Origin of the sequence: Streptomyces sp. NBC_01304 (assembly GCF_035975855.1) — a bacterium.
GTDB lineage: Bacteria > Actinomycetota > Actinomycetes > Streptomycetales > Streptomycetaceae > Streptomyces.
In genome coordinates this window covers 10,585,496-10,643,166 of record NZ_CP109055.1, presented here as the reverse complement: position 1 = coordinate 10,643,166, position 57,671 = coordinate 10,585,496, and the positions used below count along the sequence as shown (strand labels likewise).

41 protein-coding genes and 2 pseudogenes (2 of these 43 running past the window's edge) are annotated in these 57,671 nt (G+C 67.8%); 17 read left to right on the top strand and 26 right to left on the bottom strand.

The annotated features are described in order from the left end of the window. Positions 1–440, top strand: the 3' portion of a protein-coding gene (locus tag OG430_RS47415; RefSeq protein WP_442816678.1) for an AAA family ATPase. The gene continues 109 nt to the left of window position 1, outside the view; 440 of the gene's 549 nt are visible here — the last part of the coding sequence; its start codon lies beyond the left edge, outside the window; its stop codon occupies positions 438–440. A gap of 112 nt (positions 441–552) precedes the next feature. On the opposite strand, the gene OG430_RS47410 is transcribed toward OG430_RS47415, so the two are convergent. Together OG430_RS47410 and OG430_RS49645 are read right to left on the bottom strand one after the other, a co-directional pair. Continuing rightward, on the bottom strand, positions 553–885 hold the full coding sequence (locus OG430_RS47410; protein ID WP_327350271.1) for a hypothetical protein: 333 nt from the start codon (positions 883–885) through the stop codon (positions 553–555). A gap of 336 nt (positions 886–1,221) precedes the next feature. Next, a complete protein-coding gene (locus tag OG430_RS49645; RefSeq protein ID WP_442816419.1) occupies positions 1,222–1,617 on the bottom strand; it encodes a DUF6207 family protein in 396 nt (131 codons plus the stop codon). A 731-nt stretch (positions 1,618–2,348) separates the two neighbouring features. On the opposite strand from OG430_RS49645, the gene OG430_RS47405 reads away from it, so the two are divergent. From OG430_RS47405 to OG430_RS47395, 3 genes are all read left to right on the top strand, one after another. Further along, positions 2,349–6,101, top strand: a complete 3,753-nt coding sequence (locus tag OG430_RS47405) for a LamG-like jellyroll fold domain-containing protein (protein ID WP_327350272.1) — start codon at positions 2,349–2,351, stop codon at positions 6,099–6,101. A gap of 105 nt (positions 6,102–6,206) precedes the next feature. Next, positions 6,207–12,689 (top strand): RHS repeat-associated core domain-containing protein, encoded by a 6,483-nt coding sequence (locus tag OG430_RS47400; protein WP_327350273.1) that lies wholly within the window; start codon positions 6,207–6,209, stop codon positions 12,687–12,689. Between the two features lie 2 nt (positions 12,690–12,691). Beyond that, the gene (locus OG430_RS47395) at positions 12,692–13,165 is read left to right on the top strand and encodes a hypothetical protein (RefSeq protein WP_327350274.1); all 474 of its coding nucleotides are present in this window, start codon (positions 12,692–12,694) and stop codon (positions 13,163–13,165) included. A gap of 491 nt (positions 13,166–13,656) precedes the next feature. Here OG430_RS47395 and OG430_RS47390 read toward each other — a convergent pair whose 3' ends face one another. Together OG430_RS47390 and OG430_RS47385 are read right to left on the bottom strand one after the other, a co-directional pair. After that, positions 13,657–15,213: a UvrD-helicase domain-containing protein gene (locus OG430_RS47390; RefSeq protein WP_327350275.1), complete on the bottom strand. Its 1,557-nt coding sequence runs from the start codon at positions 15,211–15,213 to the stop codon at positions 13,657–13,659. A 231-nt stretch (positions 15,214–15,444) separates the two neighbouring features. Next, entirely contained in the window at positions 15,445–15,708 is a 264-nt protein-coding gene (locus OG430_RS47385) for a helix-turn-helix transcriptional regulator (RefSeq protein ID WP_327350276.1), read from the bottom strand. Between the two features lie 199 nt (positions 15,709–15,907). Between OG430_RS47385 and OG430_RS47380 the strand changes: the two genes are divergently transcribed. After that, complete coding sequence (locus tag OG430_RS47380; protein WP_327350277.1) at positions 15,908–16,315, top strand: hypothetical protein; 408 nt, start codon at positions 15,908–15,910, stop codon at positions 16,313–16,315. A gap of 54 nt (positions 16,316–16,369) precedes the next feature. Here the strand turns inward: OG430_RS47380 and OG430_RS47375 are convergent, their stop codons facing one another. The 9 genes from OG430_RS47375 to OG430_RS47335 all read right to left on the bottom strand — a co-directional run bounded on the left by OG430_RS47375 (position 16,370) and on the right by OG430_RS47335 (position 30,914). After that, positions 16,370–17,650 (bottom strand): DUF2399 domain-containing protein, encoded by a 1,281-nt coding sequence (locus tag OG430_RS47375; protein WP_327350278.1) that lies wholly within the window; start codon positions 17,648–17,650, stop codon positions 16,370–16,372. Beyond that, positions 17,647–21,897: an SbcC/MukB-like Walker B domain-containing protein gene (locus OG430_RS47370; protein ID WP_327350279.1), complete on the bottom strand. Its 4,251-nt coding sequence runs from the start codon at positions 21,895–21,897 to the stop codon at positions 17,647–17,649. The genes OG430_RS47375 and OG430_RS47370 overlap by 4 nt, the downstream gene beginning before the upstream one ends. Then, positions 21,894–23,288 carry a DUF2398 family protein gene (locus OG430_RS47365; protein WP_327350280.1) on the bottom strand — a complete coding sequence of 465 codons (1,395 nt, stop codon included), beginning with the start codon at positions 23,286–23,288 and terminating at the stop codon, positions 21,894–21,896. The genes OG430_RS47370 and OG430_RS47365 overlap by 4 nt, the downstream gene beginning before the upstream one ends. Further along, positions 23,285–24,916 (bottom strand): DUF2397 domain-containing protein, encoded by a 1,632-nt coding sequence (locus tag OG430_RS47360; protein ID WP_327350281.1) that lies wholly within the window; start codon positions 24,914–24,916, stop codon positions 23,285–23,287. Before OG430_RS47360 ends, OG430_RS47365 begins: the two co-directional genes overlap by 4 nt. 494 nt (positions 24,917–25,410) lie before the next feature. Beyond that, entirely contained in the window at positions 25,411–26,124 is a 714-nt protein-coding gene (locus OG430_RS47355) for a helix-turn-helix domain containing protein (protein WP_327350282.1), read from the bottom strand. Further along, positions 26,124–28,256 carry a coiled-coil domain-containing protein gene (locus tag OG430_RS47350; RefSeq protein ID WP_327350283.1) on the bottom strand — a complete coding sequence of 711 codons (2,133 nt, stop codon included), beginning with the start codon at positions 28,254–28,256 and terminating at the stop codon, positions 26,124–26,126. The genes OG430_RS47355 and OG430_RS47350 overlap by 1 nt, the downstream gene beginning before the upstream one ends. A gap of 27 nt (positions 28,257–28,283) precedes the next feature. Further along, positions 28,284–28,880 carry a helix-turn-helix domain-containing protein gene (locus OG430_RS47345; protein WP_327350284.1) on the bottom strand — a complete coding sequence of 199 codons (597 nt, stop codon included), beginning with the start codon at positions 28,878–28,880 and terminating at the stop codon, positions 28,284–28,286. 170 nt (positions 28,881–29,050) lie between these two features. Further along, the gene (locus OG430_RS47340; protein ID WP_327350285.1) at positions 29,051–29,281 is read right to left on the bottom strand and encodes a hypothetical protein; all 231 of its coding nucleotides are present in this window, start codon (positions 29,279–29,281) and stop codon (positions 29,051–29,053) included. A gap of 148 nt (positions 29,282–29,429) precedes the next feature. Continuing rightward, a complete protein-coding gene (locus OG430_RS47335) occupies positions 29,430–30,914 on the bottom strand; it encodes a transcriptional regulator (RefSeq protein ID WP_327350286.1) in 1,485 nt (494 codons plus the stop codon). Positions 30,915–31,414: 500 nt separating this feature from the next. Between OG430_RS47335 and OG430_RS47330 the strand changes: the two genes are divergently transcribed. The 5 genes from OG430_RS47330 (at position 31,415) to OG430_RS47310 (ending at position 37,982) form a co-directional block, all read left to right on the top strand. Further along, on the top strand, positions 31,415–32,227 hold the full coding sequence (locus OG430_RS47330) for a TnsA-like heteromeric transposase endonuclease subunit (protein ID WP_327350287.1): 813 nt from the start codon (positions 31,415–31,417) through the stop codon (positions 32,225–32,227). Next, the gene (locus OG430_RS47325) at positions 32,224–34,347 is read left to right on the top strand and encodes a transposase (protein WP_327350288.1); all 2,124 of its coding nucleotides are present in this window, start codon (positions 32,224–32,226) and stop codon (positions 34,345–34,347) included. The genes OG430_RS47330 and OG430_RS47325 overlap by 4 nt, the downstream gene beginning before the upstream one ends. Next, entirely contained in the window at positions 34,335–35,372 is a 1,038-nt protein-coding gene (locus OG430_RS47320) for an ATP-binding protein (protein ID WP_327350289.1), read from the top strand. Before OG430_RS47325 ends, OG430_RS47320 begins: the two co-directional genes overlap by 13 nt. Positions 35,373–35,535: 163 nt before the next feature. Next, positions 35,536–36,651, top strand: a complete 1,116-nt coding sequence (locus tag OG430_RS47315) for a TniQ family protein (RefSeq protein WP_327350290.1) — start codon at positions 35,536–35,538, stop codon at positions 36,649–36,651. A 197-nt stretch (positions 36,652–36,848) separates the two neighbouring features. Next, a complete protein-coding gene (locus OG430_RS47310) occupies positions 36,849–37,982 on the top strand; it encodes an endonuclease domain-containing protein (protein WP_327350291.1) in 1,134 nt (377 codons plus the stop codon). A gap of 60 nt (positions 37,983–38,042) precedes the next feature. Here OG430_RS47310 and OG430_RS47305 read toward each other — a convergent pair whose 3' ends face one another. The 5 genes from OG430_RS47305 to OG430_RS47285 form a co-directional block, all read right to left on the bottom strand. Continuing rightward, complete coding sequence (locus tag OG430_RS47305; protein WP_327350292.1) at positions 38,043–39,995, bottom strand: DUF3732 domain-containing protein; 1,953 nt, start codon at positions 39,993–39,995, stop codon at positions 38,043–38,045. A gap of 32 nt (positions 39,996–40,027) precedes the next feature. Next, a complete protein-coding gene (locus OG430_RS47300) occupies positions 40,028–40,504 on the bottom strand; it encodes a three component ABC system middle component (protein WP_327350293.1) in 477 nt (158 codons plus the stop codon). Positions 40,505–40,506: 2 nt separating this feature from the next. Next, positions 40,507–41,709 carry an ABC-three component system protein gene (locus tag OG430_RS47295; RefSeq protein WP_327350294.1) on the bottom strand — a complete coding sequence of 401 codons (1,203 nt, stop codon included), beginning with the start codon at positions 41,707–41,709 and terminating at the stop codon, positions 40,507–40,509. Between the two features lie 333 nt (positions 41,710–42,042). Continuing rightward, positions 42,043–43,371 (bottom strand): pentapeptide repeat-containing protein, encoded by a 1,329-nt coding sequence (locus OG430_RS47290; RefSeq protein WP_327350295.1) that lies wholly within the window; start codon positions 43,369–43,371, stop codon positions 42,043–42,045. A gap of 408 nt (positions 43,372–43,779) precedes the next feature. Continuing rightward, positions 43,780–44,139, bottom strand: a complete 360-nt coding sequence (locus OG430_RS47285) for a hypothetical protein (protein WP_327358925.1) — start codon at positions 44,137–44,139, stop codon at positions 43,780–43,782. 16 nt (positions 44,140–44,155) lie between these two features. Here OG430_RS47285 and OG430_RS47280 point away from each other — a divergent pair. Then, a pseudogene (locus tag OG430_RS47280) lies at positions 44,156–44,398 on the top strand (hypothetical protein); the annotation flags it as partial. Between the two features lie 247 nt (positions 44,399–44,645). Here OG430_RS47280 and OG430_RS47275 read toward each other — a convergent pair. From OG430_RS47275 to OG430_RS47265, 3 genes and pseudogenes are all read right to left on the bottom strand, one after another. After that, on the bottom strand, positions 44,646–45,161 hold the full coding sequence (locus tag OG430_RS47275; RefSeq protein WP_327358924.1) for a GNAT family N-acetyltransferase: 516 nt from the start codon (positions 45,159–45,161) through the stop codon (positions 44,646–44,648). A 452-nt stretch (positions 45,162–45,613) separates the two neighbouring features. Beyond that, positions 45,614–45,970 (bottom strand): annotated as a pseudogene (locus OG430_RS47270) (transposase); the annotation flags it as partial. Between the two features lie 205 nt (positions 45,971–46,175). Beyond that, the gene (locus tag OG430_RS47265) at positions 46,176–46,844 is read right to left on the bottom strand and encodes a hypothetical protein (protein ID WP_327358923.1); all 669 of its coding nucleotides are present in this window, start codon (positions 46,842–46,844) and stop codon (positions 46,176–46,178) included. Between the two features lie 303 nt (positions 46,845–47,147). On the opposite strand from OG430_RS47265, the gene OG430_RS47260 reads away from it, so the two are divergent. From OG430_RS47260 to OG430_RS47245, 4 genes are all read left to right on the top strand, one after another. Next, positions 47,148–47,846, top strand: a complete 699-nt coding sequence (locus OG430_RS47260) for a peptidylprolyl isomerase (RefSeq protein ID WP_327358922.1) — start codon at positions 47,148–47,150, stop codon at positions 47,844–47,846. A 324-nt stretch (positions 47,847–48,170) separates the two neighbouring features. Then, on the top strand, positions 48,171–48,671 hold the full coding sequence (locus OG430_RS47255; RefSeq protein WP_327358921.1) for a hypothetical protein: 501 nt from the start codon (positions 48,171–48,173) through the stop codon (positions 48,669–48,671). Positions 48,672–49,533: 862 nt separating this feature from the next. Continuing rightward, positions 49,534–49,854, top strand: a complete 321-nt coding sequence (locus tag OG430_RS47250; protein WP_327358920.1) for a hypothetical protein — start codon at positions 49,534–49,536, stop codon at positions 49,852–49,854. A 391-nt stretch (positions 49,855–50,245) separates the two neighbouring features. After that, on the top strand, positions 50,246–50,851 hold the full coding sequence (locus OG430_RS47245; protein ID WP_327358919.1) for a dihydrofolate reductase family protein: 606 nt from the start codon (positions 50,246–50,248) through the stop codon (positions 50,849–50,851). A 365-nt stretch (positions 50,852–51,216) separates the two neighbouring features. On the opposite strand, the gene OG430_RS47240 is transcribed toward OG430_RS47245, so the two are convergent. Both OG430_RS47240 and OG430_RS47235 read right to left on the bottom strand, forming a co-directional pair. Next, positions 51,217–52,335 (bottom strand): fatty acid desaturase family protein, encoded by a 1,119-nt coding sequence (locus tag OG430_RS47240; protein WP_327358918.1) that lies wholly within the window; start codon positions 52,333–52,335, stop codon positions 51,217–51,219. Positions 52,336–52,342: 7 nt separating this feature from the next. Beyond that, positions 52,343–53,398, bottom strand: a complete 1,056-nt coding sequence (locus tag OG430_RS47235) for a ferredoxin reductase (RefSeq protein ID WP_327358917.1) — start codon at positions 53,396–53,398, stop codon at positions 52,343–52,345. 87 nt (positions 53,399–53,485) lie between these two features. On the opposite strand from OG430_RS47235, the gene OG430_RS47230 reads away from it, so the two are divergent. After that, entirely contained in the window at positions 53,486–54,625 is a 1,140-nt protein-coding gene (locus OG430_RS47230; protein WP_327358916.1) for a PucR family transcriptional regulator, read from the top strand. A gap of 183 nt (positions 54,626–54,808) precedes the next feature. On the opposite strand, the gene OG430_RS47225 is transcribed toward OG430_RS47230, so the two are convergent. The 3 genes from OG430_RS47225 to OG430_RS47215 all read right to left on the bottom strand — a co-directional run bounded on the left by OG430_RS47225 (position 54,809) and on the right by OG430_RS47215 (position 57,233). Next, positions 54,809–55,324 carry a hypothetical protein gene (locus OG430_RS47225; RefSeq protein WP_327358915.1) on the bottom strand — a complete coding sequence of 172 codons (516 nt, stop codon included), beginning with the start codon at positions 55,322–55,324 and terminating at the stop codon, positions 54,809–54,811. Between the two features lie 209 nt (positions 55,325–55,533). Beyond that, positions 55,534–56,160 (bottom strand): LysE family translocator, encoded by a 627-nt coding sequence (locus OG430_RS47220; RefSeq protein WP_327358914.1) that lies wholly within the window; start codon positions 56,158–56,160, stop codon positions 55,534–55,536. A 182-nt stretch (positions 56,161–56,342) separates the two neighbouring features. Further along, the gene (locus tag OG430_RS47215; RefSeq protein WP_327358913.1) at positions 56,343–57,233 is read right to left on the bottom strand and encodes a DUF6461 domain-containing protein; all 891 of its coding nucleotides are present in this window, start codon (positions 57,231–57,233) and stop codon (positions 56,343–56,345) included. Between the two features lie 216 nt (positions 57,234–57,449). Between OG430_RS47215 and OG430_RS47210 the strand changes: the two genes are divergently transcribed. Next, positions 57,450–57,671, top strand: partial view of a hypothetical protein gene (locus tag OG430_RS47210; protein ID WP_327358912.1) — the 5' portion only. Its footprint extends 198 nt past the window's final position; only the first 222 of its 420 coding nucleotides appear in the window; it begins with the start codon at positions 57,450–57,452; its stop codon lies off the right edge, out of view.

Genomic DNA, 57,671 nt, shown 5'->3' with positions numbered 1-57,671 from the left:
GACGCGGCATCGCCCTGGTCGGCCAGGACAACCTGCGCCGCGTCGTACTGCGCGAGCGGGACGTCGTCGGCGGCGCCAACATCGGCCTGATCGACCTCACCGTCCGTCATGCGATGGAGCACGGCTTCCACACGGTGCTCGAAGGGCTCCTGTACGTCGCGCACTACGGCGAGATGCTCGCCGGACTGCTCGCCGACTACCGGGGCCGCGCCCACTGTTACTACCTCGATGTGCCGTACGAGGAGACCCTCGCGCGGCACGCGACCAAGCCGATCGCGGACGAAGTCAGCCCGGAGGTCCTGGCCGAGTGGTACCGGCCCCTGGACCTGTTGCCCGGCGGCGTGGAGACCGTGATCCCGGCCGCCAGCACCCTGCAGGAGACCGCAGACCGGGTGATGCGGGAGTCCGGCCTGGCCGCGCTCGCGAACACCACCGCATAGCGCCGCCCGTCCACGACACAGAAGCCCGGGAGCACAGAGGGTCGACCCTGTGCGAGGCAGGGCCAGGCGGCGCGGCTGCCGTCGCTGCGCCGCCCTCGGCTCGGGCTATGAGTCACGCCCGGGAGGCAGGCGGCTGAGTGCCGCCTCCCGGAGACGGTCCCGCTGCCTCCGGCCCATATGTCTGCAGAGCTTCCAGGGCGGCCCGTCGGATCTCAGGGGGCGTACCGGGGGCGGCTGCCAGGTCCGTGAGCCGATGCCGGTCGACACGCCGCTGTTCGGCGTCGGCTCTCGCGGTCTGCTCCTGGCGGTTGGCCCTGCGCTCTTGGGCAATGCCCCGGTAGACCTTGAGGGCCACACCGACCACCGCGAGAAGCAGCACGACCCAGGCCGCGGCGGGCGGAAGTTTCAGAAGGTCCGGCGTCAGTCCGGCCGCTGCGGTCACCATCGGCGACTCGCAGGGAATCGCAACGACCGGGGCGTCCCTGCTAGTTCAGCGGGAGAAGGGCCTCTGACCTGGGGATACGGCGGGAATGGCGGGCTGTTTTTGGCAAGGCTGGGGTAGAGCCGATGGAAGTCATCGGGTGGGGCTGAAGAGCCCCATCAATTTCCTTCTCTTTTTCATTCCCCAGTTTCCCTCTGCCAGTTGCGGTAGCCGTCCGCAGGTGGTTCTGCACGTACAGAACGGCAACAGGATACCGGTAGCAGGCCAACTGCACCACAGACAACGAAAGTTGTACCTCACGTGGCAGGACTTCTCGTCAGTCCATCCAACCCCGGGCCTTCACTCCCCTGCTCGTCTCGCCGTGCCTGCTGCTCCAGGTCTGCAGGACCGCCTCGGCGACCCTCGATGGCGGTCCGCCAGCCGGTCGCTGCCGAGCTCTTTGCCGCGAACAAGGGCTTGGGTGCAGGCACTCACTCGCGGGGCCGCACGCGGTCGACTCGCCTGGTCTATACAGGTGTCGGTGCTCAGCTCCGGAACCTGTGGCGCAGCGGGCTCGGTGTGGGCGTACATCCAGGTGTGTACTCGCTCCTCGCCGGGAATCGGGCGCGACGGGAGTGGCCCGGAGATGTTGTGGCAGGCAGTGAGCGCGTGCGCGATGGCGAGCACGGTCTCCTCATCGGCGCCCTCGACGGTGATCCGGGTCAGGCCGGGCTGCTCAAGATGAAGGTGGGACATGCCGTCGAGGACGGCGCTGCGCCGGCCCACGGTTCGCCGAGTACCGGGGTGTCACCCTTTCGAGACCCGCTCACCGTCCTGGCCGTACCTGGTGGATGTGGAGTTCGCGGCCATTACGGTGGCCGCCGCACGGGGGCAGCATCCTTGATCACACTTTCTATTGCCGCCCTTTGAGGGTGTGTTGGTCATGATTCCCAGGCGAATTCTGGGCGCCTGCATGCCCCCTGCGGCGCAGCAGCGAGTCTTCGACTGCAGACAGTCACCGTCAGCGGATGAAGGGTAAGCGCTTGGCGTGTTCTATGCGCTCCCGCGCTCCTCGACCAGCGGGCAGCACCGCCGGCAACTGTGCTGAAGCTACTGCATGTTTGCTGGATGACAGCTCGCATGGGGGTGCGCAGGCGCCCCCGGAGGCCTCCTGGCTGTCTGGCTCATTTGTCTTGCGCGTTGAACACCGTATGTAGCCAGGCTGCCGGTTGATGAGGGGTGCACAGGCCGGGCATCTCCGGGCGTTTTCGCAGCTCAGAGGCATGCCATCTTGCGATGGTGTGATGTGGCCCACATTGACTTGGGGAACTGATGGGACGTTAACTCCACTTCGCTCGTGAACTTTTGGTGACGCTGGGGTGGGGACTGTGGTGTTGGGGCGAAGTTTTCGTCATGCCCGTGTGCGAAGAGACCGTGCGAGACGCACGGTTGGATGGGTGGCTGCCGTCGGGGCGTTGCTTTCGGTAATGCCTGTCGCGTCATTCGCTACGGCTCCGGCGGCTGAGGCAGCGGTGCAGGCCGGGGGCCTCACGGAGCAGAGCGCCTCGCAGCGGGCGGCGGCAAGCGGGGAGCCGGTGGAGGTGACCGCGGCGCGTACCGAGTACACGACCACGCTGGCCAATCCGGACGGTACGTTCACGCTGACGCAGGCGACGCAGCCTCAGCGGGCCCGGGCCAAGGACGGCTCGTGGCGGGATGTCGACATCACGCTGGAGAAGCGTGCGGACGGACGGATTGCCCCGAAGGCCGCGGTCGTGGACCTGTCGTTCTCCGCCGGCGGTAGCGGGGCGGGCATGCTGAGCCTGTCCAGGGGCGACCGGCAGTTGAAGCTGGGCTGGCCGGGCGCCTTGCCGGAGCCGACCCTGGACGGTGCGGCGGCGACGTACGCCAATGTGCCGGTCAAGGGGGTCGATCTGCAGCTGACCGCGACGGCCGAGGGCTACCGCGAGGTGCTGGTGGTCAAGTCGGCTGAGGCAGCGGCCAGTTCGGAGCTGGAGAAGATCCGGCTCACCGCTGCGGGCGAGGGCCTGAGTGTGGTGCCGGGTGAGGGCGGCGGCCTGCGCGCGGTGGATGCGGACGGCAATGCCGTCTTCCGCGGGCCGGCCGGGCAGATGTGGGACTCCGCCGTCCCCACCCCGGCGCCGCAGAGCAGGACCACCAGCAACGTCAAGGCCTTGCCCGAGCAGACAGATGATCCGGCTCAGCCCGACGAGGGCAACGTCACCGCCGAGTTGCCCGTAGCCGTCGGGGACGGTGCGGTGTCGGTGCAGCCGGACCTGGATCTCCTGCGGGGCAAGGACACGGTCTATCCGGTGTTCATCGACCCGTCGGTGGGGCTGGGGCTTTCGGAGTGGACGAAGCTGTCCTCGGACGGGGACAAGTTCTACAAGTTCACCGAGCCCAAGGGCGTGGGGTATTGCGGATACGCCGACGGCTACGCCTGCCCGCGCGACGGCAACGGCGCCTACAAGGACCGCATGTACTTCGAGTTCGGTCCGGGGGCCCTGTCGGGCAAGTACGTGCTGGATGCCACGTTCCGCGCGTATGAGACGTGGTCGTGGAACTGCGATCCGCACTGGGTGGACCTGGAGCGCACCGACAACTTCGGTGAAGGCACTCGCTGGCCGGGCCCGAAGATGTTGGACCAGATGGGCGACCGCTACGTGTCGGCAGGCCGCGCCGACCTGTGCAGCCCCTCGCAGCCCAATTCGTGGATCGAATTCAACGACAACCCCGATGAGGCCGACGAGAACCTGGTCTCCACGGTCAGGGCCTTCGCGGCGGGCAAGTTCGACCGGCTGACCCTCATGCTGAAGGCGAAGGACGAGGGCGACCCGCGGGCCTGGAAGCGCTTCGACAACAACGCGGAGCTGAAGGTCAACTACGTGCACAAGCCGGGTGTGCCGACCTCGGTGGGTGCCATCAACGGCACCGGCAACGAGGCCGGACCCTGCCAGAAATCGCCGACAAGTCCGCAGACGGTCACGGTGCTCACGCCGACCGTCCAGGCCCGGGTGCAGACCTTGGTGGAGCAGCACCAGGGCGAGGAGGAGGGCTCGCTGCAGGCCGAGTTCTACATGGAGCGCTCCAGCGACGACACGTCCAAGGGCACCTGGTCACAGGTGTGGAGCGACTACAAGCCGGAGGCAGGCTGGGACCCGGACGGCACGCTGGAAACGGCGATCACCACCAAGCGGGCCGAGGGGGGGTTGTACCGCTTCCGGGCACGCACCCAGTCACACTGGGTCTATGGCGGTAAGTCGGGCGACCTGTTCTCGCCCTACTCCTCCTGGTGCTACCTGCGCGTCGATACCAAGTCGACGCTGGAGCCCACGATCACCACGGGCGGCCCCTACACCACCTGCGTCACCAACGACTGCGCGCCGAACGGCACTCCGGGCACACCGGGCATCTTCACCTTCAAGCCCAACGCTGCGGACAAGGACGTCAAGGCCTACCAATGGCGCTTGCTGACCAGTGACGCAAAGGCCACCAAAACGGTCAAGCCCACGGTCACCAACGGACCGTGGACCGAAAGCGCCGTCATCCCAGCGCTGTCCGGCACCCAGACCCTCGAGGTCAAGTCGAGCGACCTGGTACTCGACAAGGAGGGCCGCGTCCGCTGGGGACCGGCCGCCCTCTTCACGTTCAAGGTCGGCCTCGATCAGGGGCCGACCGGGCGGTGGCGTTTCGATGACGGCAAGCCCGGCAATGCGGTGACAGTGGCGAAGGACACCGGCGAAGTCGGCACCCGCCACGACGTGACGATCCACGACGAGGCCGCCACCGGCTGGTCCACGCTCGGGCGGCGCGGCGCAGGGGACTACTCCCTGCGCCTGAACGACAACCTCACCGACGCTGCGAAGCAGGTCGGCCATGCCACGACCAGTGCGCCCGCGGTCAACACCGGGGACTCGTTCACGGTATCGGCCTGGGCCTATCTGACGGACGACACCAAGAATCACGTGGTGCTGGCCCAGCCCGGCAAGGACGCGAACGCGTTCACCCTGTACTACTCGGCCGCCTACAAGAAGTGGGTGTTCAACCGGACTGACAGGGATCTGAAGAGCCCGGTGTACATCCGGTCGATGGCGGACGCGGAGAACCCGCCGCTGCGGGTGTGGACGCACCTGGCCGCGGTGTACAAGACCGAGGGCGAGGACGGTCAGCCGGACACCGACCCGGCCAACGACACCATCCAGCTGTTCGTCAACGGCCGCCCGCAGGGCGAACCGGTCCTGCTGGCCAAAGCCGCAGCCACCTACGAGCCGTGGACTGCTACGGCTGGCCTGCAGTTCGGCCGGTCGGTCAAGGACGGCACCGGCTCGGAGTACTTCCTGGGGCGCCTGGACGAGGTCGCGGTGTGGCAGGAGGCGCACAAGACAGAGCAGATCCGCCTCGAGTCGCGGCTGGAGAAAGACGGTGTGCCCGCCAACGAGCTGGTCGCCCACTGGGACGCAGCAAACGCGACCGGGACCTCGATGCCCGAGAGCAAGGAAGACCCCGACGACCCGAACAGCAAAAGCTTCCCCTACCAGCGCGGCGGCATGACCCTTTCCGCCTCGGGAGCAGCCCTGAACGGGGATGACAACACCACAGCTCTCGTCCTCAACGGCACCTCCGGCACTGCCACCACCACCGGACCGGTGGTCGACGAGACCGGCTCGTTCACCGTGTCCGCGCAGGTGCGGTTGAAAAAGACGCTGCTGGCGGCCAAGCCGGTGGGCTACCGCGGGCTGGTGGCCAGCCAGGCCACCCCCGCAGGCAAGGAATCCTCCTGGGCGCTGTGGGTGGAAAAGGTCGACACCGATGTCTACCAGTGGAAGTTCGGGCGTACGGCGGTCGATGCCAGCGGCAAGGTCGTCGACACCGCGCTCGCCCCAGCCGAGGACAAGGTGGGCCCCAAGGAATTCGATACCTGGGTCAACGTGACGGGTGTCTTCGACGCGACCAAGGATTTCACCGCCGAAGACGGCAGCCAGGAGTTCGGTGTAGCCCAGCTGTACGTCGGCCCGGCGCCTCAGCAGGGCAGCGAGGACGGCAAGGATCCCTTCTTGGTGGGCGTCCAGCAGGGCGCGGGCATCCTCGCAGCCGGCAGCGGCTCAGTCGGCGGTAAGACAGGCAACTACCTGGCCGGAGACCTGGCCAAGGTCCGCCTATGGACCGGTGCTATGACCGGCAACCAGGTCACAAGCCAGATCGCCGCACCGTCCCAGTAGCCGGCCTCCACGATCCCTCCGCCGGCAGGCGGCTCTCCAAAGCAACCTTCGACAGCGTGCGGCCACCCGACAGCCGGGTGGCCGCACGCGAGGAGAACACCCCTTATGAATCCCCTCGCCTTCGGCATGCCCTCATCGGGCCGGGCCGAGCGTCACAGACATCCCTGGGCCCGGCGCATCGCCGTGGTCACCGGCTTCATCCTGGTGCCCAGCCTGCTCACCCCCCTGGTCACCCCCGCCTCAGCGGCGGCAGATCCACTGGGCAGACCGGACCTGAAGGACCCCAAGCCCGCCAAGGTCTCCCCCTGGACGGTCAAGACCAACCAGAAGAACGCCGACATCGTCGCCAAGTCCGCTGCCGCGGACCGCAAGGCCGCCGAGCGCGCCCGCAAGGACCAGAGCACCACAGTGACCTGGCCTATCGGCGGCGCGGCCACGCTGAGCATGCCGGGCAAGGGCACGGCCAAGGCCGAGCCCGGAAAGCTGCCGGTGACGCTGGCGGCGCCGAAGCCGGACAAGTCCAAGAAGCAGATCAAGACCGCTGATGCGGTCAAGGTCAACGTGCTGGACCAGAAGGCCGCCACCAAGCTCGGCGTCAAGGGCGTCGCGCTGACCGTGACCGGGCCCGCGGGCGGCGGCAAGGCCCAAGTGGGCCTGGACTACTCGGCGTTCGCCTCCGCCTACGGCGGCGACTGGGCCGGCCGTCTGCAGGTCCTCGAGCTGCCCGACTGCGCGCTGAAGGACCCGGATAAGGCCAAGTGCCGCACCCGCACACCGCTTGAGTTCACCAACCACCGCAGCAGCCAGCAGCTGCAGACGCCTCTCACCTTCGATGCGGACACCAACTCGGCGTCGGCGAAGAACAGCGCACCAGCGGCAGGCGAAACCAAGGTCCTGGCGCTGGCGGCCGGTGACAAGTCCGCGGCCGGCAGCTACAAGGCGACCCCGCTGGCCTCCTCCTCCACCTGGGAGGCCGGCGGCTCCTCGGGCACCTTCACCTGGTCCTACCCGCTGCGCACCCCGCCCGCGGCGGCCGGCCCCCAGCCGGATCTGTCGATCTCCTACAACTCCGGCAGCGTGGACGGCCGTACCGGCAACACGAACAACCAAGGCACTTCGCTGGGTGAGGGCTTCGACATCACGTCGTCGTACATCGAGCGCAAGTACGGCTCGTGCGACGACGACGACCAGGCCGACAAGTTCGACCTGTGCTGGAAGTACGACAACGCCTCCCTCGTCCTCAACGGCAAGGCCACCGAACTGGTCAAGGACGACACCAGCGGCGAGTGGCACCTCAAGAACGACGACGAATCCACCGTCAAGCACCACACTGGCGCGGACAACGGCGATGACGGTGCCACCGATATCGACGGCAAGGGCGAGTACTGGACCGTCACCACCGGCGACGGCACCAGCTATACCTTCGGCCTGCACAAGCTCCCCGGCGCGGGCACGGACGAGCGCACCAAGTCCACCTGGACCGTGCCGGTCTTCGGTGACGACGAGGGCGAGCCCGGCTACAAGGACGGCACCACCTTCTCCGGTCGGGACAAGAAGCAGGCCTGGCGCTGGAACCTCGACCTGGTCGAGGACACCCACAACAACGCCATGACCTACTGGTACGAGGACGAGACCAACAACTACGACACCCTCGGCAACGAATCCACCGGCACCAGCTACACCCGCGGCGGCTACCTCAAGGAAATCCGCTACGGCCAGAAGAGCGGCTCCCTGTTCTCCGCCAGCCCCGCTGCATCCAACAAGGTCACCTTCACCTACGCGGAGCGCTGCATCGCCGCCGGAACCGGCTGCGACGCGCTCACGGAGGACAAGCGGGACAACTGGCCCGACGTGCCCTTCGATGTGGTCTGCAAGGACGGCGACAAGTGCACCGGCAACACCGCACCGTCGTTCTTCACCCGCAAGCGAATGACCGGCATCACCACCCACGCCTGGAACGCAGCCTCGACCGCGACCGACAAATTCGAGCCGGTCGACAACTGGACCTTCAAGCAGCTCTACCTCGACCCGGGCGACACCGGCGACTCCCACGACCAGTCGCTGTGGCTGGACGAGATCAAGCACACCGGCAAGCGCGGCACCGACCTCGCCCTGGACCCGGTGAAGTTCACCCACGAGTTCAAGCCCAACCGGGTCGACGGCACCACCGACGACATCCTCTCCCTCGAGAAGCCTCGCCTGAAGACGGTTACTTCCGAGACCGGGGCGCAGACCATCGTCACTTACATGGACGCGGACTGCATCTACGGGCAGACCATGCCCAAGGTCGATGACAACACCAGGCGCTGCTACCCCGTCTTCTGGTCCCCCAACGGCGAGAAGACCCCGATCCTGGACTGGTTCCAGAAGTACCCAGTCGCCTCCGTCTCCGCCACCGACCCGCGCGGCGGCTCCCAGGCCGTCCAGCACACCTACCAGTACAGCGGGGGCGGGGCCTGGCACTACAACGAAGACCCCTTCACCCCGGCCAAGGAACGCACCTGGTCCAGCTGGCGCGGCTACGAGAAGGTCACCCACCTGACCGGTGGCAGCGGCACCCAGCAGAAGACGGTGACGCTCTACCTGCGGGGCATGAACGGCGACCGCGTCCTGAGTGCCGACGGCAAGCTTCCGGACAAGGACAAGCGCAAGAGTGTCACGATGACCGGCATCACCGCCCCGGCCATCGACGACCACGACCGGTACGCCGGCTTCACCCGCGAAACGGTCACCTACAACGGTGCCGACGAGGTGTCCGGCACCGTCAACAGCGTCACCTCCAAGAAGACCGCCACTCAGCACAAGTCCTACGCCGACATTGAGGCCTACAGGGTCCGCGTCGGCGCCGAGCACGACCGCACCCGCATCACCTCCGGCAGCACAGCCACCAATCGCACCCGCAGCACCACCTATACCTACGACGACTACGGCCTGGCCGACACCGTCGAGGACAGCGGCGACAAGGCCATCACCGGCGACGAGAAGTGCACCCGCACCTGGTACGCCCGCAACACCGACAAGGGCCTCACCGACCTCGTCTCCCGTACCCGCACCGTCGCCAAGACCTGCGCCACCGCAGACAGCACCCTGGACCTGCCCGACGACTCCACCCGGTCCGGCGACATCATCTCCGACACCGCCACCGTCTACGACGACACCACCGCCACCACCTGGTCCGCCGACCAGAAGCCCACCAAGGGCGACGCGGTATGGACCGGCCGCGCCAAGTCCTATGCGAGCGGCACCCCCTCCTGGCAGAAGACCGCCACCACCAGCTACGACAGCCTCGGCCGTCCGCTGCTGGTCAAGGACACCGACGGCAAGAAGGTCACCGACACCACGTACACCCCGGCTGCGTCGGGTCCGCTGACCTCCAGCACGGTCGCCAACATCAAGGGCCACACCGCCACCACGGACGTGGACTTCGCCACCGGCAACCCGGTCAAGGCCAAGGACGCCAACGACAAGATCACCGAGACCGAGTACGACAGCCTCGGCCGCGTCACCGGCATCTGGCTGCCTAACCGGTCCAAGGTCCTGAAGAAGAGCGCCAACTACGTCTTCGGCTACAAGGTCCAGAGCGCCGACATGTCGTGGGTGTCCACCGGCACCCTCAAGGGCGACGGCTCCGGCTACAACACCAGCTACATGTACTACGACTCGCTGCTGCGCCCGCGTCAGACCCAGACCCCGACTCCGATCGGCGGCCGCATCGTCGGTCTGACCCTGTACGACGACCGCGGACTCGCCATCAGCTCCCAGGGCGACATCTGGGACAAGGAATCCGCGCCCGCCGGTGACGACGCGGTGCAGACCGAAGGTTCCCAAGCCCCGGTACAGACCGACACCACCTACGACGGCGCCGGCCGCGCCACCAAGACGGTCACCCAGCACCACGGCGTCACCCGCTGGACCACCAACACCACCTACACCGGCGACAAGGTCGCAGCCAGCACCCAGGCCGGCGGACAGGCCACCGCGGTAATCACCAACGCCCTTGGCCAGACAGTCGAGCGCCGCGAATACGCGGGTCCCAAGCCCGAGGGCACTGACTACACCACCACCACGTACACCTACACCCCCGCCGGCCAGAACAAGACCGTCACCGGCCCGGACGACGCCAAGTGGTCCTACGGCTACGACCTGTTCGGCCGCCAGACCACGTCGACTGACCCCGACAAGGGCACCACCAACACCTGGTACGACAACCTCGACCGCATCGACTACAGCGTCGACGCGGAGAACAAGAAGCTGCTCTACGGCTACGACGAGCTCAGCCGCAAGACCGGCCTGTGGCAGACCGACAAAACAGCCGCCAACAAGCTCGCCGCCTGGGAATTCGACACCCTCGCCAAGGGTCAGCAGGACAGTGCCACGCGCTACGTCGGCGGCTCCGCCGGCAAGGCCTACACCCAGAAGGTCGACTCCTACGACAGCCTCTACCAGGTCACCGGCAGCCAGCTGGCCTTGCCCGACGACGACGAGCTGGTGAAGGCCGGCGTCCCCAAGACCCTGTCATTCAGCACCAGCTACCGGCTCGACGGCACCCCCAGTCAGCAGACCGAGCCGGCCGTCGCAGGGCTCGCCTCCGAGGCCGTCGAATACACCTACAACGCCACCGGCCAGCAGCTCACCTCACAGGGCACCACCGGCTACCTGCAAGGCGCCGTGTTGTCCCCCCAGGGTGATCTGACGCAGCTCAGCCTCGGCATGCAGGGCGGCAACGCTGCGAAGAAGGCCTACCTCAACTACGAGTACGAGAAGGGCACCCGCCGTCTGGCCCGCTCATTCGTGACGGACGACGTGCATGGCTACATGCCGCAGGAGCTGGCCTTCAGCCAGGACGAGGCCGGCAACGTCACCTCCATCTTCGACGGCAGCACCCAGGGCGGCACCATCAAGCCCGACTACCAGTGCTTCACCTACGACGGCCACCGCCGCCTGAGCGAAGCCTGGACGCCCAAGACCGCCGACTGCGCCGCCACCGGCCGCACCACCGCCAACATCGACGGCGCCGCCCCGTACTGGACCTCGTACACCTACAAGAAGTCCGGCCAGCGGGACACCGAAACCCAGCACGCGGCCACCAGTGACACCAAGACCAGCTACGGCTACGGCACCGACAAGGGGCAGCCGCACACGCTGACCCGGACCGAAACCGGCGCAAAGACCAACACCTACACCTACTACAACACCGGCGACACCAAAACCCGCCCCGGCCCCACCGGCCAGCAAAGCCTGGACTGGAACAGCGAAGGCAAGCTCGCCAAGCTCACCGAAGGCGCCGCCGAAACCGGCTACCTCTACGACGCCTCGGGTGAACTCCTCATCCGCCGCGCCAAGGGCGACGGCGACAGCATCCTCTACCTGGGCGGTACTGAGGTCCGCCTCACCGCCAAGGGCACTACCAAGACCCTCAGCGGCAGCCGCTACTACACCGCCAACGGCCAGACCATCGCTGTTCGCACCGCAACCAGCGGAGTCAGCGGAACGAAGCTCAGCTTCCTCGCCACCGACCATCACGGCACCTCCAGCCTCGCCCTCGACGCCGGCACCTACGCCATCACCAAGCGCTACACCAGCCCCTTCGGCACCCCACGCGGAACGAAGGCCACCAACTGGCCCGACGACAAAGCCTTCCTCGGCAAACCCGCCGACACCGGAACCGGTCTCACCCACATCGGCGCCCGCGAATACGACCCCGCCACCGGCCAGTTCATCAGCGTCGACCCACTACTCAGCCTGGATCAGCACCAATCCCTTAACGGCTACGCCTACGCCAACAACACCCCGATCACCTCGAGCGACCCCACCGGCCTGCGCGGGACGTGCGAGACGGAATGGGACCCCAGCCCCTGCTCGAAGGACGACCCAAACGGCGACGGCAACCCCGACCACGGCAGACCCAAGCCACACCAGCCCTACAACAGCTTCAGTGGCGGCACAGCCCAGGCGGACAGCGCTAGCAGGATCTACCAAAACGGCCCCTCCCTCGGCTACGGGCCCAACGTCGACGAATACATCCAAGCCAACCAAGACCACAATGCGCCGTCGTCTCCTGACATCTACGACTACAAGTTCTGGGCGAATGCAGCGCGCGATACTGCCCGTTACTTCAAGGAGAATCTCGGACAGTCGGACGAGTGCGCCAAACAGGCGCCCCTAAGGTGCGATGTACGTTCTGAGGGTACGGTAGATGTTGGCGGCTCACTCCTTGCGAAATCTGCAGCAAAGACCGTCTTTGGTAGGATCCTTGAGAAGATTCGCCCAACCCAGAAGGCTTATCCTGGGACAAAGCTCCCAAAATCATTCACGATTGAGACGACTCACGGCCGTAGTGTCTGGGTCCACCCGAATGCAACAAAGCACATCGAGGAAGAGCTGAGACGGGCAGGACGGTTCAAGGATATGTTGACCGAGGACTATCTGGTAGGGCTGTACAGATCGATTGACGCGGCAACGGTGAACGGTATCCAGTACGGCCACAAGGCCATCAGTCACGGCTGGGAACTGATCATTGTGCGACCCAAGGGCGGACAAGCAGGCGCTGATCCTGTTCTCAAACATGCACGAATCGTGATGGAGTGACCATGGTGTTCCGACTTGTCGGGGTTGAAGACTCCAAGGCGCCACAGTTGACGATCGATCCGTACGTACCGTTGACTGTGCAGTGGCCCCGATATTCTTCGGAGTTGGAAAGACCCAATTCTGAAGTGCTCGCCAACGAGACAGTAACTGTCGAAATTAAGACATCCGCCCTTGACGGCTGTCTCCTTGAGTTCATCCTATTGGACTGGCACGCGAAGAAGGATCCGTCTGGCGAGCTTGCGGGCATGGCTTTCGAGAAAGGCGTCCCATTCCTTTCGAACGATCCGCAGGTGGATGGGATTCTCAATGTCGAGCCATACGTGAACGGCGTCACGATTCGCCTGCTGGGCGAAGCTTCGGCTCGGCGCATTGGCTCACATGCGGCCATGCTGGACGTATCGGCTTCCGGGGAACTCGTCGCCCTACATGTCAAGTTTGACGACGATGAATCCAGATCATTCTATGATCAGGATTAAGTAGGGCAACGGGAAACCGGGCCACTTCCACCCCCAGGTCTGGGCCGTCCTTCAGGGGCTTGCAGCGCGACTGCAAGCCCCTGGAAGCGCGCCGCCGAACCCTTTGCTACGAACCGGGAACGCCGGGGCAGGTCCCCCACCCACCACACACAGTCAACTCGCCCGGCCTGCACAGGCATCAGGTGTCGGATCTGAGCTCCGGCACCTGTTGCGCAGCGGGCTCGACGTGGGGCGTACATCCAGGTACACACTCCCTCCTTACTGGGAATCAGGCGCGGCAAGACCGGCCTGGAGATGCACGGTCTCCTCATCGGCACCCTCGATTTCGATCCAGGGCAGGTTGGGCATGCTGTCGAGGACAGCGCTGCACGGGCCCGCGGGAGGCCGGGCATCAGGCTGTCCCTCCTTCTCGAGGCGCTGGCCTACTGTTCGCACCTACACTCGCCCAGCAAGCCCCCCGTCCTCTCCCCTACGCAAGCAAGGACGCCGCTTCAACCAGCTGCCGCCACAGGCCCCTGAGGGGATGCCATATGGTCCGTGCTGGCGTGCGGAGCACACCGACCATCCGCCACGTACACGGGATTTCCGTCAGGGCGCTGATGGATCCAGGAGAGGCCACCGAGGTCGAGGTGGTGGCGGGCCCGGGTGACGGCGACGTAGGCGAGGCGCGCTTCGTCCGGGTCGATGGGGCCGGGGATGGGGTGTCCGGCGCTGTCGACTTCGTCGGTGTCGGGGGGTGGGGTGAAGTCGGGGGCGATGCGCACGTGGGGCCATTCGCGGCCTTTGGCTTTGTGCGCGGTGGAGACGGTGACCTGGGCCTGGGTCTCGGGAACGAGTCGGTCGACGGCGTTAAGGATGGCGTCGGGTCCGTGGTCGTCGACGAGGTTGGCAAACGGCTGGAGGTCGGCGCCGGCGGGGTCGAGTTCGGCGTAGTCGCGCAGTTCGTTCCAGGTGGTGAACAGGACCAGTTCGGGGTGGTGGGTGCGTCGTCCCTGGATGAGGTCGCGGGCTGCCTGGGCCAGCGCGCGCAGGGCGTCTCCGCCGCCGGCGAGTGCGGTGGGGGTGTTGGCGTCGAGGAGGGTGAGGATTTCGGTGATGGCGCCGATGTTGGTGCGGCACAGTACGGCGTCGGGGCGGCCGGTGTGGGGGCCGATGGTGGTGGGGATATCGGCGCTGGCGGTCAGTCGGATGGGGGCGTCGGCGAGGGTGAGCCAGCGGTTGGCTTCGTCTGCGAGGCGGGGGCCGAAGCGGAAGGAGCGGGTCAGGGTGAGGTGGTGGCCTTGGAAGCCGGTCATGACGTCGCGGGCGCCTCGCCAGCCGTAGATGGCCTGGGCGGAGTCGCCGACCATGACGATCTGGGTGCGCTCGCGTTGGGCGAGGACGATCTGCTCGAGGACGGGGTTGGTGTCCTGGGCCTCGTCCAGGAGCAGGTAGTCGGTGTTGAGGGCGGGGTCGGTCAGGGCCCACATCTTCAGGTAGTGGTCGTGTTCGAAACGCACCATGCCTGCCTGGGGGTTCTGCAGGTCGTCCCAGGCTTTTGCGGCGTATGGCAGCAGGAGGTCGGCGAGTTCGGCATGTGCCTCGCCGGTGTCGAGGCCGCGTAGTTGTGGCACGTGGTGGTGGGCGAGTTCGGTGTCGGCGGACTGGCAGTAGCGGGCCACTGTGCGCAGGACCGTGTTGGACAGGGTGGCGGGCAGCAGGTCGCGGCCGTTGATACGGGCGGGAGTGTTCAGGCCGAGGTCCTGGCCGACCTTCCAGCCGGGCCGGCGGGGGCTGTTGAGGCGCTCGCGGTAGCGGTGGCCGAGTGCACCGTAGGCCAGGGAGTGAGCGGTCTTGCACTGCACCGATGCGGGGAAGCGGGTGGCCGCGTCCTGGGCGATGGCCCGGTTGAAAGCCAGGTAACGGCCGCGGCGGCCGCCGGTTTGTTCGGCGAGGAAGGCAAGGGTGGAGGTCTTACCGGTACCGGCGCCGGCCTGAATGACGAGGTGGTCGCCGTCGCTGAACGCCTTGAGGGCGGCAGCCTGTTCCTCGGTGGGGGTGAAGGACATGAAAGGGGGTCTCCGGGAAGCCGTGACAGCCCACACCAGGGTGCGGACATGCGGGAGAGCCCTGCACCGGGCGGTGCAGGTACCGGAGTGAAAGGTGCCAGCCGAGTCGCACGCCGCCGGGGCGTGTCGTGACGGGTCCCCTCTGGAGAATGACAAGAAGCGAACGTGCAGTCTCGAATCGTGCCCCTGGTCGAGTCTGGTGTCCCGATCAGGTGAGGGGCGGCGGGAAGTTCAGCGTTCGCCAGACGGAGGTTCGTGACCGGTGCACAAGGGGTCGAGGAGGGTTCCCATCGGGATACCGAAGGCGTGGGCGAGGGCGTGCCAAGTGGCCAGTGTTCCGACGGTGCGGCCCTGCTCGATCTCGATGAGGGTGCGCCGGGACAGGCCGCTGTGCGCGGCGAGTTGGTCGTAGCTCCAGCCGCGCTGCGCGCGCAGGCGGGCGAGGGACTCGCGCAGTGCCGTCGGGTCCGGGTCCGGCGGCGGGAAGATCGTCACCTGCCCATCCGACGGTGCAGACCCCTGCCCTGACAGTGCAGACCTCTGCCCTATTTGTGGCGGTCCGGGTGAAAGTCTGCGGTGAACAGGTCTGCACTACGGTGTCCGCTCGCCGGACATCCCCACTGCGGCTCCGACTCCGCCGCCCGCACCTGCTCGAAGGGACCCCATGACCGCTCTGCCCTCACGCTCCTGGAGCGTGACGATCAGTACCCGCGCCCGGATCCCGACCGTCACCTGCAGCGCCTGCCGCTCCCTCACCGCGCAGCCGGGCATCGCGTTGATGAATCAAGCACGGCGTCACCTCGCCAGCCATCTCGCCGCGGCGCCCCTGCCCTTGCACCTGCGGATCTGCCAGTGCCGCGAGCACGCCTGTGCCTGGCACCGCCATCCCACACCCTGCTCCGGCCCGCTGCGGCTAATGCTGATCTGCAGCAACAATGGACGCACCTGGCATCTGGCAGACGTCTGCCGCGGCTGCGCAGGCGCCATCCCCCACGCCGCGGCCGTTCCCGAACCCCCGCCCCGCACACCCACCCAGCCCTCCAACACGCCGCTCTCGCCCGAGGCGGCGGACGAGGCCTGCGAATGGGTAGAGGCACTGTGAGGCGGCACCGTTGATACCGGCCGGCAGCGCTGCCGCGCCCCTGCTCCCCCGTCATCATGGCAGGCCCGTGTCTGGCACGCCCGCCGCGATGTCGGCGAGGAGCGCTGGCAGAAGATCCTCCTCGTACGTGTAGGCGGAGCGCGCCTTCATCGCCGGCACCAGATGTACGTCCCAGGGGGCATCCGACGCCTCAAGCCGCAGATCGAGGGTGCCCTGCGGGGCGGTGGCGAGGTAGTCAGCCGCGCTCATCCGCCATGGGACGGCTTGAGGCGCTGCAGCCAGGAGGGCTCGCATGTGCGCCAGGCCTGCTTGGTCGAAGTCCGCGCGGACCGCGACACGCCAGCCGGCGTGGTGCAGGGCGCCTATTGCCGCGCATTCCGCCGATGAGGGAGTGCCTGCGGTACAGATCACCCGCGGCGGTGTTGGGGTGCGGTCGTCCTCAGAAGGTTGCGTGCTCGCCGCGGCCAGCACGGAGGGGTTCTCCGTGACGAAGACCCATGCATCTGGCTTTGGGGGCGGCGCCCACGCGATGTTCGTGAGTTCCCTCGGCGGCAGGGTGAGCGTTGCACCGGGCGGGACGTGCCAACCGCGGGGTGTGACGCCTGTGACGATGAGTCCGCCGATCAGGTCGTCGAAGTCCACGCCGAGCCGCTCCCAGCCCAGACGCGGGACCGTGCCGGAGTGTTGGGTGAGGGCGAGAACCAGGGCGGGCAGCGGGCCTCCGTCGAGTGCATGGGGGTCGCCGGGGACCAGGGTGCGGCGGTCGATGCGGTGGCCGGGCTCGGGGAGCCGTCCGGCGACCTGAAATGCCTGGGCGAGTAGGGCGGCAGGGTCTGGTTGGTTGAGGATGCGGGCGATCCATCCGCTGCTGCGGAGCCGGGTGAAGGCCGAGGTCGGGCTCACGAGTTCGCGGACGTGCGCAGGCAAGCAGGCTGCTGTGGTCTCCAGTTGGGTGCGGAGCCGGTCGGTGGAGGCAGCGTGTTCGGTGCGGGCTCGGGCTCTTGCCGCGAGGCGTCGGCCGCAGGCATGGGCGGCGACGGCGCCGGGGGTGAGTGCCGGCCCGCGGGCGGTCAGGGCTGTTGTGAGGTGGCCCAGGTCGATCCGCCGGCGCTGGCCCGATGCCAGTGGTTGTCCGCTGATCAGGCCTGCCGCGGCGGCGCGCTGGGTCGGTGAGGCGGGAATGCTGACGGTGACTGCGGGGCCGTCGGTGAGGGCTTCGTCGCCGCGCCGGTCGGCGGCCGCCGCGATTGCCTGCCACAGCCAGGCAAGTTCGGGGGCAAGCAGTGGTGCGAGGTCGGCGCCGGAGCAGGCATCGGCGCACAGGGAGCAGGTCATGCCGGGCTCCCGGGCAGGGTGTTGATGTCGGTGTCGCCGGGAAGTGGGTGCAGGCCGCGGATCAGCATGGGGAAGGCGACGACGGTTTCGTCGCTGCCTGCTTCGAGGTCGTGGGCGTCGATGCCGTCCCAGGCGCCGGGGGCGCCGTCCCAGAGGTAAGAGGTGCACAGGATGTCCAGGTCGAGTGCGGCAAGGTAGCGGGCGAGTCCTTCGCGGCCGCGTTCGTCGACCTCGGCGGGAACTTCGTCGAGGGGGACCAGGCGCAGGCCGGTATCGGTGAAGCGGTCGTAGTTGGCTGCGATGGCGGCGAGCATGGGTGCCAGGACGACCAGGCGTCGTTCGCCGCCGGACAGGCCGGTGCGTGAGCCCCATCGCCGGGAGACGGGGGTGCCCTCGGGGCCGGGGCGTTCGACGAGGTAGTGGACGTCGACCCAGTCGCGGATGTCGACTGCTGCGGTGAGGCGTTCGGTCATGGTGGTGCCGTCGGCGGCGGCCAGCAGCGCCTGCAGCGCTTGCCCGACTTGTTGTTTCTGCGTTTCGGTGCGGACGGCATCGCTGACTTTGCAGGACAGCTCGTACACGGTGCGGGTGGCGGCGTCGAGGTCGTCGCGCAGCCCGATGTGGACTTGGACGCCGACCCCTGAGGATGCCTGGGCTGCGCGCATCTTCTCGTTGACCGATTTCTTCCAGTCCATCAGGGCCACCCATGCGGTGCCGATGGCGGCAGGCAGGCGGCCGATGACGAAGTCCCGCAGTGCCGCTGCTTCGGCGGCGTCGAGGGCGCCCCGGGCCTGGGCGGCCAGGGTCTGCGCGCGGGTTGCGGCGCTGAGCGGGTCATAGCGGGTTTCTGCGTGGGTGAAGACGAATGTGTCGAGTTCGTCGAGTCCGGTGGGCGGGTCGTCGCGGGCGACGGTCCAGGTCTGGGCGAGTTCGGCGCGGACCTCGTCGTAGTGCTCGCCGAGGGTTCGCTTCGAGGCGGTGGGGCGGCGGGCGAGCAGAGCTTCCGCCGTGGCGAGGAGCTGTGGGCCAGAGCCGTCCGCGCGGTGGGCATCGGGGGCGGTGAGGTCGGCGTCGATGCCCAGGGCCTGGGCCAGGGGCGGCCAGGCGAGCAGTGCGGCCAGGTGCGCCTGGGTGGATGTCTGGTCGGGACGTGCTTCGGTGAGTCGTTCGTGCGCGGTCTTCAGTTCGCTTTCGCGGGTGCTGAGTTGCTTTTCTGCGCCGGTGGCTGTTTCTCGGGCGATGACGAGCTGCGCAGAGAGGTCCTCGGCAAGTGCGGTGGCGGCTTCGAAGCGGCGGGCGGCGTCGTCGGCATCGCCGTGCACCTGGGCCTCGGCCAGCTCGGCCTGGGTTTCGAGCACGGTGGTGTGTGCGCTCTGCGCGGTGTGCTGGAGATCGGCGAGTTGAGTGGCCAGTGCGGTTTCATCGGGAAGCATGCGCAGGACGCGGTCGAGTTTGGGCAGGAAGCGGTGGATGAGCCGCTGGGTGCATGTGGCCAGCTGTTCAGCGTGAGCGTGACCGTTGTTGATCAGTGTGGTCAGTTCGTCGTGGCCGGTGGGCATGCCCAGGTTTTGGGCGCGCTGTGCCCAGGCGTCATGCAGGCTGGTGTGCGTGGCTGCGGCTTCGTCCGCTTGGCGGCGCAGGGTTCGTGCAGTGTCCTGGAGCTCATGCGCTGCATGAGCAGTGGTGGACCGATTGGCCTCGGCGTTGGTCAGGTCGTGTCGTGGGGGGAAGGATTTCGTTTGGCTGCGGACGGTGTCGCGTTGCTGACGGCACTGTGCAGCGACGCTACGCCTGCCCTCGGCGTCGTCTTCGAGGGTCTGTGCGGTGGCGTCGAGTTCGTCGGCCTTGGCGCGGGCCCGGGCCAGGCGTGTGCGGGCGCCGATATGTGACGCGGCGGGGATCTCGGCGCCGGCCAGGGCAGCAGCGGGTGCCGCTCCGAGCGGGCCGGCAGCGAACGTGCCGTCGCGTCCGATCACAAGAGCGGTGCGGTCCCTCAGAGCGGTGGCGCTGTCGGCCAGCTCGATGCGGGCCAGGACGGCGCGGGCGAGATCGGCATGCGGGTGGTCGCGGACGACGTCCAGTACGGCAGTCAGGTTGTGTTCCACCACTGGACCTGTGGGGCTGATGTGCCAGGCGTCGGTGGTGATGCCGCCGGTGTGCAAGTGGGCGCCGAGCACGCCGGCATGGGCGAGGGCGAGCTCGATCATCGCCCGCTGTGTATCTGCATGCTCGAGGGCGGGGCGCCATTCCAGCAGCGTTCCGAGCGCGGTGTCGTCATCGCCTGCTCCCGCCCAGTGCGGGCGCGGCAGCGGCAGCAGCTGCCCGGCGCGCAGCCGGCGGGCGTCGGCGCGGTGCTGTGCGGCAGTGGCATCGAGATCCGCTGCGTCGGCGAGGTGGGCCTGGGCGGCATTCTCGTGGACAGCAGCGATGGCTTCGCCGGTGCGCAGGACTTGCTCGGCCCATGCGTTGAGTTGATCGCGTACCACGGCGGGTTCCGCGCCGGTGAGAGCGTCTACGTCGCCTGTCTCCCACACCGGGTGCTCGCCAGCAGGAAGCGCCAGGGCCACATCGTTGTGCAGGCCGCGCAGTTCAGGATGCTCGCGTGCCCAGCGGGCGACGTCGGCGAGTGTCTGGTCGGCGGCTGTGCGGGCAGCTGCTGTGGCGCGGTCGGCTGCCTGGCGGGCCTCGTCACAGCTGGTTTCGGCGTCGGCGGCTTTGCCGTCTGTTGTCGTGGCTGCCTCGGCGGCCTCCGCGACCGGCCCGTGGTCGCGCTTGATCAGTGCTGCTCGGTCGGCTGTGGCGCGATGGGCCTGTGCCGCGGCCTTCCAGAGGGTGGCGAGCTGTTCAAGGCCCGGGCGGTTATGGGTGAGGGTCAGGCCGGGGCCCGGGTCGATGGTGCGGTCGGCGACGGAACGGGTGGCGCGGGCGCGGGGATGGTGGGCCAGCAGGGCGTCGAGCGCGGGCGGCGTACTGCCGGCAGCCTCGGCAGCGGCAGCGAGTTCGGCGAGGTCGTCGATGACCTCGCCCAGAGCCCCATGGGCGTCCTTGGTGCGAGTACGGGCCTGGGCGGTGACGGTCTCCAGGGTGGCGAACCCGCTGCGTGCTGCCAGCTGTTCGGCCTTGAGTCGTTTACGCAGATCCGTGATGGGCCCATGGGCCTTGTACGCTGCGGAGTTCTCGATGGCGCGGGCGGCTGCCCGTGCCTCACGGTGGTCGGTGTCAAGCCGCTGGACCTCCGCTCGCGCCTCCTCTGCTGCATCCTTCGCCCGGGTGTACAGACCTGTGCTTCGCTGAACCTGCCGACCGCGCTCTGCCGCTTCGTCGGCGGCCTTCTGCGCCGCGGTGTGCGCGGTCCGGGTGACGTCGACGGCATGAGCGGTCCACACGCGGGCGAAGTCGGCCAGGACCGTGGCGGCTTGCGCGTCCCGCTCGAACGCCGCGCGGGTGGTGTCGGATTCGGCGAGCGCCTCTGCGGTCGCCGTCAGCACGTCACCGGCCACACCCGGGAGCGACTGGCGCAGTGCGTCGGCGGCCGCGGCCGGGGAGACATCGCCCAGCAGGGTCGGATTGCGGACTTCCCGCAGGCGCGCGGCGAGTTCGCGCAGTTCGCCGGCCGTGGTGGACCAGATCCGGACGGCCAGCTGCTCGACGTAGTCCTCCGGCTCCTGGAAGACTCGCCCGCCCGCGGCTTCGACGCGGGTGGTGAACTCCTCGTGTTCCAGCGCGGCCCCGCCCGGGGCACGCAGAGCCAGCTCGTGCAGGGGGCGGCCGGGCACCGTGAACGGGACGACCTTCACTGCGGGGGTGGAACTCGGCGAGTACTGCAGCCTGACTCCGAAACTCACCACTGCGTCAGTTGGGTCCTCGGTGTCGGCTGTGGTCGCTGCTTCTTTGGCGGGGGCGGCGAAACTCAGCCAGAGGTAGCCGTAGCGGCGGCCCTTGGCCGGGGCTCCTTCGCTCATGAGGAGTTTCAAGGTGGTCGGGCGTGCTTTGCCGGCGGCGAGTTTGGCGGCATTCAGGTCGAGCAGGTAGGGCCACAGCGCTTCCAGGGCGGTGGTCTTGCCCGTCCCGTTGGGCCCGCGCAGCAGCAGGCGTCCCGATGCTGCAGGCAGGTTCAGGTCGCCGTAGCGCCACACATTGGACAGGCCGGCGCCGACCAGCCGCCAGCGGCCGCCGAACCGGTCGGCGTTGCCGGCCGGTGCAGGCGGGGGCGGGGAGGTGAAGTCCAGATCGAGGGTGTCGTTCACGATGAGCGCTCCTCCTGCGGCTCGGCCGCCAAGGCACTGAAAAGGTCCGGGCCTTCTTGCATCCGTGCACTGCGTTGGTGCGGGCGGTCGGGTGGGCGCTTGGCGGCCGTAGAGCCGGGCCGGGTGCGGGCGGTTTTGGGCACGGCGGTGCCTTCTTTCGCCCAGCGGCCGGTGGTGGGGGCCAGCCACCACATCGAGTCGGCGGTGTCGCTGTCCGACGGTTCGGCGGAGGTGAAGTGGATCAGGTTCGTGCCGGTCAGCAGGTCGCGGACCCTGGCCGCCAGCAGGAGGGGGTCGCTGGAGTACTCAGCGCCCCAGCCGCCCTTTCCGCTGGCGTTGTCGTCGGCGAATTCCGTCAAGGCCGCGACCACTTGCTGCTGGGTCAGGCCGCGCCAGCCGGGGCCGGGGCCGTTGCCGGTGATGCCGTGGAGGGTGGCGTGGTCGAGCAGTAGCAGCGCGGCGTGCGCGACGGTGCCCGGCATGGGGAAGGGCATCGGGCCGAGTTCACGGAAGTGGCGGAAGGCCTCGTCCGGCACCACGAATGCCGCGCCCTCTGCGCGGCGTTCCAGGACCAGGCCGAATGCTGTTGCCAGGGGGGCGCCGTCGTCGCCGCGGGCGCGTTGGCTCAGCCACTGGGCCTCGGCCTCGTCCAGGAGCGCGGTGTGCACGCAGGTGTCGTCGACCAGGGCGCGGCGCATCCGGCGGGCCGCGTCTGGTTCGCGTTGTGCTTGCTCGAGCCATCCTTGCGGGTCGGCAGCCGGGTCGAGGGTGCCCGGGTTGGCCACCACATGCGCCAGCCGGGTGTGGTGGACGGCGAGCAGGACGGGAGCCTGCTCGTCGTGCAGGTAGCCGTCCAGGTCGCCGTCGAGGCGCTCGACGACGCCGCGTTCGTCGAGCATGCGCAGTGCGGCCACGATGGCGCGGCGCTCGGCCATGTCGTTGCGGGAGGGCAGTGCGGCTTCCGCGGCAGCCGTGCGGGCGGCGGTGACCAGCTGTCCCAGGGCGGCCCTCGGGGGCATCGACTCGGCGGCAGCGACCAGCAGAAAGAACCAGGAGCAGGTTGCCGGGCTGGGGCCCTGCTGGGCCCAGACCGCCGGGCGCGGCGGTGCGCTTTTACGCAGTCGTACCAGGTCGCGTTCGATGACCAGGACCCATCCCAGCCGGGCGACGGCAGCGCGTAGTGCGCTCTCGTTACGGCGTACGGCGGCGATGGTCGCGTCGTCGCGGCCGCCGACCAGCCAGGGGGTGGCCGCGAGGTGGCGCAGCAGTGCCGCTGCCTCAGAGTCGGCCTCAGGCCGCCAGGCCTTTCGCGGGCGGGGCGCTGGTGGCGTCGCTTCTGTGGCGGGCGCCAGATCGGGTGCGGGAGGCTCGTCGCGGGGTGTCTCGCTCATGCGGCGCCCTCCTGCGCTGTATGGGCATCGGATGCCTCAAGGCCGACGCGGCGCTGAACCGCGCGGGATCCGGTGAGGTGGATGGCGGCGCGTGGCGCTGGGTCGTTGCTCACGGTGGTGCCCGCGAGGGCAGCGAGGGCAGCGGCGGAGGGGCGCTGGCCGGGTTTGTGGAACAAGGGGATGCGGCCGGGCAGGAGCACGCGCCAGGTGGGGGCGTCCAGCGTGCCGGTGCCGGTGCCGGTTCCGGTGTGGACGAGGGTGCAGGCCAGTCCGCCGCTGACGCCGGTGCGTTGCGGTCCCCTCGCGCCCGCGCGGGCGGCGGTCATGAGGGCGGCGAGGGCGATGCGGGCAGCACTCTCGTCCAGTTGTTGTCCGGGTATCGCGGCCAGGACCGCGCCGACAGCGGCACTGTGTTCGCTTTGGCGGCGGGCCCGGGCTTCGGCCACCTGCGCCTTTGTTGCTGTGTCGTCGCGGGGTGCGGCGCCCCGGCCGCGCGGACCGGAGCGGCCGGCGGTGCGCAGCAGTGTGGGCACCGGGACCTGCGGTCCGCCGCGCCAGGACGGATTGCGGACGGCTTCGTCCTCGTCGGCCTGGCCGTAGAGCTTGCGCCAGGAGTGGTCCCCGACCGCGGCTTGGAAGATTTGCACCCCCACCTCGGGGGTCAGTACCGCCTGGGCCAGCAGGAGTGCCCGGCTGCGGCTGGAGGCGGTGCCCGCCGAGGAATGCAGTCGGCGCAGGTTGGCGTGCATGCCCGGCAGCGTGCGCACCAGACGCAGCGAGAACCGTGCCGCGCGTCCGGTGCGGGCATCGAACCAGGCGCACAGCCCGTCCCAGTCCTCGATGCGTCCGCCGCGGGAGGCGCTGAGCGCACCGGCCGTGATGAGGTCGCGGGCCTGGGAGGCATCGACCGCGGAATGCGCCAGCAGCACGAACCACGGCTTCAAAACACTCAGGGCGGCTGCGGCGCGCGCGGAACCTGAGTCCAGCTCGGCGGCAACCCGGGTGGCATAGTCGACCAGCAGCCCCTTGAGGTCATGGGTGCGTTCCTCGTCCAGATCGAACCGGTCGGCCAGGCTCATCAGGACGTCCTCGGCACCCACCAGGGCAGCGTCCAGATCGTCATGGCTGGTGAACACGGCCCCCACCGCGTCCATGCATGCAGCGCCGACACGCTCGATGTTCGGGTCGTGCGCGCCCAGGGCGGCCGCGAGTTCCTCAAGGTGCGTGACAATGCGATTCAGTGACACGATCGGGATTTCCCGCACGGTCGCCGTCCCGGCCAGGACCTGCCGGTAGAAACGCTGGACGTGCCGGCCTGCCGGACTGGCGGTGTAGCGCCAGTTCCGTGCCAAGATCTCGGCGTACCGGCGTGCACGGCTGGTGTCCGAGCGCACCGAGACCGCGTTCATTGCTTTGAGCGCATCCAGGCGAGTCTCGACCACCCGTGTATCCATGCGAAGCCCGTTGGCCGCGAGGGCTGCTGCCACTTCGGCGGCCGTCAGGTCGGTTACCGATCCCTCAAGCACATCCATGATTGCGATGTAGTCGCCGGACTCTGGTCGCACCAGATATCCCACAACCTGCCGCGCATCGTCGGATCCTGCGAACTCCGGCTCCTGTGTCGGCACCAACTCCCCCTCCTTGCGGCCCGAAAGCACCGCACTGCTGCGGGCTTCGTTGGGAAACGTAGAGGCCGCCACTGACAACACCCCCGGGAATCCCGCAGATTGGGGGGACACTCCCCCACTCCGTGTGACTCGAACACTTCACTGTCAGCCCTGTGCGCGGCGGGCTGGGAGCCGATGGCGGCCTGCGTGGGGTTCAGCTGACGGCCGACGATGCAGGACGCTGGACGCGGCTTTGAGCTGCGCCGAAGAACGTAGGAGCAGCTATGTCGATGACGCGCGGCCCTGCCGCTCAAGGGAAACGGGGCGCGGCCGCCGACCCGTGAGCCGCTGGGCGGTATTCGGCCAGATTGATGCGAGCAACAGCCAGCGACTAAAGCCGCCAGCCCGGAAGAGGTTCCCCAGTCAGGGAATTCGATATTTCGTTCGAGTATTTGACGGGGTGGCCCGCGAATTCACTCGGCACGGACGCAAGTCACCATTCCGGCTTGGCCAGTTCAGCGCGGGCGCCAGGTGCGGACTTCGAGGTGGGTGATGTGAGCGTGGGGGTGGATGCGGCTCGTTTCAACCAGCCACTGGTGCACGGCGGCAGTGACGTCTCCGCCTGCGGCATCAACGCGGCGGGCGAAGTCGGCGGCGTCGAATCCGCCGGTTGCCGCTGATCCGTAGGAGCGTTCCTCGGTGTGGTCGGCGCGTTGGATGACGTCGCGGCGGATGCCGGGTGAGTCGGTGCGGCTGCCGGAGGGGTGCAGGTAGCCGGTCTTGCCCAGGCGCACGGTGAAAGCCAAGCGCAGGCCTTGGCGGGCGGCTTCGGCGATCAGAGGGCGCAGGCGGGCGGAGCCGGAGGCGATCGCCTGAGCGCCGACGCGACCGGTGCCGGTGCCGGTGGGGGTGATCAGGACGGCCTTGTGGCGGACACGGGCCTGGGTGCCGGAGCGGGTGGTTCGGCGGGTGATGTGGCGGGCAGCCAGGGCTGCGAGTTCGGGCACCTCGATGATCCCTGCGGTGGTGACGGCGTCAAGGACTTCGCGCAGGGCGGTGACGAAGGCTGCGCCTTTGTTCTTGGTGTAGAACTGCGAGACCAGGGAGGCGTCGCGGTTGATGATGCGGGCGATGTCGCGTCGGTTGTAGCCGACGGCCTGGAGTCGGTCGGCGAGCTGGGCGGCCTCGTTCAACTGCCCCGGGGCGGGCGGGGTGGTGCGGCGGGGCATCAGGTCCCCTGACTGGTGGAGGCCAGGGCGGCGCGTCCGGCATCGCGCAGGGCCAGGAGGTCTTCTTCGGTGGTGGGGGCGGGGATGGGTCCGGTGAGGTGGCCCTTGTAGAGGTAGTCGCCGGGCTGTTGGTGGCAGGGCCAGGTCTGGGGCTGGGTGAGGTAGAGGGCGTCGGTGCGGAAGGCGATGACGCTGCCGGGTTGGGTGTGCAGGGCGCCGGCGTAGGTGTCGTCCTCGCGGTGGCGCTGGGTGAGCAGGGCGGCGCGGGCGGCGGACCAGATGGCGGCGGCCCATTCGGGGTGGGCGTTGGGGTCGCGGGTGAAGCCGGTGGGCCGCTGCCAGGTGATCAACTCGTTGTCGAAGCCGATGATTTCGGCGTCTGCGGGCACGTCGCGTTCGAGGTGGCGGGGGGTGGTGCCGGTGACCATGCGGGGGCGCTGGGCGAAGGAGCCGATGCCGTACAGGAGGATGGCGCGCACCGCGCGGGCGGCGAGGTGGGCGGCAGTGGCCTGCTGCGGGTCGCCGTGGATGCGGGACTGGGCGGTGAGGTTGGTCCAGGCTTCTTTGAGTTTCTTGGACCAGTCGTCCAGGGGTTTGCCGTCGTCGAACAGGATGCCCTCGAGGATGTCGACCTTCCACGGGGTGAGGGGGTTGGCCAGGGCGGTGTGGATTTCGGGGCCGCCGGCCCAGGTGGTGAAGGTGGTGCCCGGCGTCGCCGGGTAGTGCCAGGCGCGCTCGCCGGGGGCGGGGGCGGGCAGGAGGCCGACGTGGTTCCAGGTGTCGGGGACGGTGACCCGTACGTGCCAGTGGCCGCAGCCGAAGAGCGCCTTGGTCTGTTCCTTCTCGCTGAGGGCGGCGAAGGCGGCGGCGGTGATGCGGCGCGGCGTGCCGACAGGGGATTTCCAGGTGTGCTTGGCGTAGGCGAAGGTGCGGTCGTACTCGACGAGTTGGGGAAGTTGTTCCGGGACGCGGGGCGGGGTGATCAGTTCGGTGCGGCCCTGGCCGGCGGTGGCGTGCAGCAGGCCGCGCAGTTCCTCGGAGAGCACCGGGTAGCCCTCGGCGTGCTGTCCGCGGGCGGGGATGGTGCGGGTCCACAGGTCGCGGCCGGTCTGGGAGGGCGAGCCCATGATGACGGCGTCGTCGAAGTGCTGGCGCAGTGCCTTCCACAGCAGCACGAAGGCGTCGCGGACGGTGGCGGGGTCGGCGCCGTCGGCGTCGAACCACTCCCCCACCGAGCGGATCTCCACATGCGCGTGGCCGTCGTTGCTCTGGTAGCGGCCGACGGGGTTGCGGGGGTGGACGAAGTGTCCGGCCATCTTGTCCTTGCCGCGGCCGGTGTCAGTACGCCAGCCCTCGGCAGGGGCGTTCAGCCAGGCGGCGACCGCATCGCGCAGATAGGGGTAGCGCTCCGCGTCGTGATGCCAGGGGTCCCCGGCGGTGATGTAGATGCGCTCCACCCCGTCGGGGACGGTGTGGGCGACGGCAGTGAGGATCTCGCCGACCGCTCCGGTCTTCAACTCCAGGCGGGTGCGCTGGTTGCGGTGGACCAGGACGCCGGTGGTGGTGTCCAGGAAGACGGTGGAGCGGGCCTGCTGGGTGAAGTTGGGGCGCTGCGAGACGAGGTTCGCGGTATGCGTGAACCAGCCGTCCCCCGCCGCTCCTTCGGCAATGGACGGCAAGGTCCGCGGCGCGCCGAGGGCCGCCGGTGGCACCAGGTCCTGCACCGCGGCAGCGGCGGGCGGTGCCGGCGGACTGGCCGCCTGATGGGGCACTGCGTCCGGGGTGTCCTCGACCGGTGAGGCAGACGGCACGGCCGCTGCGTCGCTTCCGTCGCTGCCCGAGGCGGCTGGGGCTGCCACAGGAGACTGGGCAGTTGCCGAGGCGGGCGCCTGATCGGCGGGGGCGGTGAGGGAAGCGGGGGCCAGAGCGGGAGCGAGAGCGACGACCTCGGCCAGACTCAGCCCGGCGGCGGGCGCGATCCGCTCGGCCTTCGCCTTCTCATACCCGGCCAGCGCCGTGATCTGCTTGTCCCGCGCAGCCTCCAGCTTGGCCAGGGCGGCCTGGGCCTTCTTGATGTCGTCGCGCACCGCACGCAGGTCGGCGAGAGCGGCGGTGTAGCTCTGTGCGTCCATCACGACTTCCTTGAGCCTTGGGGTGCTTCAGCCGGTGGGGCGGGTGGTGACGTAGGCGATCGGACCGCCGGCGTGGGAGGGCAGGCGGGTGCCCAGCAGCAGGCGCGCGAGTTGCCGGTCGGCCGGGGTGGTTCCGGTCAATTCCATGGCCGGGGCGGCGAGATCGGTGACGTAGCCGGCCAGCCGCGCCTTCGGGAAGGCGTGGCGGCCGTGTTCGTTCTTCTCCCACGTCTCCAGGCCGGTGAGTACGGCGACCACGTAGCCGGACACGGTTACCGGCAGCACTCCCCCGGCCGCGACACTCGGCGCGTCACAACGCCACCAGCCGCGCAACGCCCGAAGGAGATCATCCGGCCCCAGGGCCGTGGAAAAGCCGATCCACCGGCGGTCGTCCTCGTCGACCTGCTGGGCGGCATCGACGCGCAGTACCGCGACCTCGGGGGCCTTCAGCCGCTCCAGCGGGGCGAGCTGACGTGCCGTAAGGGCCTGGACAGTCGCGAGCGGAACCATCACGCGCACGCCACGCCGCGACAGACCCAGCAGCAGTCCGGCATGGACCAGGCGGCGGAAGGTCGTGACGGCACAGCCGAGTTCCTGCGCAGCCTGCCCCGTGGTCAACAGCACCCCCACCCCCCTCCCTTGCATGCCAAATTAGATATCTGATTAGGCATGCACATTAGCGGGAGGCTGATGGAGAGTCAAAAGCCCAGCTGCCGTGTTGCTGGAGCTCCAACACGGCAGAGCCGTGAAGTGGCCACGCTGTCGAGGTCGTGCCCCTTGTCGTGCTGTCAGCATCAGTCGCGCAGCGCCCTGGGGAGATCCTCCAGGGCCGAGGAGAAGGCGGCCCACTGGCGGTCACCCTCGTCTACCTGTCGGGCGGCATCGACGCGCAGGACCGCGGTCTCACCTGCGCCGAAATGGCGCAGGGGGGTGTGGGGGGCGGCGAGGCCTCGGACCATGGCCAGCGAGATCACGACACAGACGCCGCACTGGGACAGCCTGGCGAACAGTCCGACATAAACCAAGCGCCGCAGGGGCGTTGGCACAGCCCAATTCCTTGGCTGCCTATCCTGTGGTCAGCCCCCCTCGACTCACATCAGATATCTGATCGGGCATTGCCGCAGGAGGTGGTGACAGGGCGTCAAGGACGGCGGGGCTGCCGGGGCCAGCTGCTCATTTTGCCTGCTGACAACCGGGACACAGGTTGTCGTCGTTGAGCTCGTACGGCACATCGGATGGAGCGAGGTGCACCGTCCTGCAACCGGTGCACAAGTCTCCGCCGCAGGTGCGGCAGCCTACGTACCGCCCGCCTGCATACTCATAGCGTCGCTTTTCGACGCACGGATCGATGCACAACATGTGCTTTCCTTGTTCGCTCGCTGCAGAGGTCGCGTGGGGTTGGTAGGTGCTGTTCAGCGTGACCTTGCCCAGGTCTGTGCCCTCCTCGAAGACGTGCCGCCAGTCTCCTTGGAGGTGAAGTTCGCCGGTGTCGCGCACCCGCGCCAAGGTCAGACCTGCCTTGTAGGCCTTGTAGGCCTTCATCCATAGGGTGGCGTATGCCTGTGAGTGGATGATGTGCGTCCAGTCGGGGCGGCGCAGTGTCGTGTTGTGGGCCAACTCCCCCATGGCCGCGACGAACTTGGTGTGCATGGCCGTCACGTACGCCAATGTGACGTGATCGTCCTCTTCGAGGGCTTGGGTTCTGGCGTCCCGCAGCGTGGTCCGGAATCTTTCGAGCAGATTCTCGGTGGACCCGGATGTATAGGCCTCATGGATGGTTGGCGGGGCGCACAAGTCCAGGCGCATCAGGCGCAGCAGCAGCCGCAGGGTTGGTTCGGTGATCCATACGGGGCCGGGTTCATGGCGGGTGCCCAAGGGGTTGGGCAGGTAGGTGTCGTGCTCCCAGGTTGCGGGCGTGATGCGGTAGATGCCGGAGCGTTTCGGATCATGGTGTGGGGCGGTGGGTTTGAGCTGGCCGATGGGCAGGTGGGTCTTGAGGGCGGACAGGCGGGCGCCGCTGATGTTGAGGGTGGCGACAGTTCCGGGTGTCTGCGTGAGGTGGGGGTGCTGCCAGTCGACGCGGGCCTCCCAGATCAGGTCGGGTGCGCCCGGGGGCGACGTACGGAGCATGTCGGGCAGGGGAGGGTCTCGGACGATGTCGCACCTGCCGCCCTCTCGGCAGGTCTCGAACAGCCGCATGGCATCAGAGGCAGCGCCGGCCACGAGGGCTTCCGTGGCTTTGGGCCCGTCACCATGTGCGGCGAGCGCCGCCTTGACAGTCTCGGCGATCGGGCCCTGGACGGTTGTGGAGGGGCGCAGCGCGCCGCGGCGCGGGGCTGGAATGCGCTGGCCCGCTGCCGCTTTGCTCTGCCCGACGGGTGAGGCCGCGCCGAGTGGATGAGTAGGAGCGGTTGCCGCCACGAGTTCGGCAACGGTCTGCGCTCGGATGAGGAAGTAGGCGTAGGTGGTGCGGGCCTGCCCTTCGGGTTCGGTGGTGCCGCTCTCCCACGCGATCAGGGTGGCTGGGTCGGTCTCAAGTACCCGGGCTACCTGGCCGGGGGTGAGGCGGAGGTCAGAACGGACGTGAGCACGTCTGTGCGGTGGGGGAAGCGGGATGGCTGTGGCCAGGAGGGCATCGATCGCCGAGAAAGTGTCCATCAGTTTCCCTTCCGGGTGTCGCGGTACGGAGGGCCGGTGCCGATGCCGCGAGGGGCACCGTGGCGCGCGACGTCCTCCCCGAACTCGTCCGCCGTGCCCTCTCCCCTGGTCGGCAGGCGACGCTGGTGCGGATCCATCGCTGCGCTGCGCAGCATGCCCGATCAGATCGGGCGGCAGGACAGGCGAGCGAACGATTCTTTTCGCCGGTACGACCATCTGACCTGCACGAATATCCGTGTGCGGATCTTCGCCGAAACACCCGTGCGAGTGGCGCGAAGGATCCGCCTTGATTGCGCTCGCTCGTTCGAGCTGTTCGAGGCCAGAAGTCTTTCCGCGAGGGGCAACGTCCACCACAGTGATCGTCCTCAGGTCCGCTCAGGTGTACGGCAGATGAGGCTTCGCGCTGCTATCGAGCCGTCTGACCAGCGCAGAGCGGTCTGACGCGCGGTGGGGCAGCAGCTCCGGCCGGTCACTCACTCCGAAGAAGGTGTGGTCTCTTCATGTCTGGAATGTTGGTGGGGGAGCACGGGCAGCAGCCGGAAGCGGTGCACGCCGCATCTTCGCTGCGTCCCTCTCGGGTTGACCTCGCGCTGATGGAGGCGCGGTTTGTGGATGCATCCGGTGTCCAGCGGGTGATGCCCTGGCTCCAGGCCGGCGGCGAGTTGGCGCTGGAGGAGTGTCGCCCGGTGCGGGATTTCCCGGTGTTGCGGGGGCGGCGGATCGCGCCGGGATGGTGGTGGGCGGCGACGTCCGGGCAGATGGTGCAGTACGGGTTCGGGGCGATGCGTACCCAGGTGATGATGCTCGATCGCGACCCTCAGGTGGTCGCTCTGGCCTGCCGGCCGGTAGAGCTGCTGTGGCGGGGCAGGGGCGGGAAGGTCGTGTCGCACGCCCCGCATCTGATGGCGCGCCTCGCGGATGGCAGTGGGCTCCTGATGGACTGCGCCAGCCGGTCCGGGGCCGGTCGGCGTCTAGCCCGGCGGGCCGTGCAGGTGGAGACCGCGGTCGGTGTGGTCGGCTGGCACTACCGGCTGGTCGGGCCGCCGGCGCCGACTGTGGAGGCCAATGTGCGCTGGCTCGCCGACTACCGGCATCCGCGGTGTGCGGGCGGGCTGTTGGCGCATGTTGTCGAGCGCTTCCAACATCCCACACCGCTGGTCGAGGGAGTACGTGCGCTGGGTGATCCGATCGCGGTGTGGCCGGCGGTGTTTCATGCCCTGTGGAGCGGACTGCTGCGTGCACCGCTGGAGGTGCCACTGCACGAGCGGGTCGTCGCCGTGGCGTCTTCTACCTCGGCGAAGGAGCACCGGTGAACCGGCTGGCGCCAGGCATCGGCGCTGCTGTGCGCTATGACGGCCGTGAGTGGACCGTTGCTGGGATCGAGGCGAGCCTGGCCCCCGAGGCGCGGGTCTGGCTCAGCGAGACCCAGGAGGCTGGTGGGCTGGCGGTGTTCGGCCTGGCTGCGCTGCTGGGCGATCCCTCCTTCGGGGTGGTCGGCGGTCCACCCCGCCTTCGCGTGCCCCAGACGGGCCTGCTGGCAGCCGTGCCCGAAGGCCAGCAGCAGCGTGCCTACGCCATCGAACGGCACGTCCGTGAGGTGGAGACCGGTTACCCCACACCGAACCCGCAAGGCCCGGCGAAGCCTCAGTACGACCTGGCGGCCACGACACTGGAACAACGGGAACACGCCAAGGCCGACGAACTGACCGCACAGGGCTGGGAGAACGTCAGCCGTGCCACGGTCCGCAGGTGGCGTGCCCGCTACGGTGCGGGCGGGGTGTGGGCCCTGGTGCCCAAGCGCCGCAGCGCAGCGCCACCCAGCCAGGCCGATGCTCAGGTGCTCGAGGCGGTACGCACGCTGCTGGGCAAGGAGGCGCTGCGCTCCCGGTCTCGGGGCTGGAAGAAGCGGATGCGCCGTGAGGTGCAGTGGCAACTGGATGCGCAGCATGGCCCGGGCGCGGTGGAAGTCCCGCCCCAGTCCACGTTCAACAGGCTCCTGGACAGCGTGGAGGCGGCGCTGGGCCTGGAGGGCACGGTGGCACAGCGGCGTGCCCGGGCCGCACGCCCGAAACCGCCGTTCACACCTACGGTGGCGCTGCGGCCCGGTGAGCTGGTGATGACAGACAGCACCCCGCTGGATGTCTTGTGTGTGCTGGACGACGGAGTGGTGGCGCGGCCGGAGCTGACCACGGCCCTGGACGTGGCGATCCGCGGCCTGTGGGGCATTCTGCGGCCGCCGGGAACCAAACTGACCGATGTGGCGGTCTTGCTGGCGCAGATGATGACGCCGATGACCATGCGGCCCGGCTGGCCCGCCACGCTGTCGATGGCCTCCTCGGTCATCCCCCACGAGCGGCTGCTGAGTCTGGACGAACGGCTCAAGGACGCCGCTGCACGCCCGGTCATCATGCCCAAGACGGTAGTGGTGGACCAGGGCAAGGTGTTCATCTCTCCCGCCACGCTGGCAGCGTGCGAAAGTCTGGGGATCTCTGTGCAACCCGTGCCGCCGGCCAACGGGCCGGCCAAGGGCAATGAGGAACGCACCTTCGGCTCGATCAACTCCCTGTTCTGCCAGTGGCTGCCGGGCCACACCGGATCGAATGTGTCCGAGCGGGGCACCGCGGTGGAGCAGGAACCGCTGTGGACACTGCACGAGTTGCAGGACCTGTTCAACGAATTCCTCGTGCACTGGCACCACCGTCCGCATGAGGGCCTTCGCCATCCGATGATGCCGAAGAAGCCCCTCACTCCGAACCAGATGTGGGCGGCGTTGCTGCCGGTGGCCGGGTATGTGCCCGTCCCACTAGGCTCAGAGGACTACGTGGAACTGCTGCCGGTGCGCTGGCAGCCGGTCACCGATGCTGGAATCCGGTTCGACTACCGCACCTACGACGCCCCGTGTCTGCACGACGGCCACGGGACGGTGTCGAAGAAAGACGGCCTGTGGGAGGTGCACCACAACCCCTACGACCCGTCCCGGATCTGGGTTCGGCTGGACGACGGGTTCCGCGAAGTGCCCTGGATTCACGCCACTTCGGTGAGTCTTCCCTTCACCCATCACATCTGGCAGCACATCTGCGCGACCGTCCAGCGGACCGCCTCGCGCGAGGAGCACGAGGGGCAACTCGCCCTGGCACTGGACGATTTCCTCAAGCGGGCCTCCGGAAAGGGCGGGCTGTCGCGGACGGAGCGGCGGGTGATGGCCACATCCCGCGCCTGCGGCGCGGTCCCCGTACCGGCGAGCGAACTCGACGTACTGAGCACCCCCACCCTGTCGTTCGGGTTGGCCGGTGTGTACGCCGCACCGGAAATCGACGAAGAGATCATCCCCGACGAGGACGACGAAGGCCCCTCCCCCGTCGGCAGCCCGGTCGCCGACGGGTCCCTGCTCCTTACCGACACCGACCCGCAGGAGAACCCATGGCTGCCGTAGTCGGCTTCGCGGACGATGGCGGCTTCGCCGACAAGGAGCTGCTCGCCCTCAGCCCAATCACCAACTGCACTCTGTGGCAGGCATATACGGGCCAGGCCCGACGGCCGGCCCCGCCGGTGCACGACCTCTCCTGGAACCGCAAGGCGCTACTGGAGTACCACTCCGAGTTCGTGATGCTGAAGACCGGCTCCATGGAACAGGCCCTGCAGCAGTTGAAGCTGCTACTCCTGCTCAACAACCGTCAGCAGGGCACGGCACGGCGCGGACTGATCATTTCTGGGCCCCCCGGGGCCGGAAAGTCCACGACGCTGATGGAACTGGGCCGGGAATTCGAACGCAACGAGCGGCGCCGCAGCCCCGGCCGCACGAACTATCTGCCCGTGGTCTTCGCAGCCATCCCGCCCTCGTACACGCCTAAGGGCCTGGTCATGCAGTTCGCTCGTTTTCTTGGCATTCCTCTCCACAGCCGGATGACGGAGACCGTCATCACCGATGCCGTTTGCCACGTCCTGTACGAACGGCGCACTCGGCTGGTGTTCATCGACGACGTGCACCTGCTCAACACCCGGACACAGCCTGGCGCCGATACCTCCGACCAGCTCAAAACCCTCGCCGAACGCGTGCCAGCGACGTTCGTACTGGCCGGCGTCGACGTGGAGAGATCTCCCCTGCTGACCGGGCCCCGCGGTGCACAACTGGCCGCCCGCTTCAAGATGCTGCGCACTCCCCCGCTGATGAACGGCACCGCCGAACAGAAAGCAATGTGGCGCAAGCTGCTGGGCGACATGGAGCTGGCATTGCGGCTGAGCCGACACCGGCCCGGGACACTCGTGCGCCACGCCGACTACATCCACCTGCGCACCCAGGGAGTGATGGCCAGCCTCTCCGCTCTCATCCGAGAAGCCGCAATCAGCTCCCTCGAGGACGGCAGCCACGCCATCACCAAGAAGCTGCTGTCCCAGGTGGTGCTCGACATCCAGGCCACGAACGCGCAACGCGCCGCCCCCGGGCGGAAAACCGCCTGACCCCTATCGGGAAAGGCCTGCCCCAGCCAGCCGCAACGACAACACCAGGCCCGCCCAAGGGTCCCGGTAGGGCGCGACATGCCCGACGCCCTGTTCCCTACTCACCCTCACGCCGATGACTCGGATCATGGAATCCTCCCCCTCTGCATACACGCATGCCCCTGTGCTCCCCGTCGCCCGGGAACTGACCAGCTCCTGGCTACGGCGCCTCGCCCTCAGCTACGGCCTGCCACCCCAGGACCTGCTGCGCGCTGCCCTCAGCGGCCCGCACCCCGTCCGCATCTTCCGGGTCCCGAAGGCCGGGCTGGAGCTGTTCGTCAACTCCCTCGCGCAGACAGCTCTCGCCCGCTTCGCCGGGATAGCACCCACGCAACTCACCAGCCTGCTGCCGAGCCTGGAACCCGCTGAGGAACGGCTCGGCGACGACGTCCCGCGGGCAGCCTGGTACGCGCCCCGCCTCAGGTGGATCACCGCCTGCCCGCCCTGCACGGCCCTCGCCTGGATGCCCCGGCAACCGGTGCTGCTGTACCCCGCAGCGGCTGATCACATCTGTCTACGCCACCGGCGCTGGCTGCTCGCTCACTGCAGGAAGGCGGTCTTCATTCCCCTCCAGACGCTGCCCGAAGTGCTGGCCGCCCACCGCCGGCACACCGCCCTGGCGCGGACCCACCCGCAGGCCGAGGAGATCGTTGCCCTGGCCGCGGCGGTGGTGTGGTCCTGGCAGGTACAGGGGTGGACGGGCGAAGCCATCTGGCAGCACCGCACCCACCGGCTGGCCTCGCTCACCGGATGTACTGCATCTGCCGTCGCGGCGCATGCACTGCTGCCGTACCCGGAAACAATCGCGGTCGCCCGGCTGATCGGCGACGCTCGCTGGCAACAGCGGCTGCGCGCGAGAGCCACCACGGCAGGGCCTGCTGCTGCCACGGGACTTCTCCTGGAGGAACTCGGCCGCCGCATCAACAGACCCTGGCTGTCCGACTGGCTGACAGCTCACACCCGCACCCGTCGCCGACGCCCCGGCCAGGACCCTGCGATCAACGACCCCCTGCAGCAGTGGCTCAACTCCCTCACCCACACGGACAGCACGGACAGCAGCACGCTGTGGTCGGTGCCCGCCCCCGCGACGCGTCCCCTGGAGTACAGCGACCGCACCGGTTTCCTGCTCACCACCGGTCACCGCACAGCCGTCGAGGAAGCCAAAGCCACCTCTCTGGCCGGCGGATGGGAACCCGGCATACCGCTGCACATCGGCCCAGAGCCGCCACTGCGCCCGTGACCCTCCCGGCGCACGGCCCGCGTATCGCGCGCATGCCGTCTCCTGAGGGGTAGCCGCGGCAGCCTGCCGCGATCACACGTCCCTCCATCGCCCCGCCCCGCAACAGGCAAAGGAAGCACCATGACACTCGCTTTCACCACACATCGGCCGCAGGCCACCGCGCCCGCCCAGCTGGCTGCCTCGACCACCACCACGCCATGCTGATCACGCCGGGCGAAGCCTGCCGGCTCCTGAGCGAGGCCACCGAGGGATGCGATGTCCCCTGCGATCTCGGCAGGCCCTCTCGCTACGACTTCGCGGCCAGCCCGTACGTTCTCATCGGCGATGTCGTTGTGCCCGGACGCAAGCACAAGCAGCGCTGGTGGCTGGACGACCGGGACGTCCGCAAGGCGGGCGAGCGACTCGCTGGGCTCGAGCTCGATCCCGAGGACCTGGTCAATGTCTCTCAGATGCCTGACGGGGAAGGCCATGCCTGGCGATCACGCGTCAGCGACTGGGTCTTCCAGGCAACCTGGGCGCACAAGCAAAACAGCGGGCAGGAGCCCTCCGCCGGGATCACTGCAGACCGGCTTTCAGAGCGCTACAGCCGACGCACCATCGCCTGCACCAGGCCCCTGCCGCTGCTCACCTGGTCCGGAACTCAGTGGCTGGTCCCTCGCGGCTACGCCGTCCTGTTGGACCGCACGGATGTCCTCTCGGCCGAGGTGGCGCAGCAGACTCTGCTCTGCAGCGGTTGCGGTGCCAGGGACGAAGGGAAGCAGTGGCGGTCCTCCAGCGCGAAGGGGTTCATCACTCTGTGTCCGTCGTGCAGCACCACCGTCGCCAGGCCCTACAAGGGCCACCTGCAAGGCCGCTTATACGCGGCGGCCTTCGCGAAGCGCTCCCCGGCGGATGCGTTCTTGTGCTGGATGTGTTCCGATCCCCGGCGTGCCCTGTACTGGGATCACTGCCACGCGCATGGCTTTATCCGCGGCCCGTTGTGCGTACGGTGCAACAACGCCGAGGGCGGCCCGCGGTTCATCGAACAGCCCAGAGCGGTGGAGCACCTCCTGCAGTGCACCGGCTGCCACGGTGACCGTACCCTCCCGCCGCACCACCACGCCGACGTCGTCCGCAAGGTGGCAGCCTTCGAACCGCATGACTCCTGCGGGCAGGCACCCAGCAACACGTGGGGCTGCACGCAAGAAGACGGCTCGGTGGAGTTCCAACTCGTCTGCCATCGTCATAGTGACGGAGCAGACCACCGGTGGGTGCAGACCGTGCCCGCCGCGCAAGTCGCCTCCATCATCCGTGACTTCGTCGGGAAGGCCATCAACCCCAAACCCGCGTAACCACACCGGGCATGACGTGCCGTCCCTGCGCGGAACGCCAAATGGATCCGGCGCTAGCTGTCAGTCGAGCCAGCCGTTCGGGATCAGTGCCTTGCGATGCCCCTCCTCCGGCCGCCAGTTCTCGACGATGGCGTCCTGGAACCAGGATTCCTCCGTGAGGTTGGCGTGGTCGCACACGATGATCTGCAGTGCGCCTTCGTTGAGGTCGGCCACGTCCCTGAGGAGTTCAAAGTAGGCCGTGACGGTGGCCCAGTCGGCGTCCTGGACGGTGGTGGCGTCCTTGACCTTCGCGGGGAAGAAGGCCTGGGTCGGCTGGTCGAACATGAGGAAGCCGGGGACGGGCCGGTTGTGGAGCCGGAAGTAGGTATGCAGGGCGAGGTGGGCGACCATGTGATAGCCGATCCAGTTCTTGGCGCTGCCGATGCGGTTGAGCGGGAGGCGTCCTTGGGGACGTCGCACGACGACGTTGAGCTGGCTCAGGCTGATGGCGACCTCGTCCGCCGATGCGGCCTGTCCGAGGTCCAGGCGCCTGGCCCAGATAGTCATGTTGGTGGCGATGTCGGCGAGGCGCCGTTCCGTCTCGGCGGTGACGTCGTCCTCGTCGATCATTGCCTGGAGGGTGGTGACATTCTCCTGGGCAAGGATCAGGTTGTTGCGCAGTTCACCGATGTCACCGGCAGGTGATCCAGTGCCAGCGGTAAGCGCCTGGTCGATCCGTCCTTGGATCCGGGCGATGCGTACGTGCTGCTCCTGGAGGCCGCGCATGCGTTCGTCGCTGGCAGTGAGTTCTCTCAGCTGTACCCCGTTGACATGGAGGCGTTCGACGATAGCGGCCCGCTCGGTCTGCAGGGATCTGCGGTGCTCGTCGCGGATCGGCTGGATGGTCTGGGCCTGGTCGAGTTCTTCCACAAGCTGCTCGGTGAGTGTGGTGATCTCGGCAGCCGATGCGTCCGGATCTTCCAGCGGGCGCGTACACATCGGGCAGACGGCGGTGTCGTGGTCGTGTTCGGGACCCAGGAGGTTGATGGATTTGAGGCGGCCGAGCTGCAGGTGCAGCTCGCCGGTGAAGGCCTCGCCCTGCTTTTGCCAGCGATCCACCAGGGCCAGTGCCTCATCGAGCTGCTGCAATTGGCCCCGCAGTTCCCGCCGTTCGTCACTCAGGCCCTGACGCTGGTCCCTCAGGTCTACCGGGCCCACGGTCGACACAGTGATGGTCAGCGCCCGCTCCAATAGCCTGCGAATCTCTTCGGGGCCGGGGGCTGCCGGGACTTCCTCCAGGAGTCCTTCGCTCTGGGCGAGGCGGAGCAGGACGACGCCGCTCGCGTCCACCGCCTCGCGGTGGCGGTGGGCGTCATCGAGCTTGCGCTGAGCGGCGCGCTGGGCCCGCAGGGCTTCACTCAGGTGGTAGCGGCGCAGGGCCTGTTCGGGGCCGGCAGCTCCCAAGAAGTAGGGCAGGGTGTCCTTGAGGGTCTGGGCCATGCCGTTCTCGGTCTGGCGGTGGAAGAGAGCCTTCTTGTCGGCGATCTCGTTCTGGTTCTGGAAGCACAGCAGGGCCGCCTGCGCGACGGAGACGTCGAAGGCCGCGCGTGCGGCACCGGTGGGGGGCTGGAAACGGAAATCCTCGATGCCCAGGCGGGCGCTGACCTGGCTGCGCAGCGCGGCCACGTTCGAGTTCGGTACCAGCTCGTCGGCGCGGGGCAGGTCAAGGGTGTCGCCGCCGGTGCGGATCATGGCCTGGATGGTCGAGGAGCCCGCGGGCCGGGGCCTCGCGAGGAGCATACGACTGTCGCGGAAAGCGACCAGGAGTGCGTACCAGCCCACGGTCTGGTCGATGGGCTCGTCGGGCAGGTTGGGGGTAGTGCGTCCCAGGCAGTAGTCGACGATGTCGAGGATCTCGGACTTCCCGGTCTCGGACTCGCCGGTGAGGATGTTGAGCGCCCCGGGGCGAAACCGCACGACCCTCGGAATGGGCCTGCCGTCTCGGTGGTAGAGGGCCAGGGCGAGTAGCTGCATGGTGGTTCTGGGGCTCCTTTGTGGAGAGGTGGTCAGGGGCGGACGCCGAGAAGGTTGAAGGCAAGGGCGGGCTCGACGACGGCAAGCCAGCGGCCGATAAGGCCGGCGCGGCGGGCGCAGTCCGCGACTTCCTCGCTCGCTGCCGCCGAGGCGACCTTTGGCGTACGGGGGCAGCACAGCCCTGACTCTGTGACCTCAAGGGCGTGGTGGCGGACGGCGGTACGCAGGCTGGCTCGGGTGTATTCGGTCAGTGTGGCGGCCCGCTGCGCAAAGGCGGCCTGGTGCTGGGGGTGTTCGGTGAGCCAGGCGGCCATGGACTGGACAGCCTGGGCGGGCAGGTCCTTGCGGGTGTCGGCAGGCAGCACGAACGGCAGGACGAGGAAGGCGCTGGGCCAGGGCAGGGGGCGGTCGGCCTTCTTGGTGGCGGCGTGGACGCTGGTGGCCAAAAGGTAGGCGCCGAAGGCCGTGTTGAGCAGGGCCTGCGCTTCGGGGACGCGATGGTTGGTCATGGTCACTGGCCCTGCGACTCGTTGTGGCTTTGGCACAGGTCGGGGTAGTCGGGGTGCCAGCCGACGGACTCATCGTCACCGGCGTTCTGTGCCCGGCCTGCGAGGCTGTGCATGGTGCCGCGGCCGATCCAGCCTTCGGTGGTGCTGCCGGGCCGGGCGGGCATGTCGGCAGCCTTGTCCATGGTGTCGTCCAGGACACGCTTGCCGACGGTCTTGCGCTGCGCCGCGGGGGTATCGTCCTCGACGTCGTCGGTGTGCCGGGTGAAAACGTGATCCCACTCGTCCCACAGGCGCCGCTCGTAGTCCTCAAGCCCCTCTTCAGTGATCTTGAAGGTACGCAGCCATACGGAGCGCTGAGCGCGGGCGTAGTGGTAGTCCCGCAGGTGGGTGGCGACGGTGCGGTTCTTCAGACCGATCCACTGCATCTGGGCAACGACCAAATCGTCCCCGTACGCGGCGATCTCGGCATCAGTGAGACGGCGCAACGTCTCGGTGATGGGCAGGTTCTTTCCCGCAAATCGGTCGGTGATCTCCTCCATGCGGCACTGCAGCTCCTGGGCGGTGACCGAGACCCGCGCACGGTTCTTGTCCAACAACTCGACGGCCACGCCGTACCACCACCCCTTGATGTCCTCGAGGACGGCGCGGGCGTGCTGGCCAGGCCTGATCCCCAGTATCCGGGCCAGACTAGAGTCGAGGTCTGACATCAGCGGGGACGCGTCGTTGATCTCGATGGCGGCGACCAGCCGGTAGCGCTGAGCGGCCGTGAGCTCCATGAACTTCCTGCGGTCCACGGCCGTATTGCCGGGATCGTCAGCCCGGGCGACCCGTTCCATGCCGGCCAGGGCGTCGTCCACGGAGCGCTCGGGGCCGGCGCGAAGCTGGTACAGAAAGGTGTCGTCAGCCGCCAGCTGAGTGGTGACCAGCCGCAGCATCGGCATGCTCCCGGCGGACAGACGATCCAGTGCGCTCAGCGCGTCGATCCACGAGGCGACGGAACGCCAGAAGTCCTTGCCGGTCTCACTCAACCGCCCGGCTTTCTCACGGTGCTTGGACTGCAGAAGTTCGTGTGGATCATCCGTCTGTTCGCGCAGGAACTCGATGTCGTCGAGGACTTCCATACGGACTTCGACCGTGATGTCGTCCCAGCTGCGCCGGGCAAGTTCCAGCAGGGCCAGTTCGCACTGGTAGAGGTATCCGGTCATCTGGCCTGCCGCCGAATGCGACCCTGCTTGCGCCACGTTCCCCACTTGCGGTCGAGCCTGTACTGACGGACCGTTCCCCTGCCATGCCGGCATGACAGCCACGACGGCCTACGGTGTCGGCGGCTGTCGCCATCCCCACGAACCAGCCCACCGCTCCCCCATCGGCGTAACCTAACATCTCACAACCGACGCACAGCGCTCAGGTGATCACCCTTTGTCACCTGCGAGGACGTGCCGAACAGCACTGCAACAACCGCTGCTGCAGTCGGCTCGACGGCTCTTCAAGACATACCGGGCACAGCGTCCCGAGCCCCTGACATGGCCGTCGTGACGCTACCCATCGGCCCCTCCGTCGGGACCGTTCTTCGTCTCGGCGGCATCACATTCGGCGATCCGTCTCCGGACCTGCGGGTCATCGGCCAGTTTCTCAGGCAGGTTCGTGTCGCTGCTGATGTGCGCCTTGAGCAACTGGCGGATGCTCAGCCCCTGGACGTCACTGAGATCGGCCGCAGCAAGTCGGGCATCCGTAAGGTCCGCGTGCGCCAGGTTGGCCCTGCTCAGCACGGCCCCGGTGAGGTCTGCATCTGGGAGCTTCGCACCCACCAGGTCAGCATGCGCTAGATCCGCGCCCTCCAGCTTCGCCCCCTTCAAAACGGCATGCTCCAAACTCGCATACCGCAGAACCGCCTTGGTGAGGACGGCGCCTGTCAGATCGGCGCCGTGCAGAAATGCATGACTGAGGTCAACGTACGAAAGGTCCGCTCCCACCAGGAGCGCGTTCGACAGGACCACGTTCGTGAACTTCGTATCCGCGACATGCACCCCGGTCAAGTCAGCCCCCGGAGCGATCGCATAGGCCAAGTCGCCTTTCCAGATACTGGCCCCGGTCAGCGTCGCCGACCCCAATTGGGCGCCGGCCAGCCCTACTTCCTCGATGCGGGCACCCGTGAGGTCGACCCCCTGCAGGTTCACACCCTGCAGGCTCCCACCGCGAATCGTGGCACCTGCCAGGCGGGACCCCCGCAGGTCGACCACAAGATCGTCCTGCCGCACCGGCTGGCGTCCAAGAACGGTCAAGGCCGCAGTGACATCGGCAGCCAGGAGATCGCGCGGCGCTTCCGCCGAGCCCTCGTCCGCACCTTTACCCGTACCACCGCTCGAGCGGCTCCCCTCAGGCGGCGGGGTACGCACGAAGGCCGACAGGACCTCAACGACCATCCCGTGGTCTCTCTCGCTGTCGTTCATGATGCGTTCCAGGCTGTAGATGCCGCCGAGCCGTTCGTGGAGATTGCTGGACCCGAGCAGCTTGATCGCTTCGACGTACCGCTCGGTGACCTGCCCCTCGCGCGTCAGTTCCGCCTGCTCACGGTCCTTCTCCCGCACGTGGGCAAACTGCTCCTGGCCGTGCTCGTACAGCTTCTCGGCATGCCGGTGGTTGCGATGGGTGTAGTAGAGACCGAGCCCTGCGATCGCCCCAGCCCCAACAGCGACCAACATGGTCCGGAAACCGGTGATGACGACACCGTCGGCCGGCTGCAGACCCTTCTCCCGCAGGTGAGCACCGTCAATCCACCACGGCCCCCGCCACAGCAGAAGGACGTACCCAAGGGCTGCGACGACGCCCCCGACGACGAGAGCAAGGCGCCTGATCTTCGGCTTCATGCAACGCATGGTGGCCCAGCGCACAGCGCCACTCACGTGAACAGACCATTCCTGAGGTGAAACTGAGCTTCAGGACATGAACCTTGCCGTCACCAGCGATCCGCATCTCCTCTCGGACGTCTCGGCTGCACCGCCTGATGCTTGCCACCGAACAAGACCCACGTCTTGGGCTAGCAGAACCGAACCGCCATCAACGACAACTCGCGCACAAGGAATCAACAACAAGACACCGCCAGGACACCCCAGCGGTCGACCGCCCTCCCGACGGCCCAGTTGATCAGCACAGCTTGCGCTCGCCCTGAGCAACTTCAACTGCAGCCAGCAAAACAGCAGAACCAAGCCACCGGCTTCCCGCCCTACCCGCCACCATCAGAGGCTCATCAAGAGTGAGCACCGCACGTCACAGCATCACCAACTGCTCATGCTCCGCGACCCGCGACATTTGGCCGCGAGCAGCCGTTCCGGTTCGCCGGAGACGATGGCCATCACGTCGACGCCCTGCCGCTCGTCCCGGATCCCATACCAGATGTTGAGCCCGATCTCGCCGTCCTTTTCTACGTGATTGAGGGAGCGCAAGCCCGTCCCGTAGTGCTCTGTGGCGAAGTCGGAGACCAGGGGCGGCTGGACGGTCTCGGTGCTGTCGGCGCGTGCGAGCTTGCGCAGTGCTCCCTCGCGGTCCCCGTCCGCCATGTCGGTGGCCAACAGCAAGGGGAACGGCTCGTCAAAGGGAGTGGCGAAGTAGAGATACCGTTCCTTCCCCTGCGCCACCGGTGCGGTGTCCAGCGCCCGTCGGGACCGACGCCTGCGTCTGCCGCATGACGCGATCATCGAGCGGACAGCAGACGGTATCCCTTACCTGATGCCAGAGTTGGTGCTGCTGTTCAAAGCCAAGGCGAGGCGCCCCAAGGATCAGACAGACTTCGACGCGATGCTGCCACTGATGGATCGAGCGCGCCGAGGCCGTCTCAGCCAGTGGCTGGAGCACACACACCCCGGACATCCATGGCTGGCCGAGCTAGCGGAGTAGGCCAATCGTGCTTGTCACCCAGACCCTTGGAGGAACCGCACCCCACTTCGACGAGGGACATCGCTGGCAACCGACCATGCAATGCCCGTGCAGGCTCCGGGCCACCGGGCCGCTCGGGTACCGACGTATGCGCTGCCGTTCGGGCGCCGGGCCCTCAGCGCTGGTTTTGCGATCGAAGTTGCACCGCTAGGGCGTTTTCGTTTGGATCACCGCGCCAGGCCGGACTCGCTTTGGTGACACGTCGGCGTCACATGCTGCCGAAGGGGTGCGGATAGATGAACTCGCCTTGCACGGAAGGGTCGTAAGCGGTCAGGGTGCGGATCTGGAACAGGTGCTCCCAGGCCGGTTCCTCGCCAACGATGCCGAAGTCTGTGCCCGGCCGGAAGCCGAACCGGCCGAAGAAGTCGGGGTCGCCGAGGACGACGACCATCGGGGCGTCGAGGGCGTCCGCTGCAGCGAGCGAGGCGTGGACCAGGGCTGTTCCGAAGCCGCGGCGCCGATGGTCGGAGTGAACACCGAGCAGGCTGAGGTTCGGTACTCGCACGGTACCGACTCGGCCCCAGGTGCACAGAGCATGGCCGATGATCGAGCCGTTCTTCTCCTCGGCCACCATCGAGAGCGCCGGGATCCAGCTATCGCCCTTCTGTAATTCGTCCCGCAAAATCACCTCTACCGGTTCCGCCTCGTGCGGTTTGTAGGAGGAGGCGATGGTCACCGCACGGACGGCGGACAGGTCGGCGGGGGTCTCGCGTCTGATCAGCACCTGCGCAGTCTTTCCCGCCGGCCGATCAGGCGTGCATGCGGGTCCCATGGAGACGGCCCCATCTCGCGGACCAGAGGAAGATGCCCGCGATGTGGAGTCCGGCTAGGAGCTGTCTCCTGGACTGCAGAACGCGTAGCTCGGTGCAGGGTTCTTAGGTCTTCCTGGGATAGTTGCGTGGCAGTGGGATTGGCGAGAGGGGGCGTTTCGTGGCTTTGTGTACTCGGTGCAATGTCGGTGACGTATCGGCATTCCGATTGATCAAGAACAACCGCCGCCTGTGGGTCTGCGACGAATGTGACGCCGTGTGGCCTGGAGATGCCCTGCCCAAAGGGCCTGCGGAAGGAACGCTCTACCAGTACGTAGCCCCCTACGGGGGCCCTGGTACGCCCACGGACTGGGAGCAGATTGAGGCCGTCAGCGAGTAGCCATGCGTGACGCGATCGAGCCCGAAGTCACTGCTTCGAGCTGGAGTTCTCGACATTGCGCGGTCGAGTCCAGATCAGGATGGCGGCGAGGTGAAGAGGGACCTCGTAGGAGATGGCAAGCTTGTCCGTTCGCATGGCCAACCCGCGCCATTGCTTGAGGCGGTTGATACATCACTCGACAGTGTTGCGCTGCTTGTATGTCTCAGGATCAAAACTTGGTGGGCGGCCTCCCGCTCGTCCGCGCCGCAGGCGATGCTTGATCTGATCGGCGGGCTGCGGAATGACAGCACGGATCCCCCGGCGGCGCAGGTGTCCGCGGAGCGCGCGGGAGGAGTAGGCGCGATCCGCGAGGACCGCGCCCTGGATCTGGGGCCGCCCAGCACCACCGACCCGTCCCTGGCGACGCCGCTACCAGTACGTTCTTTGAGGAACGCAGCACTAGACCGACTTGCCCTCGAGCCAGCGCCTGAGGACCTTCGACTGATCGCCCGTGACTTCTAGCAGCCGAATCAGAACACCGTCCCTCAAGCCGTACAGCCCGACGTCCACTTCAGCTTCCGCGACACGGTGGAAGGCGTCCCGGTTGCCGCTACTTCAGGCCGAAGAAGTCCGTCAGCCAAGCAGCCACCAGCGCCACCGGGATGCTCACCGACGCTGTCACCAGCGCGATGCGGATCTGCTGCTTGCGCTCGCGCGCCGCATCGTAGGCCTCGCTGCGGCGTAGGGGCTCCACCACCACCTTGCCACCCCGGCTGCGCCGGCCGGGAGCTTTCACTCTGATCCCGATGGCCAGCAAGAACAGGCCGGCCACCGCGGCTGCGCCGTACTGCCACTGCACCAGCTGCTCGATTCCCACCACGGCGAGAGCACACAGCAAGGCAAAGAGCGGCATGGCCCCCGAACTGTCGGCGCCCGTGTGGGGCTTGAGCAGCATCTCCACCCGGGCCGCCAGCTCCCATGCCCCGGCACGGCCGTCCGTCGTGTAGATGACCGAGGTCCGCCCCAACTGGACGACAATGTCGGGGCTTTGGGACAGGAGTCGGACGTCCCGCAGCTCGGCCGCGGTGGCGCCCCGTAGGTCGTCGGAGGTGTCGGCCAGCGCGCTGCCGGCATGCAGGGACACCGCGTCGCAGCTCTCGCCCAGGAGCCGGTGAACGTCCTCGACGTCGTCCAGGAACAGCCGCATGTCGGGCAGGACGATGCGGAATTCGCGGGGGATCTCCTCACCCGCCGGAGGAACCCTGCGCAGCGCACACATAGGCAGAGGCTAGCGATCCGCCCAACTTGGCTACCAGGGTTCGATCGAAGCTGTGCGGGCGGCCGGGTGGCGGGACGGAGAGCTACGTCGGTCATCGGGTGCCCGGGGGCACATCGCCCCTCCCGCTCTACCCCAACCTCCTCCACGCAACCAGGTGTGACTGTGGGCGAGTTGGGAGCCAACGGGTGCGGGAGTGCCGGCCGGTTCCCGGTGGCGGTTCCCGGCTCTAGACTGCGACGGCTCCGGCACTCGTCGATCAACGAGAGGGCGTGCAGGATGAAGAGGGCATTGGGAACCGCGTTGGTGACGACGGCGATACTGGCATCGACAGGCGGCATAGCCACTGCGGCCGCCCCGCCGTCGTCGGCGGTCACGCACGGCCCCTGCCAGTACACCAAGACTCCGGACGAGCCTGCGGCACGACCCGTGCCCCTGCCGCCCGACCCGCGGCACACCCCCAGCCGTGGCACGGTTGATGTCGCCGTCCCGACCAGCCAAGGTCCGCTCCCCCTGCGCCTGGACCGCGCCAAGGCGCCGTGCACCGTGCAGAGCTTCCTACATCTGGCCCGGCACCAGTTCTACGACCGCACCGTGTGCCACCGGCTGACGGCGTATCCCACGCTGAAGGTCCTGCAGTGTGGCGACCCGACCGGTACGGGCGAAGGCGGGCCGGGTTACAAGTACAAGGACGAGCTGCCGGTGGACCTGCCCCCGGCGCCGACCGACCCGACCGGCGCCCGCCGCGTCTATGCGCGCGGCCTGCTGGCCATGGCCAACGCAGGCCCGAACACCAACGGTTCGCAGTTCTTCGTCGTGTACGGCGACTCCGCACTGCGGCCGAACTACACCGTGTTCGGCACGGTCGGCGCCACCGGCCTGGATACTCTCGACACGATCGCCGCCGGCGGCATCCAGCCCACTCCCGAGGACCCGGCGCCGGTCGACGGCACGCCCACGCTGCACACGGAACTGCTCCGCGTCCGGCCAGTCCACTCGTCCTGATCGAGGCGGTGGACACCGTCAGCGGACGAAGCGGTAGGGGCCCGCGGGGCGGGCGTGGTCGATCGTCGCAGCCGTCGTGTCGTCGGCCTGCCGTCCTGCGTCCTCGGTATCGCAGGCGGGCTGGCGATCAGGTTCATCGTTTAGTGGCGCTGCTAGTGGTGCAGCTTGCGGGCAGGGTTCATCGGGGTGGTTTCCACTCTCACGGTGTGCCTAAAGCGTCTGATGTCAGGGTGCATGGACCAAACGGTGGCAGGGTGATCCGGCCTTCATCGGGCGGGAGTTGGCCGCGTACCGTGAGCCCCCACCCAGGGGGAGGCACTACTCATGACCCGCAGAAAGCGGCCCACAGTGGCCAGCGCCGCGGTTGCCGCCGTCGCGGCTCTCGCCGTCGGCATCGTCGTGCAGTCGATATTCGCCGAGCAGGACCCCCAGAAGGACGCCTATCAGGCCGGGCAGGCCTGGCTGAGGCGGGCGCTCGCCGACACGGAGAGCGTGTACGGCCCGGCCACCATCGACACCGGCCTGCCCCCGCAGAACCCGACGCAGCCCGGTGACGAGCCGAGGATCTACGCCAACGCCCTGGTAGCCGTAACCGAATCCGCCACGCCGCACACCCCATACCTGGACCAGGCCGCCGCCACCGGAGCCGTCTCCCTCCACTTCGACGAGAAGCCGAAGTTGGGGGCGAAGCTGAAGATAACCGTCGCCTTCGAATGCGACCGGCCCCGCCTGGCCGCGAAAGCCTCCTCCCACATCGAGGCCGCCTACACCCGGGACTGGGAAAGCGGCTGCCAAGACACCCAGGACCAGCTCGCCGACCGTTAGAGGCCGTAACGCGATCTCGTAGAGATATGACTGTCGGCATGACTGAGCGATCTGCTTGGCAGCTGAGTTTCTATCGGACATCGACTGTCTGGTCGTCGTGGTCGGTGGACTCGGCGACCTTGCGCCAGGTGTGCAGTTCGGCAACCTGGCTCTCCAGCCAGGCCTGGGTGAAGGTGTAGGTGTAGGGGAATGCTCACTGCGGTCGATGCGCAGCGGCGATACCGCTCGGCACCTTCAGGCAGTGCATACGGCGCCGCCATCGGCCTATCGCCGATCCCAAGAACCAGAGACAGCCGAGGATGGACGTGATGAAACGGGACCGCCGCAGGTACCGTCTCCTCGATTGCGATGGTGTTCCGCGGTCCCCACACTGTCGTCGAACTGCACGACACAGCCATGAAACTCCCTTTGGTCTGCTCGACGTTCGAGTCACCGTCAAGCGTGGGAGGAAAGCCTCACAAGGGCGCCAGACATACGCGATGGCTCAACTACCGAGTCAACAAAAACTGACGGATAGCGTCGGTGACCTCAGTGTTCTCCGCACTCGCCCGGTAAAGAAGGCGCACTCAACCGCGCTTAACGTGTACATGGATCTACGAGGTGCGCTCGTTCCGACAAAGTGTGCGGCGGCGTAGATCATGACCCGGACCATGGATACGCGCACCCCGCCCGAAACCCAGGTCATGCCCCCGATGGTCCGTCCACCCTCCGCCCCGAAGGACGGTCAGTGCATCGGCGATCACTCGAAGCGTTCGTCCAAAGCCTCGGCCGCAGGAAAGGACGAATACGTCCGCAACTAGGGCCTGTTGTGAAAGTGCTGGGCATAGATGCGGTTCCACGAGATCTCTGCGACTCTGGATACATGCCTCGACGCATCATGTTTGTGCAGCTCAAGACGGATTACGACACCGATCGGGGCCCTTCTTGGATCGGCTGGGTGGACTTCTCCAAGACCTGGAGCACTGCGTACTTCCATGGGCAGACTCTGCGCCGGGCAGAGGGGATGTCCGACGCCAACTTCTACGACGTTGCGACCGGCGAGGAGTTCTGGGTCTCCGGCCCGAAGCGGGACCGCACCGACACCCGCTATGGCCCCTCCGGCCCCGAGATTGAGCCCGACGCCGCAGATGCTTATCACGCCTTCCTGGACGGCGCACCGCTGCCAGGCCGGGAAAATGGCTAGCGTCCGGCGAGAGAGGGAAGTCTGCGACCGCCAGCGGCGCGGCGATCTTGGTGTAGAGCAGCTGCTCGAACCGCCGCCGGGCGGCGCTGGCCTCGAGACCGGATTCAGCTCCCAGGACATCCACATCGCCCTGATCAGAAGCGAGCTGTGCGGGGCGCGGTGGCCCAGTGCTGCCGACGGGCTTCCCCTACGGGTGTGACCTCAGCTAAATCCCACAGGGGCCGTTGAGCCGACTTGTGATGCCACAGCGTCTCATGACACAAGTCACTGACCATGCCTCGTCGCGGGTTCCAGGTGTGGGACGGGTTTCCTCGTTGCTCCACTGCGCGGCCGATGAGTTTGTGACCTCCGGCCAGTCCAAGCTCGTGACACCGTAGGAAAGGACACCGCCATGTCGGAGCTTCTCGTCGACTTCATCACCTCCCTCGACGGCCACGCATCGGGAGAGGGATGGCCCGGGTTCTGGGGCCTGGAGGGCCCGGAGTACCTCGCATGGCTCGGCGAACAACCCAAGGCCACCTACCTGATGGGAGCGAACACCTACCGCCTGATGTCGGGCTTCGCCGCAGGCCAGGTCCCCCAGGGCCAAGACGAGTTCAGGCCCGAAGAAGAGGCATCCGTCGACGAACTCACGCAGGCGCCCAAGGTGGTGTTCTCCTCCTCACTCAAGGAGCCACTGACGTGGGCCAACTCCACACTCGTCCGTGACGACGCCGTCGAGGCGGTCCGCGCCATGAAGTCGAGCGGCCCGGGGCTCCTCAGCACGATCGGCAGCCTCAGCCTGTGCCGGTCCCTGCTACGAGCCGGACTCGTCGACCGCTTCCGGGTCGTGATGTTCCCCGTGATCACCGGAGCCACAGGCGAAGAACGCATCTACGACGGATATCCGGACGTTGCCCTCGAGATGACCCAACACCGCACCTTCGACGGCCGCATCCAGCTGGTCGAGTACAAGCCCCGCGTGCTCGAACACCCGCCGCTCAGCACCCCTGCATAACAACGCCCCGTCCGCCGCTCTGGACGGAGCACGGAGCACGTCTGACGACGGCATCGCGCCGTGACCAGCATGGCATCCACGCTATCCGTCACGTCCTCGACAGAAACCCGCCGAAAGCCCCGTTGCCACAAGAGAGTTGATGTCCACCAAACCTGATGATCACAGCCGAGTACCCCTAGCAGGTGCATCGGTGTACCCAGCCGGGCTGAGCGTTTGCTGCCACGTCCAGGCAGCGCAGCCGGGCACCGGGCCGCCCGGAACCCGTGTCGTACGCTCCGATGTCGCGGCCGCCCACCGTCCGCAACGGATCTCAGCGGACCGGGCGGTCCCGCCGGTACCCTAACGATCCGAACCCCTACCGGGAATCAGGCCGCGACGAGTTCCTGCTCGCGGTCCGGCGTCGCGGCCTTGGGCTTCTGGTTCGGCAGCGAGAGCCGGAAGACTTTCCTCCACGCGGAGAACACCTGCTTGGGCAGCGGCCCGGTGACGTACTGGAGCTCATACTTTTCGAACAGCGCACGCACCTTCACCGCTACCTCGGCGTAGCGGTTGCTCGGCAGGTCGGGGAACAGGTGGTGCTCGATCTGGTGCGACAGGTTGCCGGTCATGAAGTGCATGGCCGTGCTGCCGCTGATGTTCGCCGAGCCCATCATCTGTCGCAGGTACCACTGGCCGCGCGTCTCGCCCTTGATCGAGTGGCGCTCGAAGACCTGCACGCCCTCGGGGAAGTGCCCGCACATGATCACTGAGTGGGACCAGATGTTGCGGGCCAGGTTCGCGGTGAACGTGGCGGCGAGCGTGGGGAGGAACGACGGGCCCGAGAGGAGCGGGTGGATCACGTAGTCCTTGAGTACCTGCTTGCGGATCTTGCGGCCCACGGCCTTGGCCCGCGCGCGGAAGGCCGGGTTGTTGCGGCGGCGTTTGTGCAGGTTCTTGCCAAGCTCCAGGTCGTAGGCGGCGATGCCGTACTCGAAGAAGCAGGCGTTGAGGAAGTTCCACAGCGGCTGGCCGAGGTGGAACGGGTGCCACTTCTGGTCCTCGTCGACGCGCATGATGCCGTAGCCGAGGTCGTTGTCCTTGCCGATCACGTTGGTGTAGGTGTGGTGCAGCTCGTTGTGCGAGTGCTTCCACTGCTCGGACGGCGAGACGTGATCCCACTCCCAGGTGGTGGAGTGGATCTTCGGGTCGCGCATCCAGTCCCACTGGCCGTGCAGGACGTTGTGACCGATCTCCATGTTGTCCATGATTTTCGCCACGGACAGGCCGGCGGTGCCGAGCACCCACGCGGGCGGGAAGAGCGAGAACAACAGCACGCCCCTGCTGGCCAGCTCGAGCTTGCGCTGCGCCGAGATGACCTTACGGATGTACGCGGCGTCCTTCTCGCCGCGGCCGGCTATCACCTCGTCGCGGATCGCGTCCAGCTCGCGGCCCAGCTCCTCGATCTGATCGGCGGTCAGGTGGGCGGTGGGGTCGATGGCGGTCAAGGTGCTCCTACCGTTCGATGTCGCAGGGGCCCGCGGCAGCGGACACGCAGGTCTGGATGAGGACGCCGGGATCGGCCTCGGTGATCTCGCCGGTACGCAGGTCGCGGACGGCGCCCGCCTTCAGCGGCGTGACGCAGCCGAAGCAGATGCCCATACGGCACCCGGAAGGCATGAGCACGCCGGCCTCCTCGCCGATGTCCAGCAACGGCGTGCCGCCGTCCGCGTCCACACTCTTGCCGGTGGCGCTGAACGTGACCTCACCACCGTCGCCGGTGACGACGACGGTGGGGCGGAAGCGTTCGGTGTGCAGGCGCTCTTGTACGCCGTGCTCGGTCCAGTGCTCTTCGGCGGCGTCGAGCAGGCCCGCGGGCCCGCAGGCCCAGGTCTCGCGCTCGGCCCAGTCGGGCACGAGTTCGTCGAGACGGGCGATGTCGAGCATGCCGTCCGTGTCGGTGTGCACCTCGGTGAGCCGCAGCTTCTTCTCCGCGGCCAGATCGTGCAGTTCGCTGCGGAAGATCACGTCTTGCGGCCGCGGCGCGCAGTGGACCATGACGACGTCGTCGAACTTGGTGTCGCGCAACATGCCCATCACGGGCGTGATGCCGCTGCCGGCCGTCAGATAGAGCACCTTGGCTGGCTTGGCCTGCGGCAGTACGAAGTCACCGGTCGGCTGGTCGAGGTGGATCAGCGTGCCCGGTTTCGCCCTGCGGACCAGGTGGTTGCTGACCTTGCCGTCCTCGATCGCCTTCACCGTGATCGTGACGCGGCCGTCTGGGCGGTTCGTCGGCGAGGTGAGGGAGTAGGCACGCCACAGGCGCACCCCCTCGACGTCGATCCCGATCCGCACGTACTGACCGGCCCTGTGGCCGCGCCAGCCCCGTCCCGGCCTGATCACGATGGTCGCGGCGTCACCCGTCTCGGGGTGCACAGCCTCGATGCGCCCCCGCAGGTCGGCGCCCGCACGCAGCGGGCTGACCAGGTCGAGGTAATCCGACGGCAGCAGCGGCGTCGTGACCATCTCCAGCAGTTTCCACGCCCTGCTGCGCAGGGCTGTACTCGTCATGACCCCAGCTTGGTGCGCCTCAAGGCGTAAAGTCCTGACCGCAGGACGTAAATTTGGTCGACTGAATTGTTCGCAGGGAACAAAAACGTGAACCATGCAATCCGCAGAGCCGGCGAACTGGCCTTGGATGAGACGACGGTCACCGCGCTGCGGGCCGTGCTGAAGACCACCGCCGACGAAGTCGTCCAGGCGATCATCGACGAGGTCCCTCCGTACGCCAACGCCCTTTCGGGACGCATGGGCGCCACCATCCGCCGGGCCGTCCGCACCGCCCTGGGGCACTACCTGGACCTCGTGAGCGGGAACGCCACAGGCGGCGACGGCGGTGACGCGGCCTACGAGCTGGGCCGCGGGGAGGTGCGCGACGGCCGTTCGATGGATGCCCTGCTCAGCGCCTACCGCGTCGGCGCCCGCGTGGCCTGGCGATGCCTGGCAGCGGGTGCCGTCACCGCAGGTCTGCCCGCCGCCGAGGTCGCCAAGTTCGCCGAGCTGACCTTCGCCTACATCGACGAGCTCTCCGCCGCGAGCGCCGCGGGCCACGCCGACGAACTGGCCGCCCAGGGCAGGGCACACGAGCGCCACCTGGAACACCTGGCCCGCGACCTCCTCGCCGACGCGAGCCCCGACACGCTGCTGGCCTCAGTCCAACGGGCCCGGTGGCAGCCTCCGGTTTCACTGACCGCTGTCCTGCTGCCCGCCGCCCATGCCCGGCCCGCCTACCGCACGCTCGACCCGGGCACCCTCGTCCTAGACGATCTGCCGGACGCCACCGGCGTGCTGCTCATCCCCGATGCCGACCGGCCACATCTCCTGCGGCAGCTGACCGACCGCACCGCCGTGGTCGGCCCGGCCCGGCCATGGACCCGTGCGTCCGCCTCGTACGCACGAGCCGTACGCGCGCGCTCCCTCTCCCCCGAAATCCGCGACACCGAGGAGCACCTGCCCGAGCTGGTGCTGAGCGCCGACGCGGACGCGTTCGCGGACCTGCGCGCCCGGGCCCTCGCACCGTTGCGGGCCTTGCCTGCCGCGACCGCACGACGGCTGGAGGAGACGTTGCGGGAGTGGCTGCTGCACCAGGGCAGGCGGGACGAGGTGGCGGCGGCGTTGTTCGTCCATCCCCAGACAGTCCGGTACCGGATGTCGCAGCTGCGGGAGCTGTTCCCGGATCTCGCATCGCCACACCGGGTCCTTGAACTGACCCTGGCGGTCGGTCTTCCAGCCAGCTGACGCGTACAGCGACCGTCCACGACGCGTCCGCGAGCGTTCCAGGAATCGTGCCTCGTTCCCGGTGCCATCAGCTGGCTCATGCCGCCCGGAGAAGAGCGGTATGGGCCAGCTGGAGACCGGGGGGGGTGACGTAGAGACCAAGCAAAGCCTCGGGATGGCTCGGCCGCTGTCGAGGCATCGGTTCTACAGGTCGATGGACCAGACGTCGCCCACCTGGTGTCCGTCTGGATCAGGCTCTCCCGACCCGTACGGGTCGGGCTCGACAATGACGTGGATGCGGGCCTCGGACTCGGATACGCGAAAGCAGTCCATGTCCCGCGACGTGTTCTCCTTGTCGAGTTCGATCGTGTGGCCCATGGCCAGGACCGCTGCCTGCAGTTCCTTGAAACGGACTCGGGACGCGAAGTCCCCGTACACCCGCGCAAGCGGTGGCGGCACAGTGTCCGGTGACTGGCCGTACAGCAGTCTTTGGATCTTCACGCCGAAGCCGAAGCATGACATCTGCCCCCGCCGCCCCGGCTGATCCGGTGAGAAGTTGATTTCCACCAGCCCGTGGTCTCGCCGCAGGAGGCCGCCACCGGGAACGTCAACCGATCGCACGCCCAGCGCGGCTTCCCAGCGGTCAGGACTCGAGCCGAGGCCGGCGCCGAGTACGTCGCCGCGGGTGGCGACATGGGCATAGAAGTCCAGAGCGGACACCCGCCAGCCTCCCTCAGCTGCACAAATAGGACCTGCCGAACGATAACAACATCGTCATTGGCCTGGTGATGCGGCTGCGCCACCCGAGACCTCAGGCATTGACTCCGATATGCCGGTCTCAGGAAAGTTGGCATCGCCGTGATCACGCCAGCCACAGCAAGATCATTGCATCAGTGGTCGCGGCTGCGGGACTGCCCAAGAGGTGTGGGCTACCTCGCCGTTGCGGTTCGAACTCCCAGACCGACCAGCACAGCTCCCGCCAGCCGACTCATCCCTCGCCGGAATCGAGGCGTGTCGATCATCGTGCGCGCGGCGGCGACCACAGACGTCCAAAACAGCAGCCACACAAGGACGATGGCCACATGCACGACCGCGAGCGTCGCGATCTGCGGCGCGAGGGGGCGGCTGGACGTGAGGAACTGTGGGACGAGGGTGAGATAGACCGATGCCGCCTTCGGATTGAGGACGTTGGACCACAGCCCCTGCCCGAAGCCTCCAAGCCGAGCCCACGGCGAGCGCCACCGCACCCGTTGCGGCACTTCGATGCCACGACGTGCTGAGCGCCATGTGGTCACGCCCAACCAGATCAGATAGATGCCGCCCAGGAGCTTCACTACCGTCAACGCCTGGGCCGAAGACATGACCAGCGCCGACAGGCCAACTGCGGCAAGCGTTGCGTGCACCAGGAGTCCGCACCCTGAGCCGAACGACACGAGCACGCCGTCAGACCGCGAGCCAGCGATCACCTGCTGCGTGACAAGCGTGAAGCTGGTACCGGGAATCATTGTGAGAGGTGTGACTGCGGCCGCGAAGCCGAGCACCTGATGCCACTGCACACATCGAGCATAGGGATCGCGAACATCCCCAACCACCTGTTCCTCGGCGGCTCTTCCAGCCGCACGCTCCGCGACCACTTCGACCCGAAGATCATTGCGGAGCAAGCCTTAGCAGCTCTACCAGGGCATTCAGCGGCTGGTGAGCGCGTCAAGAACCGCTCACGATTCGATTCCTCCCCCAGCTAAAGCAGGGGGTATCCAAGAAAGAGAGTCCGATAACCGCCTGTGGCAAGGCCCTGAAACGCCCGAGCACCACGGCTGACACCGTCGAGATCGTCGACCGGTTCTGCTGGAACTGGTACCAGCAAGGCGAGGTCGGAGCGGAGGTGCTCGGCGACCTCACCGGCCGCACGATGGTCGAGCTCGGCGCCGGCACCGCGCGGCAGAGCACCCACCTCGCCCACCACCACGCGCACGACCGGGGGTTCGCCCACGGGGCCGCCCACATAGTCGAACACGCCGCCCGACAGCGGCTCATCGCCATCCCCGTCAGCGTCGTCGCATTCCTCGTCGTCGGCCGGAAGCTTTCCCGTGAGCACGAGCATGGTGTCCTGTTGCGACAGGGCCATACCGGTCACCTCGTGGGCGAGCGCCAGCCCGGCAAGGCGGGGATCTGAGGTCTCCTCACCAGCGAGGCCGACGCGTCCCATCGCCTCGAGTAGGTGGTCCGGGTCTGCTCCGGACCGCTCCTGCGGGGTCGGCGTTTGAAACTTGGTGAGCAACGAGCCGTCCTGCCAGTAGGCGAGCTCCCCGTTCCCGTCCGCGTACCAGCAGCACACCACGCTGGTGCCGGCAGAGGCACGCTCCAACCTCCGAGGACTCGCAGCCCAGATACTGGCCGGCTCCAAAGCGAACGCCCACCCATTCGCCTCCCCTGCGCGGGCAGCACCCCAACTCCAGTAGTCCTCCATCCCGGCCCACAGGAACTCGTTCGCCTCGTCCTCATCCTGCGGCGTGAACAAGTCCGCCGGGTCAGCCTCCAGACGCAGCAACAACTCACGCCCAGTCAAACCCTTCGCCACCACCAGGCAATACACATCGGACGCCTCACCGATCCACCCAAGCGGATTCAAACCGATCCCCCAAGAAGAAAACTGCGATCAGCAACGATCCTACGAACCCCACCCATCGCCTGCCCTCGCCAGGTCCACGCCCACGCGAGGCCTGACACAAAGGAACAAACCGCGTTCCCCGCCCAACGTGCGATTGCCGCTTGACGAGTTACCGCCCTGAGGTGTCTATCCAGACGCCTCAGGGTCCTAAGGCGTCAAGTCTCACGCGCGCCGCCGGTGGATGCCGAAGCAGCGCATGCTGCGATCCAGCTTCCCGAAGGGTCCTGGTGGGACTGGGACGTCGTCGCCTGGGATGGCGGACAGCTCAGGCTCGCCGCCGGCCACGACTTGACCTACCACCATGGCCTGGAAGTGATCTTCAGCGATCCGGCCTTCGTCAGTTGCCCGTCCGGCTTTCACGATCCGGTCTTCCGCTCCCCGTGGCCCGACGAGCTCCTG

Bases quoted from the DNA above. Each gene is read 5' to 3' on its own strand.
- OG430_RS47410 (WP_327350271.1), bottom strand. From the start codon at position 885: ATGGTGACCGCAGCGGCCGGACTGACGCCGGACCTTCTGAAACTTCCG.
- OG430_RS49645 (WP_442816419.1), bottom strand. From the start codon at position 1,617: ATGTCCCACCTTCATCTTGAGCAGCCCGGCCTGACCCGGATCACCGTC.
- OG430_RS47405 (WP_327350272.1), top strand. From the start codon at position 2,349: ATGCCTGTCGCGTCATTCGCTACGGCTCCGGCGGCTGAGGCAGCGGTG.
- OG430_RS47400 (WP_327350273.1), top strand. From the start codon at position 6,207: ATGAATCCCCTCGCCTTCGGCATGCCCTCATCGGGCCGGGCCGAGCGT.
- OG430_RS47395 (WP_327350274.1), top strand. From the start codon at position 12,692: ATGGTGTTCCGACTTGTCGGGGTTGAAGACTCCAAGGCGCCACAGTTG.
- OG430_RS47390 (WP_327350275.1), bottom strand. From the start codon at position 15,213: ATGTCCTTCACCCCCACCGAGGAACAGGCTGCCGCCCTCAAGGCGTTC.
- OG430_RS47375 (WP_327350278.1), bottom strand. From the start codon at position 17,650: ATGACCTGCTCCCTGTGCGCCGATGCCTGCTCCGGCGCCGACCTCGCA.
- OG430_RS47365 (WP_327350280.1), bottom strand. From the start codon at position 23,288: ATGAGCGAGACACCCCGCGACGAGCCTCCCGCACCCGATCTGGCGCCC.
- OG430_RS47355 (WP_327350282.1), bottom strand. From the start codon at position 26,124: ATGCCCCGCCGCACCACCCCGCCCGCCCCGGGGCAGTTGAACGAGGCC.
- OG430_RS47350 (WP_327350283.1), bottom strand. From the start codon at position 28,256: ATGGACGCACAGAGCTACACCGCCGCTCTCGCCGACCTGCGTGCGGTG.
- OG430_RS47335 (WP_327350286.1), bottom strand. From the start codon at position 30,914: ATGGACACTTTCTCGGCGATCGATGCCCTCCTGGCCACAGCCATCCCG.
- OG430_RS47330 (WP_327350287.1), top strand. From the start codon at position 31,415: ATGTCTGGAATGTTGGTGGGGGAGCACGGGCAGCAGCCGGAAGCGGTG.
- OG430_RS47320 (WP_327350289.1), top strand. From the start codon at position 34,335: ATGGCTGCCGTAGTCGGCTTCGCGGACGATGGCGGCTTCGCCGACAAG.
- OG430_RS47310 (WP_327350291.1), top strand. From the start codon at position 36,849: ATGCTGATCACGCCGGGCGAAGCCTGCCGGCTCCTGAGCGAGGCCACC.
- OG430_RS47305 (WP_327350292.1), bottom strand. From the start codon at position 39,995: ATGCAGCTACTCGCCCTGGCCCTCTACCACCGAGACGGCAGGCCCATT.
- OG430_RS47300 (WP_327350293.1), bottom strand. From the start codon at position 40,504: ATGACCAACCATCGCGTCCCCGAAGCGCAGGCCCTGCTCAACACGGCC.
- OG430_RS47295 (WP_327350294.1), bottom strand. From the start codon at position 41,709: ATGACCGGATACCTCTACCAGTGCGAACTGGCCCTGCTGGAACTTGCC.
- OG430_RS47290 (WP_327350295.1), bottom strand. From the start codon at position 43,371: ATGAAGCCGAAGATCAGGCGCCTTGCTCTCGTCGTCGGGGGCGTCGTC.
- OG430_RS47265 (WP_327358923.1), bottom strand. From the start codon at position 46,844: ATGTGTGCGCTGCGCAGGGTTCCTCCGGCGGGTGAGGAGATCCCCCGC.
- OG430_RS47255 (WP_327358921.1), top strand. From the start codon at position 48,171: ATGACCCGCAGAAAGCGGCCCACAGTGGCCAGCGCCGCGGTTGCCGCC.
- OG430_RS47250 (WP_327358920.1), top strand. From the start codon at position 49,534: ATGCCTCGACGCATCATGTTTGTGCAGCTCAAGACGGATTACGACACC.
- OG430_RS47245 (WP_327358919.1), top strand. From the start codon at position 50,246: ATGTCGGAGCTTCTCGTCGACTTCATCACCTCCCTCGACGGCCACGCA.
- OG430_RS47235 (WP_327358917.1), bottom strand. From the start codon at position 53,398: ATGACGAGTACAGCCCTGCGCAGCAGGGCGTGGAAACTGCTGGAGATG.